Source organism: Kitasatospora sp. NPDC050543 (assembly GCF_044457565.1).
Lineage (GTDB): Bacteria > Actinomycetota > Actinomycetes > Streptomycetales > Streptomycetaceae > Kitasatospora.
Window position 1 is genome coordinate 226,997 of the sequence record NZ_JBITGZ010000008.1, and the last position, 56,418, is coordinate 283,414.

The following is a 56,418-nucleotide window of genomic DNA, read 5'->3' on the forward strand; positions in this document are numbered from 1 at the left end:
GTAACGGGTGTACTGCGTGATCTTCGCCGTACCGGCCTGACCCTCCTTCTTCAGCGCCTCGAGCCGCGGGATCACGACGGTGAGGAGCTGGAGGATGATGCTGGCCGTGATGTACGGCATGATGCCGAGCGCGAAGATCGTCAGCTGGAGCAGCGCGCCACCGCTGAAGAGGTTGACGAGGCCGAAGAGGCCCGTCGTGTCCTTCTGGTTGAGGCAGGCGTTGACCGCCTTGAAGCTGACCCCGGGGACGGGGATGTGCGCACCCAGCCGGAACAGCACCATGATGCCCAGCGTGAACAGCAGCTTCTTGCGCAGGTCGGGCGTCTGAAACGCCCGCGCGAACGCACTGAGCACGGTGCCTCCTGCGCCTCCCGCACGTCGTCGGCGGGAGGGTCGGTCCTGAATGGGGAGTTTTGCGGTCCGGCTCCCTACAGACGGCACAGGCGAGCCTACGCGCAGCCTACAAGGGAACTCCACGGACTCTAACAGTGCGCGGCCATTCCTAAGAAGCGTGAGCCGCCTCTCCCCCACTCACGGGGTACGGGATGCCCGGTTTTGCCACACAAAGAACGGGCCCGAAATGAACGAGCCCCGTACCTCCCTCTCGGGAAGTACGGGGCTCGCAATGTCAGCAAGCTCAGATGAGCTCGGTGACGGTGCCGCCGGCGGCGGTGATCTTCTCGGCGGCGGAGCCGGAAACGGCGTCAACCGAAACCTGCAGCGCGACCGAGATGTCGCCGGTGCCGAGCACCTTGACGAGCGAGTTCTTGCGAACCGCGCCCTTGGCGACCAGGTCCTCGACGGTGACCTCTCCACCCTGCGGGTAGAGCTCGGCCAGCTTGTCGAGGTTGACCACCTGGAAGGTGATCTTGAACGGGTTCTTGAAGCCCTTCAGCTTCGGCAGGCGCATGTGGAGGGGCATCTGGCCACCCTCGAAGCGCTGCGGAACCTGGTAGCGGGCCTTGGTGCCCTTGGTACCACGACCAGCGGTCTTACCCTTGGATGCCTCACCACGACCGACACGGGTCTTGGCGGTCTTGGCACCCGGGGCAGGACGCAGGTTGTGGACCTTCAGCGGAGAGTCCGCCATGTCAGTCAACCTCCTCGACCGTGACGAGGTGGCGGACGGTCTGGGCCATCCCGCGGATCTCGGGACGGTCCTCCTTCACGACCACGTCGTTCATCCGCTTGAGACCAAGCGAACGAAGGGTGTCACGGTGGTTCTGCTTGCTACCGATGTAGGACTTGGTCTGCGTGATCTTGAGGCGAGCCATCAGGCGCTCACCCCAGCAGCACGCGCCCGCAGCAGAGCGGCGGGAGCCACGTCCTCCAGCGGCAGGCCACGACGGGCGGCGATCTCCTCGGGGCGCACGAGGCCCTTCAGAGCAGCCACGGTGGCGTGCACGATGTTGATCGCGTTGTCCGAGCCGAGCGACTTCGACAGGATGTCGTGGATGCCGGCGCACTCCAGGACGGCACGCACCGGGCCACCGGCGATAACACCGGTACCGGGGGCAGCCGGCTTCAGGAGCACGACGCCGGCAGCCTTCTCGCCCTGGATCGGGTGAGGGATGGTGCCCTGGATACGGGGGACCTTGAAGAAGTTCTTCTTGGCCTCCTCAACACCCTTGGCGATGGCGGCCGGAACCTCCTTCGCCTTCCCGTAACCGACACCTACGGTGCCGTCACCGTCGCCCACCACGACCAGCGCGGTGAAGCTGAAACGACGACCACCCTTGACAACCTTGGCGACACGGTTGATCGCGACGACACGCTCGACGTAAGCGCTCTTCTCGACGACGGGGGCGCCGCCGTCGCGCTTACGGTCACGCCGCTCGCCACCGCCGGTGCCGCCGCCGGCGCCGCTACCGCGGCGCTGGGGTCCAGCCATTGGAATTACCTCTCTCGATTACGTCCGTCGACTGAGCCGACGAGCGGCTTAGAAGTCGAGCCCGGCCTCACGGGCAGCATCGGCCAGAGCGGCGATGCGGCCTGCGTACCGGTTGCCCGCGCGGTCGAAGACGACCGACTCGATGCCGGCGGCCTTGGCGCGCTCGGCGACCAGGCTCCCGACCTTCTTGGCCAGCTCGGTCTTGTCGCCCTCGACGCCCTTGATGGAAACGTCGAGGGTGGACGCCGACGCCAGGGTGTGACCCTTGGCGTCGTCGATGACCTGGGCGACCATGTGACGGTTCGAGCGGGTCACGACCAGACGAGGACGAACCTCGGTGCCGGTGACGCGCTTGCGAACGCGGATGGCGCGGCGCTTGCGGGCGGAGGGCTTGTAGGCGTTGCCCTTGCCGATCTTGACAGAAAGACTCATGGCTTACTTACCGCTCTTTCCGACCTTGCGGCGGATGACCTCGCCCGCGTACTTGACGCCCTTGGCCTTGTACGGGTCGGGCTTACGCAGCTTGCGGATCTTGGCCGAAACCTCGCCGACCAGCTGCTTGTCGATCCCGTCCACGTGGAACTTGGTGGGCGACTCGACCACGAAGGAGATGCCCTCCGGGGCCTCGATCAGGATCGGGTGGCTGTAGCCGAGCTGGAACTCCATGCTGGAGCCCTTCGCTGCGACTCGGTAACCAACACCGCTGATCTCCAGCGACTTGCGGTAGCCCGCGGTCACGCCGGTGATCATGTTCGCCACCAGCGTGCGGGAAAGGCCGTGCAGGGCCTTCGACTGACGCTCGTCGTTGGGGCGGGTGACGAGCAGGGTGCCGTCCTCGCCCTTGCCGATCTCGATCGGCGCGGCGACAACGTGGGTGAGGGAGCCCTTGGGGCCCTTCACCGAGACCGCCTGGCCATCGATGGTGACGTCCACGCCGGCGGGAACCGGGATGGGCAGCCGTCCAATGCGCGACATTGCTGTACCTCCGTTTCCCGAATTACCAGACGTAGGCGAGAACTTCTCCGCCTACGCCCTTCTTGGCGGCCTGCTTGTCGGTCAGGAGGCCGGAGGACGTGGAGATGATCGCCACGCCCAGGCCGCCGAGAACCTTCGGCAGGTTGGTGGACTTTGCGTAGACCCGCAGGCCCGGCTTGCTGATCCGCTTGATGCCAGCGATCGAGCGCTCACGGTTGGGACCGAACTTGAGCTCGATGGTCAGCTTCTTGCCGACCTCGTTCTCCTGCGGCTCCTCAACCTTCCAGGAGGAGATGTAACCCTCCTGCTGCAGGATCTCGGCGACGTGCGCCTTGATCTTGCTGGCCGGCATCGCCACGGTGTCGTGGTACGCCGAGTTCGCGTTACGCAGACGCGTGAGCATGTCTGCGATGGGGTCGGTCATGGTCATGATGGCCTCAGGCCTCTCTCGCCATGGTTTCTCCGCGCCAGGTCCCCCGTACTCCGAGGAGTACGGGGCACAGACGCAGGGGACCTATGACGTAGTAAGACTGGGTGCGAGCCCTCGGAAGAGGTCACGGATGCTACGGAGCGACCGTGACAGGGGGCCCGACCCCACTACCTTACGGGATTCCGTACGGGACCCCAAAAGTGGGGCGTGTGGGGTCGGGCACCACTGTGTCTCGCTGTGGCGTTACCGCGAGGTCCTGGACTACCAGGAGCTCTTGGTCACGCCCGGCAGCTCGCCGCGGTGGGCCATCTCACGGAGGCACACACGGCACAGGCCGAACTTGCGGTACACCGAGTGCGGACGGCCGCAGCGCTGGCACCGGGTGTAGGCCCGGACGCCGAACTTCGGCTTACGCTCGGCCTTCGCGATGAGGGACTTCTTCGCCATGTGGCTCACGCCTCCTTGAACGGGAAGCCCAGAGCGCGCAGGAGCGCCCGGCCCTCGTCGTCGGTCTGAGCGGTGGTCACGACGGTGATGTCCATACCGCGCTGACGGTCGACCTTGTCCTGGTCGATCTCGTGGAACATAACCTGCTCGGTCAGACCGAAGGTGTAGTTGCCACGGCCGTCGAACTGCTTCGGGGAGAGACCACGGAAGTCACGGATACGCGGCAGGGCCAGCGTCACCAGACGGTCCAGGAACTCCCACATGCGGTCACCACGGAGGGTGACGTGGGTGCCGATCGGCTGGCCCTCACGCAGCTTGAACTGCGCGATGGACTTGCGAGCCTTCGTCACCGCCGGCTTCTGGCCGGTGATGGCGGTGAGGTCGCGGATGGCGCCCTCGATCAGCTTGCTGTCACGGGCGGCCTCGCCGACACCCATGTTGACGACGACCTTGACCAGGCCGGGCGTCAGCATGACGTTCTCGTACGAGAACTGCTCCTGCAGCTGACCCTTGATCTCGGAGTTGTAACGCTCCTTGAGACGGGGGGTCACCTTCTCAACAGTCGTCTCAGACATCAGATGTCCTCACCGGTTCGCTTGGCAACGCGGATCTTGTTGCCCTCGTCATCGAAGCGGTAACCAACGCGAGTGACGACCTTCTTGCCGTCCTTCTCGACGACCAGCTGCACGTTGGAAACGTGCACCGGGGCCTCGACGGTGACAATGCCACCCTGAGTGCCCTGGCCGGGCTTGGTGTGCTTCTTGACCCGGTTCACACCCTCGACGAGGACCTTGTTCTCGGCGGGCATGGCCTGAATGACCTTGCCCTGCTTGCCGCGGTCCTTACCGGTGATGACCTGAACCAGGTCACCCTTCTTGATCTTCATGCTGTTCGCCATGGGTTAGAGCACCTCCGGCGCAAGCGAGATGATCTTCATGAACTTCTTGTCACGCAGCTCGCGGCCCACCGGGCCGAAGATGCGGGTGCCACGGGGGTCACCATCGGTGTTCTTGAGCACGACGGCGGCGTTCTCGTCGAACCGGATGTACGAACCGTCGGGGCGACGGCGCGACTTCACGGTGCGAACGATGACGCACTTGACGACGTCACCCTTCTTCACGCTGCCACCGGGGATCGCGTCCTTGACGGTGGCGACGATGACGTCCCCGATGCCGGCGTAGCGGCGACCGGAGCCACCGAGAACGCGGATGCAAAGGATTTCCTTCGCGCCCGTGTTGTCGGCGACACGCAGTCGCGACTCCTGCTGGATCACTGCTTTCTCCTGATCGTCAACGAGAGCTGGCGGGCCGGCCGCTGCTCACACCAGCGCTCGCGAGGAGCCTGCTGCACATACGGCCGTACCCGGACAACTTCGTTACTTGGCCTTCTCGAGGATCTCGACGACGCGCCAGCGCTTCGTCGCGGACAGCGGACGGGTCTCCGCGAGGAGGACCCGGTCGCCGATGCCGCAGGCGTTGGCCTCGTCGTGCGCCTTCAGCTTGTTCGTACGGCGGATGACCTTGCCGTACAGCGCGTGCTTGACGCGGTCCTCGACGGCGACGACGACGGTCTTGTCCATCTTGTCGCTGACGACCAGACCCTCACGGGTCTTACGGAAGCCGCGGGCCTCGGTCTCAGTGGTGTTCTCAGTCATCAGGCGTTCTCCACCGTCTCGATGCCCAGCTCGCGCTCGCGCATCAGGGTGTAAATACGCGCGATGTCCTTACGAACGAGCTTGAGCCGTCCGTGGTTGTCGAGCTGCCCGGTCGCCGCCTGGAAGCGGAGGTTGAACAGCTCCTCCTTGGCCTCGCGGAGCTTGCCAACGAGACCATCGTTGTCGAGCTCACGAAGCTCTGCAGCCTTGGTGCCGGCCGACATCAGCTCTCACCTGCCTCGCGCCGGATGATCCGGCACTTCATCGGGAGCTTGTGAGCTGCGCGGGTCAGCGCCTCACGAGCCACCTTCTCGTTGGGGTACGACAGCTCGAACATGACCCGACCCGGGTGCACGTTCGCGATCCACCACTCGGGCGAACCCTTACCGGAACCCATGCGGGTCTCGGCCGGCTTCTTGGTGAGCGGACGGTCCGGGTAGATGTTGATCCAGACCTTGCCGCCACGCTTGATGTGACGGGTGACGGCGATACGAGCGGACTCGATCTGCCGGTTCGTCACGTAGGCCGGGGTGACGGCCTGGATGCCGTACTCGCCGAAGGCGAGCTCGGTGCCACCCTTGGCCGCGCCACGGCGCTTGGGGTGGTGCTGCTTGCGGTGCTTGACCCGACGGGGGATCAGCATGAGGGTCAGGCCTCCGTTCCGGTGCTCTCGGCAGCCGGCGTCTCCGTCACAGCCGCGGCCGGAGCCTCGGTGTTCTGGGGACGACGGGCGCCACGGGCGCCGCCACGCTCGCCGCCACGGCCGCCACGCTCGCCACCGCGCGCGGGGCGGGCGTCGTTGCGGGCCGGACGGTTGCCCGAGCGGGCAGCAGCGTTCTCAGCGCGGACCTCGGCGATGTTCTTGACGTCGCCCTTGTAGATCCAGACCTTCACGCCGATACGGCCGAAGGTCGTCTTGGCCTCGAAGAAGCCGTAGTCGACGTTCGCGCGAAGGGTGTGCAGCGGCACACGACCCTCGCGGTAGAACTCCGAACGGCTCATCTCGGCGCCGCCGAGACGACCGGAGCACTGGACCTTGATGCCCTTGGCGCCGGACTTCATCGTGCCCTGCATCGACTTGCGCATGGCACGGCGGAACGACACGCGGGAGGACAGCTGCTCCGCGACGCCCTGAGCCACGAGCTGGGCGTCCAGCTCGGGGTTCTTGACCTCGAGGATGTTCAGCTGGACCTGCTTGCCGGTCAGCTTCTCGAGGTCGCCGCGGATGCGGTCGGCCTCGGTGCCACGGCGACCGATGACGATGCCGGGGCGGGCGGTGTGGATGTCGACGCGGACGCGGTCGCGGGTGCGCTCGATCTCAACCTTCGAGATGCCGGCGCGCTCCATGCCCTTCGTCATCATGCGACGAATGGCAACGTCTTCCTTGACGTAGTCCTTGTACAGCTTGTCGGCGTACCAGCGGGACTTGAAGTCCGTGCTGATGCCGAGGCGGAACCCGTGCGGGTTAACCTTCTGGCCCATTACCGGGTCCCTTCCTTGCTGCTGACGACCACGGTGATGTGGCTGGTCCGCTTGCGGATCCGGTAGGCACGGCCCTGGGCACGCGGACGGAACCGCTTCAGGGTCGGACCCTCGTCAACGTACGCCTCGCTGATGACGAGGTCGTCCACGTTGTTGTGGTTGTAGTTGTGCACGGCGTTGGCAATGGCGCTGTCGAGCACCTTGCCGACCGGCACGGTCGCGGCCTGCGGAGCGAAACGCAGGACCGCCTGGGCCTCCGTGGCGTTCAGGCCACGGATGAGGTCCACCACGCGGCGGGCCTTCATGGGCGTGACGCGGATGTACCGCGCCTGGGCCCTGGCTTCCATGGTTGTCCCCTTGCTGGTGTAAGTCATTGAGTCGGTAATCTCGCTGGCGACTAGCGACGCTTCGACTTGCGGTCGTCCTTGACGTGACCGCGGAAGGTACGCGTCGGCGCGAACTCGCCGAGCTTGTGGCCGACCATCGACTCGGTGACGAACACCGGGACGTGCTTACGGCCATCGTGAACCGCGATCGTGTGGCCAAGCATGGCCGGGAAGATCACGGAGCGACGGGACCAGGTCTTGATGACGTTCTGGGTACCCGCCTCGTTCTGCGCGTCCACCTTCTTGAGAAGGTGGCCGTCGATGAAGGGGCCCTTCTTGAGACTGCGCGGCATCTGACCTGCTCCTAGCGCTTCTTGTTGGTCTTGCGGCGGCGCACGATGAGGGCGTTCGAAGCCTTCTTCGGGCTACGAGTGCGACCCTCCTTCTGGCCCCACGGCGAGACCGGGTGGCGACCACCGGAGGTCTTACCCTCACCACCACCGTGCGGGTGGTCGATCGGGTTCATGGCCACACCACGCACGGTCGGGCGAACGCCCTTCCAGCGCATACGGCCGGCCTTGCCCCAGTTGATGTTCGACTGCTCGGCGTTGCCGACCTCGCCGACGGTCGCGCGGCAGCGCGCGTCCACCAGGCGGATCTCACCGGAGGGCATGCGCAGGTGCGCCATCTTGCCCTCACGCGCCAGCAGCTGGATGCCGGCACCGGCGGAGCGGGCCAGCTTGGCACCGCCACCGGGACGCAGCTCCACCGCGTGGATGGTGGTACCGACCGGGATGTTGCGCAGCGGCAGGTTGTTGCCCGGCTTGATGTCGGCCGCGGGGCCGTTCTCGATCCGGTCACCCTGGCTGACACCACGGGGGGCGATGATGTAGCGCTTCTCGCCGTCCACGTAGTGCAGGAGCGCGATGCGCGCGGTGCGGTTGGGGTCGTACTCGATGTGCGCGACCTTGGCCGGCACGCCGTCCTTGTCGTGACGACGGAAGTCGATCACGCGGTAGGCGCGCTTGTGTCCGCCACCCTGGTGGCGAGCGGTGATACGACCGGCGTTGTTACGGCCGCCCTTGCTGTGCAGGGGGCGAACCAGCGACTTCTCCGGCGTGGACCGCGTGATCTCTACGAAGTCGGCCACGCTGGAGCCACGACGGCCCGGCGTAGTCGGCTTGTACTTGCGGATGCCCATTTGGCTCTCTCGTCCTCGTCCTTATCGACGATCACGATCTCCGTTAGGAGACCGGACCACCGAAGATGTCGATGCGGTTGCCCTCAGCCAGCGTCACGATGGCGCGCTTGGTGTCCTTGCGCTTGCCAAAGCCCGTCTTGGAGCGCTTGCGCTTGCCCTGACGGTTGAGCGTGTTGACGGACTCGACCTTGACCGAGAAGACCGCCTCGACGGCCTGCTTGATCTGGGTCTTGTTGGCACCCGGCGACACGACGAACGTGTACTTGTTCTCGTCGAGGAGCGAGTAGCTCTTCTCCGAGATGACCGGCTTCACCAGGACGTCACGGGGGTCCGTGAACGTCTTGCTCGTGATCTCTGCAGCCATCAGGCGGCGCTCCCTTCGAGCTCGCCCTCAGCAGCCACAGCCTTGGCGGACGCGGCGGGACCCGCCACGAAACGCTCGAAAGCAGCCTGGGTGAAGACCACATCGTCGGAGACGAGCACGTCGTAGGTGTTCAGCTGACCCGCGTCCAGGATGTGCACGTTCGGCAGGTTGCGGGCGCTCTTGAGACCCAGCTCGTCGGCACGCTCGACGACGAGGAGGATGTTCTTACGCTCGGTGATCTTGCCGAACAGACCCTTGGCGGCCTTGGTCGACGGCGCCTCGGCCGCGATCACGTCGGTGATGACGTGGATGCGGTTGTGGCGGGCCCGGTCGGTGAGCGCACCGCGCAGAGCGGCGGCGATCATCTTCTTCGGGGTCCGCTGCGAGTAGTCGCGCGGCACGGGACCGTGCACGACGCCACCGCCGACGAACTGCGGAGCGCGGGTCGAGCCCTGACGGGCGCGGCCGGTGCCCTTCTGGCGGTACGGCTTGCGACCGCCACCGCGAACCTCGCCACGGGACTTGACCTTGTGGGTGCCCTGACGGGCCGCAGCGAGCTGCGCCACGACGACCTGGTGCATCAGCGGAACGCTGACCTTGGCGTCGAAGATCTCGGCCGGCAGCTCGAGGCTTCCGGTCTTGTCGCCCGAGGGCGACAGGATGTCAATGGTGCTCATATCCTCACAGCCCCTTCGCCGCAGTGCGGACGAGGACGAGGCCGCCGTTCGGGCCCGGGATTGCGCCCTTGATCAGGAGCAGCCCCTTCTCCGCGTCAACGGCATGGATGGTCAGGTTCTGGGTGGTCACGCGCTCGTGGCCCATCCGGCCGGCCATCCTCATGCCCTTGAACACGCGACCCGGGGTGGCGCAGCCACCGATCGAGCCGGGCGAGCGGTGCTTGCGCTGCACACCGTGACCGGCGCCGAGGCCCCGGAAGTTGTGGCGCTTCATGACACCGGCGAAGCCCTTGCCCTTGGAGGTGCCGGTCACGTCGACCTTGACACCGGCCTCGAACAGCTCCGCGGTGATCTCCTGGCCGAGGGTGTACTCGGAAGCATCCGCGGTGCGGAGCTCGACCAGGTGGCGACGCGGGGTCACGCCGGCCTTGGCGAAGTGGCCCGCGAGGGGCTTGTTCACCTTGCGGGGGTCGATCTCGCCGAAGCCGATCTGCACGGCGTTGTAGCCGGCAGCGCTGTCAGCGGTGTGGACCTGGGTCACGACATTGGGCCCGGCCTTGACGACGGTCACCGGAACGATCCGGTTGTTCTCGTCCCAGACCTGGGTCATGCCGAGCTTCTCGCCCAGGATGCCCTTAATCTGCTTTGCCATCTTCGTCGCGCCTCTCAGAGCTTGATCTCGATGTCGACGCCGGCCGGAAGGTCGAGGCGCATCAGCGAGTCAACGGTCTTCGGGGTCGGGTCGAGGATGTCGATCAGACGCTTGTGAGTGCGCATCTCGAAGTGCTCGCGCGAGTCCTTGTACTTGTGCGGCGAGCGGATGACGCAGTACACGTTCTTCTCAGTGGGCAGCGGCACCGGGCCCGCGACCTGCGCACCAGTGCGAATGACGGTCTCGACGATCTTCTTCGCCGAGGAGTCAATCACCTCGTGGTCGTAGGCCTTGAGCCGGATGCGGATCTTCTGTCCCGCCATGGCTACTCAGTAGTCCTTTGTGTCGTCTGCTGCTTCTACTGCCGGAGTCAGCCGGGTGGCTTGGTCCGGTGGCGCCTCCGGATGGCTACCTTCCGACCCACGCGGTCGGGCGTGTCGCCCTTGCGCTTGTAAAAATTCCGACAGAAGGTTGCCCTTCTGCGGATTCCACGGAGTCGGTGAGGCATTGCACCCACCAGGTGCCGGATCGAGGCCCCGCCCACGCTTCCCGGAAGATTCCCGTACGTCCGCCCCGCAGCTGCCGCGGTGTCGACTTCACACCACTGCATTCACATAGATCACGTGAACACATGAACGGCCATCACGGGAACGACGAGTACATGGGACTCGCTTCCGGTCCTCCCGGCGGGAGGCGCGCAGCATCGGCACTCAACCGAGCAACTTGGACATACTGCCACATGGAGCAGTCCGGACGCCAATCGGCGTCCGGACTGTCACTTGGTACGCAGTGCGCGTCCGACCATCGATCCGGCGTGCGAGAAGTCGCCCGCGCCCAGTCGGCCGGCAGCCAGCATCAGGGCGTGCAGGCGCGAGGAGAAGTGCAGGTCCGCGGCGCGGGCGGCGGAGTTCCAGCCCTTGGCGCGCAGTTCTGCGGAGATCAGCGAGTAGTAGCGGGACTCCTCGTCGAAGCGCTTGCCGTCCTTGGCCCGCTGCGCGGAGTCGCTCGCCTGGTGGCGGCGGTAGCGGAACACCTCGCGGGGGTCGACCAGCAGGGTGCCGCCCTCCATCAGCATGTCCACCATGAACGCCAGGTCGTGGATGGCGTCGATGTCCGCCCGGTAGGGGATCTTCGACAGCGCGGACCGGCGGTAGGTGAGGGAGGGCGTGTACAGCCAGTTACCGCCCAGCAGGCTCTTGACCGCGTCCTCGCCGCTGATCATCCCGGCCTTGCGGGCGGAGGCGCTGATGACGCGCTTGACCTTGTCGCCCATGCCCACCGAGGGCACCAGCGTGCCGTCGCTGTCCATCACCCGCACCCCGGGCTGGACGGCGATCGCGTCGGGAACCGCCTCCAGGCGCTCCAGCACGACGTCCAGGTAGTCCGGCTCCAGCAGGTCGTCGGCGCCCATCATGCAGACGAACTCGCGCTCGGCCAGTTGCGAGCACTTGTAGGTGTTGCCGTTCGGGCCCAGCCGCTCCTCGTTGCGCATGTACCGGATGCGGTCGTCGGCGAGGCCGTCGATGTACTCGGCGGCCCGGTTGCCCGGGTAGCCGTCGTCGACGATGGTCAGCCGCCAGTCCTGCCGGTTCTGGGCCCGGATGCTGTCGATGGTGGCAAACAGGTACTCGGGGTCGCCGTAGTACGGGATGACGAAGTCGACACTCATGACGCCGCCGTTCCTCCTGATCATGTTGCTACACGCTTCGGTGCCGCCCGGGCCCGCAGGCCCGGGCGACACCCGGTGGACCAGCCCTCGGCCGGTCAGCCCTGGTGACGCCAGACGACCCAGCGGTTCTGCGTGCTGACCCGGTCCAGCACCCAGCCCTTGGGGGGCTGGGGCCAGCTGGACGCCGCGGCCGCCGCGTCGCCGCCCGGCAGCTCCAGCACCGCCACATCGGCGCCGGCGGGGAGCGGCTGCTTGCCGTTGTAGAGGTCCATGGTGGTGGTCCGGCTCCAGTAGACCTCGTAGTCCTGCGCCATCCGCAGGCCCCAGTCGACGTGCCAGTCCATGAGTACCTCGTCACCCTTGCGGATACCGGCCTCATGCGTGAACCCGGTGGCCAGGTTCTTGCGCCACTTCACGTACGGCTCGGCGACCCGCGTGCTGACCGAGTTCGTCGCGAAGCCCGCGAGCAGGACCAGCACCGCGGCCACCGAGGCCATGACCTTGCGGCCACCGGTCAGCCGCATCAGTACGCAGCCCGCCAGGACGATGCCCGCGCCGATCATCGTCCGCCAGATGTGCAGCACGCCCCAGTCCACGGCCAGGAACAGCGCGTCCGGCATGGCCCAGGGGATGATCGCCTGGCGGTAGAGCTCCTTGCCCGCGTACTGGATGACGATCTCGGCGCACAGCACCATCAGCGCGACGCCGCCGGCCGTCAGGTACAGCAGGTTACGGCGGCGGAAGCGGTAGAGGGCGGCCGCTCCGATCAGGAAGAAGCCGGGCACCAGCGGGGACAGGTAGCGGGCGTACACCCAGTTGTCGATCCGGGGGTCGTCACCCAGCGCGGCGGCGGAGGCGAGCGCGACGCCGGCCATCATCGCCAGCATGCAGAACGAGACGACCCGCCCGGCCCGGTCGATCCGCGAGCTGAACAGCGCGAACACGCAGAGCGCGACACCCATCGCACCGATGCCCCAGGAGGAGGTCATCAGGTACCAGAACTGGCCGAACACCCGGGTGATCGTGCGCCCGAGGATCTCGGGGTTCTTCAGGCCGTCCAGGACGGCGTTGCCGTTCTCGCTCGGCTTCGCCGCGAACTGGGAGGTCAGGTACGAGGACAGCAGCTTGGCGAAGCCGACGCCGACGGCCAGCGCGGCGAACGCGGCGAGGGTGGTGCGGCGCGGTGCCCAGTTGAGGATCAGCACCGCCAGGAACGCCACCGCGGTGATGGCGACCATCACACCGCCGCGGTCGTGGGTGGCCATCGCGTAACCGACGGCGAGGCCGGTGCCCACACCGAAGGCGTAGCGCCGGCGCAGCGGACCCTCGGACAGCCAGCCGTGCATGCAGATCAGCCAGCACAGCACCAGGACCTGGAACACCGCGTCCGCCATGGCGAACTGGGAGTAGAAGATCACCGGCGGCATCAGGGCGACGGCGAAGGCGAGGGCGCCCGAGAGCGGGCGCGGGATCTCGAGCCGGCGCAGCGCCACGAAGACCAGCGGGAAGACCAGCGCGTTCAGCAGCGCGTTGATCCCGAGCACCAGGTGGTAGGCGGTGACGGGATTGTCGGCCAGCCGCAGGGCCGGGGAGATCAGCAGCGAGTAGCCGCCGGGGATGACCGTCTCATTGGGCATCTCGGTGGCGGGGCGCCCGGCCAGGATGCGCGCGAGGACCAGGTAGGAGGTCTCGTCCGCGTGGACCGAGGGGTACGCGCGGTGCAGCACGTGGACCACGCGGAAGACGACCTGGGCCAGGTATCCGAAGACCAGGACGGCGGGCCAGAACCACGTGCGCGTGGTCATGGCTTCCAGTGATCCGAACTTCGCCGCGGGGCGGCCGGCCGGCCTGCTCGACTCTGCCTTTCCCGCGATTCCAGCGGGGGAATCGGACGCCCCCTCCGGCACATCAACGGCGCCAATCAGCGGCTGCACCCAACGCTCCCTTTGTCGGTTCACTTCGGCAATACCCGGTGGATTCGGGTCGCGCTCCGCCCAACTTCACGGCTTGCACTCCCAGTTGGACCGCCCGGAGAGTCTGGCACGCGGGGCTTCCCGCACGCCAGCCGCGTCGGGTGCCCGAGCGGCGGCCCGACCGGGCCCAGGCGGCACCCCCATGTCGAATATCCGATTCGCCATGATTTGCCCCACCCGAATATCGCTGTGCGCCGGCCATGGACAGCGCGGGATTCCGTCCCGCGCCCCCACCCTGGGGCATCCATCCGCCGGCGTTTGCTCACTATCATATTTCACGCACAACATGGATCTCCGACCGCGGAGTTGCGGACGCCGCCCGGAGGGCCGCCCTGTGCGGCGCCCGCCCGTCCTACTTGGCCCAGGGTGCGGGCCGCCCGCAGGTGGTGGGCCACTGCGGGCCCGGCACGGCGGCGCACCAGAGCTGCGGATCCTCCTGCCCGGTACCCGGCGGGCTCGCGTGCAGAACCCGTCCCGGGGTGCACTTGCCCTCGGGCGCGTAGGGCGAGCAGCTGCCGTCGGCCCGTTGCAGCTGGTGCGCGTGGTACGAGTCGATCCCCAGCGAGTTCATGGTCGGGTCGAGTTCGGGCATGTAGCGGTTGGCGGACCAGCTGGCCCCCATCGTCGCGAACAGCGCGATGGCGCAGATCGCCCCCGCCACGGCCTGGCGTACGCCACGGACCGGCAGCTTCGCCCTGACGCCCTCGGCCGAGGCGAGCGCCACGTTGAGCCAGCCGCTTCCGCGCCGGACCGTCAGCATCACCCCGAAGACGGCAAGGATCATCAGGCAGTACATGATCATCCAGGTGGTGCGCGGATAGAGCATGACCGCCTGGTCGTGCTCCATCCTCGACGCGTACCAGAACCGCAGCAGCCAGGCACTCACCAGAGCGGCCAGCGTGGCCCGCACGGGCAGGTAGCGCACCCCCAGCCCCACCCCGAGGGCCACCCCGAGCAGCAGCAGCAGGACGAAGCCGGTCTGTCCCGCCAGCTCCCCCGGAACCGGCCAGTTGTCGATGGTCGCGGCGCCCGGCCGGTCGTTGAGCCAGCCGAACACGTAGGCCGGGTCGGAGAAGGCACCCGGGTAGGCATAGCGGTCCACGGTGCCGGTGCCGGAGTTCAGCATCGGCCAGAGCACCGGCGAGCCGACCACGGCCGTGCACAGGCCGGCCACACCGGCGAACAGCCCCGCGCGCCGCAGCGCGAACCCGCCGCGGCGCCACGGGACGGTGCAGGCGATCAGCACCAGGGCGCCCGGACCGGCCCAGACGAACCAGCCGACGTACCAGAGGATCATCAGCCCGAAGGCCACGCCGAACGACGCTCCCAGCAGCAGGACGGCGGAGAGCCTCCGGTTGGGCGCCGTCCGCAGGACGCCCAGGAAGGCGGCGAGCAGCGGCAGCAGAACGATCATCACGACGTGGCTGTAGGGGCGGATCGGGTCGAGGAAGACCAGCGCCGCCGGGATCGCGATCATCAGCGCCCAGACCGGCCGCAGGACCAACCGCCAGGCGAGGTAGCTCATCGGCCCCACCAGGGCGCTGAAGACGAGCTGAAGGTCCTTCAGCGCGAAACCGGGCTGGCCGCCGCGCACGTGCTCGGCCCAGAACGCGAGGACGGCCGGGAAGCCCGGCGGATAGAGCACGGGCAGTCCGCGGCCGTCGATGATGTCCTGCGCCATGGCCTGAAGATTCGCCGGGTCACTGCCCTGGCCCCCCAAGGCCCAGGGAGTGCCGTGCAGTGCCACGGTGACGCCGCCGGCCACCACCCCGGTCGCCAGGCCGGCGACGGCGGCACAGGTGAGGCGCTGGGCCAGCCAGAAGCGGCCCTGGCTGCCGCGGTAGGCGGCGTACAGCAGCCAGGCCAACGGTGGCAGCCCCAGCAGGGCGGCGTAGAGCTGGAGGTGCGCGAGCCCGCTGACCTGACCGACCCGCACCATCGGGTTCACGTCGACGCTTCGGCTGAGGACGGTGAACCCGAGGGCGGTGGCCACGCTCACCAGAATCTCAGCGGCGGCTCGGGTCCAGCGACTGGAGGTACGGGGCCTGCGGCGGCCCCGGCGTGCCCGGGAGCCGCCTAAGACGGCTCCCATCCCCCCCAGTCGATCGCCCGGCCCTGCGGCGAGAGCTGCCGCAGTGAGTGTCCGGGCTGTCGGGCCGGCAACAGGTTTGCCAGATATCGAATTCGACATACCTCAGATCTTCGCCGAAACCGAGGAGCCAAGCACCTCGGAATCGGCATCAAAGCGCTCGCCGTTCAGTCGAGAACCCTCATTAATGGCGACAGTTCGGGCCAGATCGGTCAGCTTCTTCTCCAGCGAGCGGAAGCGCAGGTAGGTGTTGAGGGCCAGGAAGGCCATCGCGATCACCATCAGGTAGAGCACCAGGTCGGTGCCACGGCCCACGCCGAGCCTGACCGCGAGCCAGGTGACACCGCTCGGCCAGAGCACCGCCACGATGTTCGCCACCACGAACAGGGAGAACGCGATGCGCTTCCAGGCCCGGGTGTTGGCGGCGTCCCAGCGCCGGATGAAGGTGAAGGCCACAATGACCGCACCGAGGACGAGGATCAGCTGAATCCAGATGTGGTTCATCGGCGGCCACGCTCCCGCAGCGAGATGTCGAAGAGGATGTTGACGCCGTTGATCAGGGACTGACCCTTGGCGCGTGAGTACTCGGTGTAGAGGATGTCGACCGGCACCTCGGCGACCCGCAGGTCGGAGCCGGCCAGGAAGGAGACGATCTCCGAGGCGTGCGCCATGCCGTTCATCGTGATCCGCACCCGCGAGGCGGCCTCACGGTTGAGCACCCGCAGGCCGTTGTGCGCGTCCGTCAGCTTGAGCTTGCGCGCGGTCGGGGAGACCGCCGCGGCCGTCCGCAGCACCACGCGCTTGATCCACGGCACCTGGCCGGTCTGCTCGATGAAGCGCGAGCCCAGCACGACGTCGGCCTCGTCGGCCCGCAGCAGGGCGACCATCTTCTCGACGTCGTGGGTCTGGTGCTGCCCGTCCGCGTCGAAGGTGGCGAAGTACTGCGCGTCGGGCTGCGCCAGCGCGTACGCGATGCCGGTCTGCAGCGCCGCCCCCTGACCCAGGTTCACCGGGTGCCGGACGAGGTGCGCGCCGGTGGTCAGGACGTGCTGGGCCGTGTCGTCGGAGCAGCCGTCGTCCACCACCACGATGTTCGGGAAGGTCTTTCTCGCCCCTTCCACCACCTCGGCGATCACCTGGCCTTCGTTGTAGGCCGGGATCACCAGCCAGACATTGTCGTACTGGGACACGGGGGCTCCATGCTCTGGGAAGGGCACGTTCTTTCGTGCCTCAGTCGGTCTGTCGGTGCGGGGCAAGGCCGGGGGTACCACGTCTGCGCTGACGTCCCGTGCCATCAGGAAGTGCGCAGTGCCACCGGCCGGTGCTGCCCGTCGGCGGACGTCTCATCGGCCTGCGCGGAGGAGGGGCGGCTCGGCAGGGACCGGTACAGCGACCACAGCATCACGGCAGCACTGACGGCCGAGCCGACGAGGTAGCCGAGCTCGGCGCGTGTACCGATGTCACCGGGAGCAAGCGTGACACAGACCAATGCTACGGAACCCAGCGCCCAGCCGAACAGCTGCCGACGATGCTGTTCCAGCGACATGAGGGCCTGTCCGAAGACCGTTGCCAGCACGTAGCAGAGGGTACCGACCACCAGCCAGGTGAAGTCCAGTGGATTCAGCAGGTCCTCGGCGTTGAAGAGCAGCGGGTTCAGCCAGCTGCCGAGGACGATGACCGGCAGCCCGCCGCCGACGCACATCGCCGTCACGATGGCGGTGGTACGGGTGAAGACCTTGCGGAACTCGCCGTGGTCGCCGGCCGCGGCCGCGCCCGAGAGCGAGGAGACCAGCGAGGCCTGGATGGCGCTGTAGGCGAAGAGCGGCACCCGGGCCAGCACGACCGCCTGGGCGAGTGCGAAGACCAGCGCGTCCGAGGCCAGTGAGGAGCGCGGGGAGAACAGCCGCACGCTGACCGCGGTGGCGTTCACCACCAGCTGGGACAGCATCACCGAGGCGATCAGCAGGCCGAGTCCCTGCGTCAGCTCCCGCCAGGCCACCGCCGGGCCGGGCACCCGGTCGGCCAGGATCGAACGCAGCCCGACCAGCGCGGCGATCAGCGGCGCGACCACCAGGATCAGACCGAAGGCCAGCGCGGAGTGGATCCCGAGGACGGCGACCAGCGCGGCGAGTGCGATCCGCAGGCCGCCGTCGACCGCGAGCTGGAGGCCGTACGCCCCGAAGTTGCCCAGGCCCGCGAGCGCGCCGCGGGAGACCGAACTGATGGCCAGTCCGGCCAGCGCCCCGCCCAGGCCCACCACCAGGGTGAGGTCACCCTTGAACAGGTGGTCCGCCAACGGCCTGGCCGCCACGGCCAGTACGAGCATCGCGGCGCCGAGCACGCCCAACGCCAGCAGCAGCATCCTGCGGACCGCCGGCAACGAGCCGTGTCCCGCCACCCTGCGGGCCGCCACGATCCGGGTCAGCTCAAGTTCGACGGGCTGGAACAGGCCCCACCCGACGGACATCACGACCGTCCAGAGCATCGTCACCCGGGCCGCACCCTCGGTACCGAGGCTGTAGCCGACCAGAGCCATGTACACGTACGCGGAGGCGCCGAGCACCACCGTGCCGCTGATCACCAGCCGCACCCCGGGAGGCAGCGCTCCGAGGATCTTGGCGATCGGATTCTTCATCGCATGGTCACCGGGTTCATCAACCGACCTTGACCCTCGTCTCCAGGGGCTCCCGCCAGGCACGGTTCTCGCACCGGGGACTTGAGCCAACACGTGCGCGTCCGAAGCAGGCGACGGAGGGGGGCTGGTCCGCTCCCGCCCGCCGGGCCCGCGCGCATAGTGGGGGAATTCTAACGGGTGGCCCGACGCCCTTCGCCCCGGCCCTGTCAGCTGCGCCGCACAACGGGGGCTCGCGTGGTCCGGGAATCCTCCGGGCAGGTTCGTCCCCCGGAACGCCGGAGGGGCACCGGAGTACCCTGCGGTACTCCGGTGCCCCTCCGATGCCTGTGGGCAGGCAGGTCAAGAGCCTCGATTACTTGAGGATCTTGGTGACCTGGCCGGCGCCGACGGTGCGGCCACCCTCACGGATGGCGAACTTCAGGCCCTCCTCCATGGCGATCGGCTGGATCAGCACGACCGTCATGGCGGTGTTGTCGCCCGGCATGACCATCTCGGTGCCCTCGGGGAGGGTCACGACGCCGGTCACGTCCGTGGTACGGAAGTAGAACTGCGGGCGGTAGTTGTTGAAGAAGGGGGTGTGACGGCCACCCTCGTCCTTCGACAGGATGTAGGACTGGGCCTCGAACTCGGTGTGCGGGGTGACCGAACCCGGCTTGATGATGACCTGGCCGCGCTCGACGTCCTCGCGCTTGATGCCACGGAGGAGCAGACCGACGTTCTCACCGGCCTGGCCCTCGTCGAGCAGCTTGCGGAACATCTCGATGCCGGTGACCGTGGTGGTGGTCTTGGTCTCCTTGATGCCGATGATGTCGACAGTCTCGTTGACCTTGAGGATGCCACGCTCGATACGACCGGTGACGACGGTGCCACGACCGGTGATCGTGAAGACGTCCTCGATCGGCATCAGGAACGGGAGCTCGGTGGCGCGGGCCGGGGTCGGGATGGCCTCGTCGACCGCGTGCATGAGGCCGAGGAGCTTCTCGCCCCACTCCTTGTCGCCCTCGAGCGCCTTGAGCGCCGAGACGCGCACGACCGGCAGGTCGTCGCCCGGGAACTCGTACTCGGAGAGGAGCTCACGAACCTCGAGCTCGACGAGCTCCAGGATCTCCTCGTCGTCCACCATGTCCGACTTGTTCAGGGCGACGACGATGTAGGGAACGCCGACCTGGCGGGCCAGGAGGACGTGCTCCTTGGTCTGCGGCATCGGGCCGTCGGTGGCGGCGACGACGAGGATCGCACCGTCCATCTGGGCCGCACCGGTGATCATGTTCTTGATGTAGTCCGCGTGACCCGGGCAGTCGACGTGGGCGTAGTGACGCGCCTCGGTCTGGTACTCGACGTGCGCGATCGAGATGGTGATACCGCGCTGCCGCTCCTCCGGCGCCTTGTCGATCTGGTCGAACGGCGTGAAGGGGTTGATGTCGGGGTACGCGTCGTGCAGCACCTTGGTGATGGCCGCGGTAAGGGTCGTCTTACCGTGGTCAATGTGACCGATGGTGCCGATGTTGACGTGGGGCTTCGTCCGCTCGAACTTCGCCTTCGCCACTGCAGTCCTCCTGAGGACAGTTCTGTACGCCGTGCTGACGTCAGTTGGTCTTTGATCGGGTTGGGTACGGAGCACTGGGGTGTGCTCCATGCCGTCCCGCGGGTGGGGGCCGGAGGGCCTGGGGGAATCCGGGTGGATTCCCCCAGGTTTGCCTCCTAATAGCCTAAGGGGTCGCGAACATCCCGAATGTCGGGATGAGCGGCGATCTCGGGTGAGGACTCGGCTGGCGCCGGTCCTTACTCGCCCTTGGCCTTGGCGATGATGTCGTCCGCCACGTTCCGCGGAACCTCGGCGTACGAGTCGAACTGCATCGAGTAGCTCGCGCGACCAGAGGTCTTGCTGCGCAGGTCACCGACGTAGCCGAACATCTCGGAGAGCGGCACCAGCGCCGTGACGACGCGGGCACCGTGACGCTCGTCCATGGACCGGATCTGGCCACGGCGAGAGTTGATGTCGCCGATCACATCGCCCATGTAGTCCTCGGGCGTGGTGACCTCGACGGCCATCATCGGCTCCAGGAGGGCCGGGGAGGCCTTCTTGGCGCCTTCCTTGAAGGCCATCGAACCGGCGATCTTGAACGCCAGCTCGGAGGAGTCGACGTCGTGCGAGGCACCGTCGAGCAGCGTCACGCGGACACCCTGGAGGGCGTAGCCGGCGAGCACGCCGAACTCCATGGCCTCCTGGCAACCGGCGTCGACCGAGGGGATGTACTCCTTCGGAACGCGGCCACCGGTGACCTTGTTCACGAACTCGTAGCCCTCGCCGGACTCGATCGGCTCGATCGCGATCTGGATCTTCGCGAACTGGCCGGAGCCACCGGTCTGCTTCTTGTGCGTGTAGTCGATGCGCTCGACGGCCTTGCGGATCGTCTCGCGGTACGCGACCTGCGGCTTGCCGACGTTGGCCTCGACCTTGAACTCACGCTTCATACGGTCGACCAGCACCTCGAGGTGCAGCTCGCCCATACCCGCGATGATGGTCTGGCCGGTCTCTTCGTCGGTGTTGACCTGGAAGGACGGGTCCTCCTCGGCCAGCCGCTGAATCGCGGTGCCCAGACGCTCCTGGTCACCCTTCGACTTCGGCTCGATCGCGACGCGGATGACCGGGGCCGGGAAGTCCATGGACTCCAGGATGACCGGGTTCTTCTCGTCGCTCAGGGTCTCGCCGGTGGTGGTCTGCTTGAGACCCATGACGGCGACGATGTCGCCGGCGCCCACCGAGTCGATCTCCTCACGCTTGTTGGCGTGCATGCGGTAGATCTTGCCGATGCGCTCCTTGCGGCCCTTCACCGCGTTGAGGACGGCGGTGCCGGCCTCAAGGCGCCCGGAGTAGATCCGGACGAAGGTGAGCTTGCCCAGGTGCGGGTCGGACATGATCTTGAACGCCAGCGCGGCGAGCGGCTCGTCGTCCGAGGCCTTGCGGGAGATCTTGACCGTGTCGTCGCCGGGCTTGGTGCCCTCGATGGACTCGATGTCCAGCGGCGACGGCAGGTACTTGACGACCGCGTCGAGCAGGGGCTGAACGCCCTTGTTCTTGAACGCGGTACCGCAGAAGATCGGCGTGAAGTCCGAGTTCAGCGTGCCCTTGCGGATCGCGGCGACCAGCATCTCCTCGGGGACGTCCTCGCCCTCCATGGCGAGTTCCATCACCTCGTCGCTGACGTTCGACACGGTGTCGAGCAGCTGCTCGCGGTACTCGGCGGCCTGCTCCTGAAGCTCGGCCGGGATGTCGACGATGTCGTACATCTCGCCCTTGGCGGCCTCGGCGGACCAGACCAGCGCCTTCATGCGCACCAGGTCGACAACGCCGGCGAAGTCGCCCTCGGCGCCGATCGGGAGCTGCATCACCAGCGGGGTGGCGCCGAGGCGCTCCACGATGGTGTCGACGCAGAAGAAGAAGTTCGCGCCCGTGCGGTCCAGCTTGTTGATGAAGCAGATGCGCGGGACGCCGTAGCGGTCAGCCTGCCGCCACACGGTCTCGGACTGGGGCTCGACACCGGCGACACCGTCGAACACCGTGACGGCACCGTCGAGGACGCGCAGCGAACGCTCCACCTCGACGGTGAAGTCGACGTGACCCGGGGTGTCGATGATGTTGATCGTGTTGTCGACGCCGTCGACCGTCCAGTGACAGGTCGTCGCGGCCGACGTGATCGTGATGCCGCGCTCCTGCTCCTGCTCCATCCAGTCCATGGTGGCAGCGCCATCGTGGACCTCACCGATCTTGTACGAGACACCGGTGTAGAACAGGATCCGCTCGGTGGTGGTGGTCTTGCCCGCGTCGATGTGCGCCATGATCCCGATGTTGCGGACCTTGGCGAGGTCAAGGGAGGTTGCAGCCATGGTGGCTCGTTCTCTCTCTGTCTAGTGACGGGGTTCGGACTACCAGCGGTAGTGCGCGAAGGCCTTGTTGGACTCGGCCATCTTGTGGGTGTCCTCGCGACGCTTCACGGAAGCGCCCAGGCCGTTGCTGGCGTCGAGGATCTCGTTCATCAGGCGCTCGGTCATGGTCTTCTCGCGACGGGCGCGGGAGTAGCCGACCATCCAGCGCAGCGCCAGGGTGGCGGCGCGGCCCGGACGGACCTCGACCGGAACCTGGTAGGTGGCGCCACCGACACGGCGGGACTTGACCTCAAGAGCCGGCTTGACGTTCTCCAGCGCGCGCTTGAGCGTCACGACGGGGTCGGCACCGGTCTTCTCACGGACGCCCTCGAGGGCGCCGTAGACGATCCGCTCGGCGGTGGAGCGCTTGCCGTGCAGCAGGATCTTGTTGACGAGCGACGTCACCACAGGGGAGCCGTAAACCGGGTCGATGATGACCGGGCGCTTCGGGGCGGGGCCCTTACGAGGCATTCTTACTTCTCCTTCTTGGCGCCGTAGCGGCTGCGGGCCTGCTTGCGGTTCTTGACACCCTGGGTGTCGAGCGAGCCGCGGATGATCTTGTAACGCACACCCGGCAGGTCCTTCACACGACCGCCACGCACGAGCACGATGGAGTGCTCCTGCAGGTTGTGGCCCTCGCCCGGAATGTAAGCGGTGACCTCGATCCCGCTGGTGAGGCGCACACGGGCGACCTTACGGAGAGCCGAGTTCGGCTTCTTCGGGGTGGTCGTGTACACACGCGTGCAAACCCCACGACGCTGGGGCGAGCCCTTGAGCGCGGGAGTCTTGTTCTTCTCGACCTTGTCCTGCCGGCCCTTTCGGACCAGCTGCTGGATCGTAGGCACCGTTTCTCCGTTTTCTGTGTGCCATCGCTTGGTAGATCTAACCTGCGGTGTTCCCAACGCACACGGCCCCGTGGTCGACCCACGCGGTCGGGTGTGTTGGGCTTCTTCCAGCCTTGTCGTACCGGCTTCGCAGCCGACTCGCGAGGCGGAGGAATCGCGGAATCCCATGAGCTGATGTGCAGCGACGGCGCTCACGCGCGCGAGGCGCTGGAGAGCGCTTCGGCGTGGCGCGGCGGCCGGTGTGCATGCACGCACAAGGACCCGGGGACACCCCAGGCACAAGGTCAGAGCGTACCTAGCGCATCGGGCGCGGTCAAAACAAATGCAACGCCGCAGGTCGTGGCGTATGCCTTGGTATCGCCCGGGTGTCCCTCAGGCGACCGCCCGGTGTCACCCGGAGGGCGGACGTCTCTACCACACATGCTACCGGTCGGCCAGCCGGCCCGACAGCCGGAGCGGGCCCGTGAACCCGCCGCGTGCCCGTCGCGTGAGCCCGGCCGTCAGGCGCCGGCCATGATGACCAGGAACCCCAGCAGTGCCCAGCCCACGACCGACAGCAGGCCGAACGCGACCCCCACGGTGGCGAGCCCGTCGCCCTCGTCACCGCGCTCGCGGATCTGCGACTTGGCGACATGCCCGCAGACCACCGCCGGGATGCCCAGTACCCCGAAGCTCGGCACCGCCAGCAGGCCGAACACCAGGGAGGCGACCGCCATCCCGTTGGTCGGCTGCGCGGGGGGCCGGAACGCCGGCGGCGGCAGGAAGGTCGGCGGCACCACCGGCACCGCGGCGCCCATCGGCGCGACCATCGGACCGGACGGCAGGTCGGCGACGATCTGAGCCAGCTGACCGTACGTCTGCGCCTGGTTCGCCGCGTCGAAGCGCTGCGAGTACTCCTCGGCCGACAGCCGCCCCTCCGCGTAGGCGGCCTTCAGGACGTCCACCGTGCGGTCCCGGTCCGTGTGCGCCGCCCGCATCGCGGCCTGCGGCGTCTGGGCTGGCTGCCAGGGCTGGGCGTACGGGTGCGCCGGCACCCGCAATTGCGGCTTCCCGTAGCCCGAGCCAGGCTGACCCCACGGCTGTACGGCCATCCGGCCACCTCCCGACACCCCGGCACGCCGCGCGTGCTCGCTGCTCTCATAGTGCAGGACGAAGGGGGACGGTGAGTAGTTGCCGATTCCGGCGACCAGCGCGCACTGATCCCTGCGCGCTCACCCGTTTGCCCCGGACACGCCCAAGATCGAAAAGGTTGGGACAGCCCGCGCGGGCGGTGGGAGGCTGGAACAGGCTGTCGCCCGACCCGGCCCGACAGGCACCGTCGCCACCACCGCCATCAGTACCGCCACCAGCAGAGAAGGCCCCCATGCAGGCGCCCACCCCGCCGCCCCCGTCCACCGACCCCGCCGCGGCCACCGACCCCTCGCCGGCCGCCGCGGCCGTCAGCATCCGCAACCTGTGGAAGCGCTTCGGCCGGCAGGCCGCCGTCGCCGGGCTGAACCTGGAGCTGCCGGCCGGCGCCTTCATCGGCCTGGTCGGCCCCAACGGCGCCGGCAAGACCACCACGCTCTCCATGGCCACCGGACTGCTGCGCCCCGACGAGGGCACGGTGCTGGTCCACGGCGCCGACGTCTGGAGCGACCCGGTGGCCGTCAAGGCGAGGATCGGCATCCTCCCCGAGGGGCTGCGGATGTTCGAGCGGCTCAGCGGACGCGAACTGCTGCAGTACAACGGCCGGCTGCGCGGCCTGCCCGGTGCCGAGGTCGACCGCCGGGCCGAGGACCTGCTGACCGTGCTGGACCTGCTGACCGACGCGGACAAGCTGGTCGCCGACTACTCCACCGGCATGCGCAAGAAGATCGGCCTCGCCGCCGCACTGCTGCACAACCCCGATGTGCTCTTCCTCGACGAGCCCTTCGAGGGCGTCGACCCCGTCTCCGCGCAGACCATCCGGGGCGTGCTCAAGCGCTACGCGGCCGCCGGCTCCACGGTGGTCTTCTCCAGCCATGTGATGGAACTCGTCGAGCAGCTCTGTGACTGGGTCGCGGTGGTGAACGCCGGTCAGGTGATCGCCCACGGCCCGCTGGACACCGTCCGCGGCGGGAACTCGCTGCACGCCGCCTTCCTGGAGCTGATCGGCGTCCGCGAGGACGACGGCCAGGCCCTGGGCTGGCTCGGGGGTGGCAGGTGAGCCAGGCCGTACCCGAGAACCGGGTGGTCGTCGGCGCCCTGGTCTCGCTCAAGCTCAGGCTGCTGCGCAACGGACTGCGCCGCAGCCCCGGCCGCACCGCCCTGTACGTCACCGGCACGGTGCTCGGGCTGCTGTTCGCCGGCGCCCTCGCGCTGGCCTTCGCCATGCTGGACGGCCACGCCCTCGGCGACGCGGGCGACGCGGCCGTGGTGCTCGCCACCGCGCTCACCATCGGCTGGGCCGCCCTGCCGCTCTTCCTCTTCGCCAGCGACGAGAGCGCCGACCCGACCCGGCTCACCATGCTGCCGCTGCGCCCCTGGCCGATGCTGCGCGGCTCACTGCTGGCCGCCCTGATCGGGCCCGGCCCGGTGATCTCCCTGGTGCTGCTGAGCGGCGCGGCCATGGCCGGCGCACACGGCGCCGCCTCGGCGGTGGTCGCGGTGGCCGGGGTGCCGCTCACCGTGCTCTGCCTGGTGGCACTCTCCCGCTCGGTCGCCGCCGGCAACGCCCGGCTGCTCTCCAGCCGGCGCGGCAAGGACTTCGCCATCTTCGGCGGGCTGCTGTTCGCCCTGCTGATCCAGGTCGGCAATATCACCACCCAGAGCGTCCTCGGCAAACCCGGCTCCGAACTGGACCTCGCCCCGCTCGCCCCGTTCGCCTCCGTGGCGCGCTGGATACCGCCGATCAGCGCGCTGGACGCCGCCCGCACCGCCGGGGACGGCCGGTACGGCCTCGCCGCGCTCCAGCTCGCCGCCACGGCCGCCCTGCTGGCGCTGCTGCTGCGCTGGTGGCTCGCCAGCCTCCAGCAGCTGATGGTCACGGCCGACGCCTCCACCCTGGACGTCTCACCCGGCGTCGCCACCTCTCGGACCTGGGGCTTCCTGCCCGCCGGACGGGCCGGCGCGGTGATGCAGCGCCACCTGCGGTACGCCTGGCGGGAGCCGCGCGCCAAGGCCGCCGTGTTCACCAGCATCGGGATGACGCTGGTGCTCACCGTGCTGTCGGTGGTCCAGGGCTGGGCCACCGTGTACCTGGTGGTGATGGCCGGGATGTTCCTCGGGCTTCAGATGATCAACCTGTTCGGGATGGACGGCTCCGCGTTCTGGATGGTCTGCGCGACGCTCGCCACGCCCGCCGACGCCCGCGCCGAACTGCGCGGACGCGCGTACGCCGTCCTGCTCTACGCCCTGCCGATCACCGTGCTGCTCGGCCTGGTGCTGGGCACCGTCACGGGCCAGTGGGCCGAACTCGCGCCCGCGCTCGGCCTGGCGCTGTCCGCGCTGGGCTGCGGTATCGGGCTCGGCGCGGTGTTCAGCGTGATCGCGCCGTACAGCATGCCGGCCGACGGCAACCCGATGCGCTCGGCCGCCCCCGGCCAGAGCGGACTCACCATGCTCAACACCTTCGGCTCGATGATCGGCGTGCTGGTGCTCAGCCTGCCGGTCGGCGGCTGCCTCGTCTGGGCCGGCCTGGCCGACGGCCCGACCTGGCCGGTGCTGCCGCTGGGCCTGCTGTACGGCGCGGTGGTCGCCGCCCTGGGCGTGCGACTGGCCGCGGCCCGGCTGCTCGACCGGCTCCCCGAGATCCTGGCCAGCGCCATCGAGCGCTGAGCGCGGAGCACAGAGCGCGGAACCCCCTCGGGGCCCCGGGCCGGTCGATATCATCCATGCCGCATCATCCATGCCGCGCCGCCCGCGCCGCCGAGCCGGGCGGACGGCGGTCAGGACGACAGCCCGGCGGCCTGAGCGCTGCGGGCCCCGGGGGGAGGGGACGTGGGCGTGACCCGAGGCGTCACCGGTCCGCAGGAGTACGGCTGGCTGGACAATCCGGCCTGGGGCAGCACGCTGGTCTGGCTGCTCGGCGCCGTGCTGGTGATCCGGCTGCTCACGCTGGGTGTACTCGGGGCCGCCCAGCGCGGCCACCGCCTGCGCACCGTCAGCCGCGGGCGGCGCCGGGAGATCCTACGGCGCTTCGCCAAGGACGCCTCGCAGCGCCAGTACGCGCTGCGCGGGCTGCGGCAGGCCTACCCCGCGCACCGGCTCTGCAGCGCGCTGGACCCGCTGCTCTGCCTCCTGGTGGTCGGCGGGATCACCCTGGCCCTGCACCTGTCCGTCACCCACCACTACACCGACGCCAAGGACGTCCTGGACGTCCACCGGTTCCGGTTCAGCCCGCCGTGGCCGGTGAGCTCGCTGCTGCCCGCGCTGAAGGGCACCGACCCGGGCGGTGCGGCGGCGGTCGCGCTGGCCGGCGGGCTCGGGCTGGCCTGGCTCGGGATCTGGTTCCGCACCAGGTTCCTGCTGCTCTGCTCCAACATGCCCTCGGGCACCTGGGAGCGCTCCGCGCTGCGCCGCCGGCTGCTGCCGCACCTGGCCCTGCGCCTGCTCGCGGTGCTGCTGCTCCTGCCGGTGGCCGGGCTCGCCTTGCTGCTCGCCTGGCAGACGGTCGCGCTGCTGCGGGCGCGCACCCTGCACCGGGGGCTGCCGATCCGCGAGCCGCTGCCGGTGATCGGGCAGCCGGTGGTGGTCGAGCAGCCGCCCGGGGCCACCCGCAGGGCCTGGGATTCGGCCCGCGCCGCGGGCGCCGCCAAGACCCGGGCGGTGCGCGAGGCCAGGGCCGCCAGGGCCGCCAGAGCCGCCAAGGAGGCGGCGGCCACCGCCCTCGCGGCGCGGGCGGCCGCGCAGGCGCAGGCCCTGCGGGAGGCCAGGGACGCGGAGATCGCCCGGGAGGTGATCGCGCGGTCGCGGGCGCTGCGGGAGCAGAAGGAGGCCCGCGAGGCCGCCGAACGGGCTGCTGCCGCCGCTGATGCCGCCGCCGCTTCCGCCGGGGCGCGGGCCGCGGCCGAGGCCGAGCCGGTGACGGTGGTGATGGCCGACGGCTCAGCCGAGCGGACCACCGTCGCCCGCCCCCGCGGCGGCGCGACCACGCCCGACGCCCCGGCGATCGCCTGCCGCCCGCTGCGCGGCACCGACCCGCGCACGATCGGCTCCTACCGGCTGCTCGGGACGATCGGCGCCGGCGGCATGGGCACGGTGTACCTGGCGTGCCGCCAGGGCTCGGCGACCCAGGTCGCGCTGAAGACCCTGCGGCCGGAGCTGCTCGACGAGCCCGTCCTACTGGAGCGCTTCCGCCGGGAGGCCGAGATGCTGGAGCGGGTGCCCGGCGCGCACACCGCCCGGGTGCTCGACACCGGGACGGCCGAGGACGTGCCGTACATCGCGATGGAGCTGCTGGACGGCCGTCCGCTGGACGCCCACCTGCGCGAGCACGGCCCGATCCGCTCCCCCGAGGCGCTGCGCTCGCTGGCGCTCGCCCTGGCCGTGGCGCTGGACGCGGTCCACCGCAGCTCCCTGGTGCACCGCGACCTCAAGCCGGCCAACATCATGCTGACCAGCGACGGCCCCAAGCTGCTCGACTTCGGCATCGCCACGATGGTCGACCGCACCCGGCTCACCATGGCCGGCGGTGGGCCCGGCACGCTGACCTACATGGCGCCCGAGCAGTTCGGCGACGAGCCGGTCGGGCCGGCCGCCGACCTCTGGGCCTGGGGCTGCTGTGTGGTGGCCGCGGCGCACGGCAGCAGCCCGTTCGCGGCGCAGAACACCATGGCGGTGATCCGCAAGATCGTCGAACTCGGGCCCGCGCCGGAGGCGATGCTCGCGGTGCGGGCCGCCGACGCGACGCTCGCCCTCGCGGTGGAGCGCGCGCTCAGCCGTGAGCCGGGCGACCGGCAGGCGTGCGCCGGCGCGCTGGTGGAGTACCTGCGGGCGGGCGGGCCGGAGCGCCCGAGCGTGGACGAGCAGATCACCCGGGGCTGGCAGGCACTGCGGCTCTGACCGCCGACGCGATACGAACACGCGGGGTCTGAGCGAGCCCGGGGTCGGAATGTGGACGGGGGCGGAGCGTGGACGGGCACGGAGTCGAGCGGGCGGCGCCGCGGCCGGGAGGGCCACGGGCCACGGTGCCCTGCGCGCTCCGGCATCATGGGCGGGAGGGCCGACCGCCCCGGACACCCGTACGCAGCGAAAGCAGAGTCATCGTGGGCAGCAGGCGCAGTCAGCAGGACACCGGGCCGGACCAGGCCGTCGGCGGGCTGCTGGAACAGGCCGTGCACCAGGTGGTGGCGGCCCCCGCCGAGCGGCTCGACCTGGCGCTGGACACCGGGGCGTCGATGCTGGCCGCCTCCGCCGGGCAGTGGGCGGCGGTCAGCCGGGCCCTGCTGGCGTACGCCGACGGCGCGATCGGGCGCTGCTGGACGAGCGGCTGGCGGCCGGCCGATCTGGCCCGGGTGGTACGGCGGGAGCTGAAGCCGGTGCACCGGGCGCTGGCGGTCGACCTGATCGCCGCCGAGGGCCGGCGCCACCCCGCCGCCGCGCTGGACCGGCGCTGGCACGAGCAGCTGCGTGAGCTGGCGGCCGACGTGTGGTGGGAGAGCGACGAGCGCTACCTGGCCGGCTTCGCGCAGCGGCACCGGCTGGACCGGTTCGCGCTGGCCACCGCCGTACTGGAACTGCTGCGGGTCTGGGGGCACCTGCCGCCGGTCACCCCGGTCGGCCCGGCACCGGGGCAGGCCCCACGGGTGGAGCGGCGGGCCTCCGGGCGGGTGGCGGGCGAGCCCAGGATGCTGTCGCGGATCCGGGCGCTGCTGGCCAAGGCCGAGTCGACCGAGTACCCCGAGGAGGCCGAGGCGCTGACCGCCAAAGCCCAGCAGCTGATGGCCCAGCACAGCATCGACGAGACCCTGCTCGCCGTCGACACGCAGGCCGGCAACGCCCCGGCGGCGCTGCGGATCGGGGTCGACAACCCGTACGAGGGCCCCAAGACGATGCTGCTGGACGCGGTCGCCGCGGCCAACCGCTGCCGGGTGGTGTGGGCCAAGGAGTTCGGCTTCTGCACGATCGTCGGCTTCGACGCGGACCTCGACGGGGTCGAGCTGCTGTACACCTCGCTGCTGGTGCAGGCCACGGCCGCGATGCACAAGGCCGGCAGCCGGCAGCACCTGGACGGTGCCTCCCGGACCAAGGCCTACCGGCAGTCGTTCCTGGTCGCCTACGCTGCGAGGATCCGGGAACGGCTGACCGCCGCCACCGAGCAGGCCACCAGCGACGCGGCCGCCGGGCGCCACCTTCGCGAGGACGGCACGGCCGAACAGCTGGTGCCCGACGAGCGGCTGCTGCCCGCGCTCGCCGCCCGCGAGGAGGCGGTGGACCAGGCGATCGGTCGGATGTTCCCCAAGCTGACGTCCCAGCGGGTGCGGGTGAGCGACGGCGAGGGCTGGGCCGCGGGCCGGGCGGCGGCCGACCGGGCCGCGCTGAACGGGCGGGCCGGGGCGATCCGGCGCTGATGACGGAGTGACGGCAGTCACGTCGGTCACGTCGGTTACGGCAGTGACGACAGTGACGGCAGTGACGACAACGGGACAGTGACGACATGGGGGAATCGACATGGTGGAGTTCGCGGACCGGGTGCGGGGAGCACTGGTGGGCGGGGCGATCGGGGATGCGCTGGGCTGGCCGGTGGAGTTCTGGCAGCTCTACCAGATCCGGGAGAACCTCGGCCCACAGGGCGTGACGGGCCGTACCGCGCCCAGGAACTGGGAGGTCACGGACGACACCCAGATGACGCTGTTCACGGCGGAGGGGCTGATCCGAGGCTTCCTCCGGGGCTGGTCGGGCGGGGGCGGATCGATACCGGAGGCCGTCCACGCCGCCTACCAGCGCTGGCTGTTGACGCAGGAGCAGGCCGAGCCGGACGCCACGCCGCCCGGCCCCCCGCACGACGGCTGGCTGCTGCGCCAGCCGTTCCTGTACGCGCGCCGGGCCCCGGGCAACGCCTGCATGAGCGGCGTGGCGTACCACCAGGAGTTCGAGGCGCCGGCCGTGTTCGGGCAGCCCGGCCCGATCAACGCGCACTCCAAGGGGTGCGGGACGGTGATGCGCTCGGCCCCGTTCGGCCTGGCCAGGCTCGGGGTGGAGCAGTCCTTCGGGCTGGCCGCGCAGTGCGCGCAGCTCACCCACGGCCACCCGACCGGGTACCTCGCGGCGGGTGCCTTCGCGGCGCTGGTCGAGCGGGTCGCGGGCGGGACGGAGCTGTGGCAGGCCGTCGGGGAGACCATCGAGCAGACCGGCTCCTGGCCCGGCAGCCGCGAGACGGTGGAGGCCCTGCGGCGGGCGGTGCGGCTGGCCGAGGAGGGTGAACCCGGCGCGGAGACGGTGGAGCGGGTCGGGCTGGGCTGGATCGCCGAGGAGTGCCTGGCCATCGCGGTGTACTGCGCCCTGGCGGCCGGTACGGGCCCGCAGGCCGCCCGCCGGGCGCTGCTGCTCTCGGTGAACCACTCCGGTGACAGCGACTCCACCGGAGCCGTCTGCGGCAACCTGGTCGGCGCCGTCCACGGCGCGGCGGCGCTGCCCACCGAGTGGACGGACGCCGTGGAGGGCCGGGACGTGCTGATCAGGGTGGCCGACGACCTCGTGGTGCTGTTCGGCAGCCGGGATCCGGAGCACCCGGCCCTCGGCGGCCGCTACCCGCACTAGCGGCCGCCGGGGAGGGCGGGCCCGGCTGGGCGCGCGAGGCGCTAGGCGTGGCGGGGAGGCGGTGAGCCGGCCGGGCTGCCTAGGCTGACGGCATGGCTGAGCCGAAGACCAGACCCGGCACGGCGAGCCCGGCCCGGTTCCTCGCCGCCGTGGCCGACGAGCGCCGCCGAGCCGATGCCCGCGCGCTCTGCGCGCTGATGGCGGAGGTGACCGGCGCCGCGCCGGTGATGTGGGGCACCTCGATCGTCGGCTTCGGCACGTACCACTACCGGTACGCCACCGGGCGGGAGGGCGACTGGCCGCCGGTCGCCCTCTCGCCGCGCAAGCAGGCGCTGACGGTGTATCTGGCCGAAGGCTTCGAGGGCAGGTACGCCCAGCTGGTCGCCCGGCTGGGGCCGGTGACCACCGGCAAGGGCTGCCTGTACATCAAGCGCCTGGACGCCGTGGACGGGAACGCGCTGCGCGAACTGGTCCGGCTGACCTTCGAGCGCCTGAACGGGACCACGATCGGCCCGCAGGACGCCGGGGAGCGGTAGCGGCGCCCCCTATACCTCCACCAACAGCTCCTCCAGCCCGCGGATCACGTACCCCGGGCGCCAGGTCGGCTCGCGCAGCAGGCGCAGGCCGGGGGCCCGGCGCAGCAGCGCGCCGTAGGACTCGGTGAGTTCGAGTCTGGCAAGGGGCGCGCCGAGGCAGAAGTGAATTCCCGCGCCGAAGGTGATGTGCGGGTTGTCGGTGCGGGCGAGGTCCAGGCGGTCCGGGTCGGTGAAGCGGGCCGGGTCGCGGTTGGCGGAGCCGAACAGCAGAGCGATCTCGGCGCCGCGCGGGATGGTCGTGCCCGCGACGTCGATGTCCTCCAGTACCCAGCGCTCGAACATCTGCAGCGGGGTGTCGTAGCGCATCAGCTCCTCGACGGCGGTGGGCAGCAGCTCGTCCACCGAGCGGCGCAGCAGGTCGAGTTGGCCGGGGTTGCGGAACAGGGCCCACCAGCCGTTGCCGGTGGTGTTGACGGTCGCCTCGTGGCCGGCGTTGAGCAGCAGCACACAGGTGGAGATCAGCTCCTGCTCGCTGAGCGCGTCCGAGCCCTCCTGGGCCTGTATCAGCGCGCTGATCAGGTCCGGCCCGGGTGCGGCGCGGCGCTCGCGGATGAGGGCGCGCAGGTACTCGGAGAACTCGATGCTCGCGGTGACCGCCCGCTCGGCGCTCTCCTTGCTCGGGTTGAGCTCGAACATGCCGGTGATCGCGGCGGACCACGGCCGCAGCAGACCCCGGTCCGTCTCGGGGACACCCAGCATCTCGGCGATCACCGCGACCGGCAGCGGCTCGGCGACGGCGGCGATCAGGTCTCCGCCGCCGTCCGCGAGCAGCCCGCCGACCAGGTCGTCGGCGAGCCGCGCCACGGTGGGTCGCAGCGACTCCACCATGCGCGGGGTGAACGCCTTGGCGACCAGCCGCCGGATCCGGGTGTGGTCCGGGGCCTCCAGGTCGAGCAGACCGTGGTCGTTGAGGGTGTGGAACGGCTCGTACGCCGGGTCGGGCCCGGGCCGCCCGAACTCCTCGTGGGTGAAGCGATGCGTGTAGGTCCGCCCGAGCCGGCGGTCCCTCAGCAGGGCGCTCACGTCGGCGTGCCGGGAGACCAGCCACTGCCCGGTGGGCTCGTACCGGCTGACCGGCGCGTGCTCGCGCAGCCGCGCATAGGCGTCGTACGGGTGCGCCACGAACTGCGCAGACCACGGGTCGAACGTGTCGATCGCCATTGATCACTCCCTGCTCGTCGGGGTGCCATGGTAGGCACCCCGCCGTCCGCCCCGGCCGGGCGGGCGGGGACCGTGGCCGGCGCGACGGGAGGACGGCGCGACGGAAGACGGCGCGACAGGAGGACCACCCGGCCCGCGCGGCTACTGCTGAGCGACGAGCCTGCGGACGAGGGCGGGCAGGGCGGTCCCGATCGGCTCGCGGATCAGCTCGTCGGCCACCGGGTCGTACGGGGTCGGCTCCGCGTTCATGACGATCAGGCGGGCACCGGCGTCCAGGGCGACCTGGACCAGCCCCGCCGCCGGGTAGACCTGGAGCGTGGTGCCGATCGCGACGATCAGGTCACAGGCCTTCGCGATCGCCTCCGCCTGGTCCAGCACCACCGGGTCCAGGGCCTCGCCGAACATGACCGTCGCGGGCTTGAGCACTCCCCCGCACGCCGGGCAGGCCGGGTCCGGCTCGCCGGCCGCGACCCGGTCCAGCACCTCCTGCATCTCGCCGCGGCGGTGGCACCGCACGCACTCCACCTGCCGCGCGGTGCCATGGAGTTCGAGCACCTTGCGGGCGGTCAGGCCGGCGCGCTGGTGCAGCCCGTCCACGTTCTGGGTGAGCACCCGCAGCGGCAGGCCGCTGCGCTCCAGCTCCACCAGGGCGAGGTGGCCGGCGTTGGGCTCGGCGGCCTGCGCGCCGGCGTCGCGGCGCATCAGCCAGGAGCGGCGGCGCACGTCCGGGTCGGCGAGGTAGGGGCCGATGGTGACCAGCTCCTGGGCGCCGGGATCGCGCTGCCAGAGGCCGTTCGGGCCCCGGTAGTCGGGGATGCCGGAGTCGGTGGAGATCCCTGCGCCGGTCAGGACGGCGATCAGCGGGCGCTTGGCGGTCATGCCCGGACCGTACGGGCCGTCAGGTGGTCCGCGCCACCGGAATTCGCACTACCGGAGTCCGCACCACCGGCCTTCAGGGTGCACCGCCCGGCGCGCGGTCTCGTGAAACCGCCGGAGCCGCTCTGCCCGGGTCGACTACGGTATGTCCCGTGACCAGTGCCGACGCCCTCCAGACCTGGCTGACCGGCCGCACCGTCGAGCAGCTGACGGAGCTCCTCGAACAGCGCGGACTGCCGCACAACGGCGGGTACGACCTGAGCAACCCCGCCCGGCTCGCCGGCCACCTGCTGAGCGCCTCCTCCGTCACCGCCGACCTGGCCGGGCTGACCACCGCGCAGTTCCAGGTGCTGACCGCGGTCACGGTCCTCGCCGAACGCCTGCACGGGCCCGTCCGGGAGCCGTCCGGGCCCGCGCCGCTGGCCGGATTCGCCGGCCTCCAACGCCCGTCCTCGTACGCGTACCGCCCCGGCGACGGCGCACCCGACACCGTCGACCCCGCCGAGCGGGGGGTGCCCCGCGAGCTGCTGCTCACCACCCTGGGCGAGCGGGCCGCCGCCGAACTCGGCGCACTCGCCGAACGCGCGCTGCTGCTGCCCCCGCACGAGAGCCGGCTCACCGTACCGGCCGCGCTGCACCACCGGGTCGGCGAGCTCCAGGGCCTGGGCCGTCCCGTCGACACCCTGCTCACCGACGCCTACCGGGCCGCCGAGGTGCACCGGGTGGCGGCCGGCCTCGGCCTGCCCCCCAGCCGGGCCCGCGACCAGGCGCAGCGTCTGATCCGCGAGCACTTCCAGGACGCCGCCGCGCTGCGCCGCACCCTGGCCGACCCGCCGCCGCAGGCCCGCGAGCTGCTGGACGCCCTGGTCGCCGGGCCGGCGTTGCTGCGCACCCACTGCTTCGTCCAGGACACCGGCGGCTACTACGGCGGGGCCGGCAGGTTCGGCTTCCGGGAGGGCGGTTCGGGCGACCCCGGCACCGACTGGCTGGCTGCGCGCGGGCTGCTCCTGCCCGTCGGCCGTGACCTGGCCGAACTCCCCCGCGAGGTCGCCCTCGCCCTGCGCGCCCCGGGCCGGCCGCTGCCGTACCAGCCCGAGCCGCCCGCCGTGCAGGGCCTGCGTCCGCTGCCCGCCGGCTGGGAGGGTGAAGCGCAGGCGGCTGCCGCCACCGCCGCGTCCCGGGTCGAGCTGCTGCTGCGTTCGGTCGCCGCCCAGCCGCTGTCCGTCCGCAAGGCCGGCGGCATCGCCGTACGCGACACCCGACGGCTGGCCAAGGCGATCGGCGCACCCGAGGCGCAGGCCAGGCTCTGGCTCGACCTCGCGGCGAACGCGGGTCTGATCGCCCCGCACCGCGAGGAGCCGCCGCCCAGCCGCGGCCGAAAGCCCGTCGCCCTGCCGCCGCTGCGGATGCTCCCCACGGCGCGCTACGACAGCTGGCTGGGCGCGCCGCCCGCCGGCCGGCTGGTGCCGCTGCTCGCCACCTGGGCCGTCACCCCCGAGGTGTTCAGCCACTGGCCGGACGAGGACGGCACCGCCACACCGGTCGCCCTGATCACGCCGCAGGACCCGCAGGCGGTACCGCTGCGCCACGCGCTGCTGGAGGCGCTGGCCGGGCTGCCGGCCGGGCGGGGCCTCGCCGGGGCGGGCTCCGGGGGGCTCGCCGAACTGCTGCGGGCCGCCGCCTGGTTCCGTCCCGCCGCCGTCGGCACCGACGAGGACACCCTGGACCGCACCGCCGCCACCCTCCGCGAGGCCGAGCAACTCGGCGTCGTGGCGCACGGCGCGCTCACCCCGGTCGGCCGGGCCGTGCTCACCCTGCTCCGGGCCGGCGCCGCCCGCTACTACCCCGCTGTCCCGGGCACCGGAGTGCAGCTGGCCCGGCATCCGGAACTGGCCGGGGCGGTGGCCGGCCTGCGCGCGGCGCTGACCGCGCTCGTCCCGCCGCCCCGGACCACCGCCCGGTTCCAGGCCGACCTCACCGCGGTCGTCGCCGGGTCGGCGGCGCCCGAACTCACCGAACTCCTCTCCGCGGTGGCGGACCGGGAGTCCGAGGGCCACGCCGTCGTCTGGCGGATCGGCCCGGCCTCCGTCCGGCGGGCCCTGGACGCCGGTTCGGACGCCGCAGAGCTGGCCGACCGGCTGGCCGAGGTCTCCGAGGGCGGCCACCCGCTGCCGCAGGCGCTGGAGTACCTGCTCAAGGACACCGCGCGGACCCACGGGAAGATGCGGGTGGTGCGCTCCGCCTGCTGCATCCGCTCAGACGACGAGGCGCTGGTCCTGGAGCTCTCCAAGGCCCGCGCGCTCGCCAAGCTCGGTCTGCGCCGGATCGCCCCCACCGTGCTGATCAGCACCGCCGCACCGCAGGAGACGCTGACCGCACTGCGGCTGGCCGGGTACGCGCCGGTCCTGGAGGCCGAGACCGGCAGCACCGTGGTGGAGCGCGCCGCCACCGAACGCGCCGAGGTCGGCATGCCCTCGCTGGCCGCCGCCCGCCCGCACCACGGGCGCGGGCCCAGCACCGCGGCCACGCTGGCGGCCGCGGTGCTGGGCGGCGGCTGACGGACGCACCGGTGATGTCCGCGGCCTGCGGGGCATCCGGGCTGTCCCGGCTGGTCAGACAACCGGCACCGACACCGCTACCGGCACCGATCAGAGCAGGCGCTTGATCTCACCCCGCGCCCGGTAGAACCCGCCGGTGCCGGACTCCAGCACCTCCGCGACCAGGTACCGGGCCCCGGGCACCCGGATGTCCTTGGGGAACTGCACCCGCCGGTTCGGGTCGAAGCCCGCCGTGACCACCCTGATCCGCGTCCGGCCGCCCTCCTGGACGCACTCGACCTCGATCCCGCCGTGCTGCCCGGCCTGCGCCGCGCTGACCGTCTCCAGCTCCCGGCCCGGCACGACCCGCTCCCAGCCGGCGGCCTCCACATCGGTGGTCTGCGGCAGCCGGCCGCCCTCCGCCGCGCGCACGGCCTCCTCGCTCGCGTCCAGGCAGGCCAGCGAGCCGTCCGTGGTCACCAGGTAGAGCCGCCCCTCGCGGTACTGCATGCTGTACGCCGATCCGCAGCCCGTGCCCAGCTTCCACAGCCGGGTGCCGTCCGCCGCGAAGCAGTACACCGAGGAGTGGTTGTCGCCCGCGAACACGTACTGCCCGTCCGGCGAGGTCGCGCAGGAGAAGACCGCCGCGTCGCACTTGTACTGCGCGACGGTGGACCCGTCCTCCTTGCGCAGCCGGTGGACCCAGCCGCGCGAGGTGCCGGCGAACACCTCTCCCGGCTCCTGCCAGCCGAACAGCACGCTGCCCTGGGTGGCGGTCTGCCAGACCTCCTCGCCGCCGCGCGCCGAGTAGCGGGCCACGCCCCGGGAGTGCCCTTGGTACACGGCGTTCTCGTCGCAGCGCACCATCCAGCCCGCGCTGCCGCCGCCCTTGCGCCGCCACTGGAACTCATCCTCGTGGTCGACGGTGGTGATCCCACCAGCGCCGTCGGAGACGCCGAGCACACCGTCGTGGATGTCCAGCCAGTAGATGTCCACGTCGGGGGCGATCTCGTAGGCGACCCGCGGGACCTTGCCGCCCAGGTCGTACACCCGGCCGTCGTCGCAGCCCGCGTAGATCCAGTAGTCGTCGGCGACGATGCACTTCACGCCGTCCGGCAGGCCGTAGCGGCCGGTGACCTCGCCGTCGTGGGTGAGGGTGTAGACGTCCCCCGCCTCGTTGCCCACCCAGGCGTGCTCGTCGCCGACGAAGATGCCGAACGCGGCCGCACCGGACTTGAACCGCCACAGCACCGGCGCCTGGCTGGCGCTCGACCGGGTGCTGGTGATGGCCCGTCGGGTCACCGCCCGCTTCTGGCGGACGCCGCGCTGCGCCGGGGCGTAGCCCTTGCGGACCTTCTCGCCCACCTTCTTGGCGGCTGCCGCGGCGGCCTTCTCCGGTGTGGCGTACGAAGTCGTCCTGGCCTGGCCGGGCTCGCCGATCCGCCCGTAGGTGATGGTCAGCGCGGTGCCGGCCAGCCGTACCTCGTAGAACTTGTGGGCGCTGCCGCTGCCCTCGTCCTCGGACAGCTCCAGGTAGGTGACCTGCTCCTCCGCCGGCCCGGCGGTGGCGGTGGCGGAGCCGGTGGCGGAGGAAGTGGTGGTGGGCATCGACGGACCCTCCCGGGAGTCGGGGACAGAGGCGGCACAGGGTGGACCGAGCGGCAGGGCGGTGGCACCGGCCGTCGATGTGACCAAGCTAGGTCCCGCCACTGACAGTTGACCTGGGCCCGGTCCACCTGCACCGCCGGCATGGCCGGCCCGATCGGCGCCGCGCCCGTACTCCGCCGACTCCGCCGCCCCGTGCTCAGGCGCTCAGGTGCTCAGGCCCGCCGCCACCATCTGCGGCAGCCGGCGCCCGGCCCGGCGGGCCAGCGGCGCGAGGGCCGTCAGGTAGAGCAGGGCTCCGAGGGAGATGAAGTCCAGGTCGGCGGCCATCACGACCGTGCCCGCCAGCACCAGGACGGGGCTCCAGACGCTGATCCGCCGGGCCCGGCGGGCCGCGAGCGTGGTCAGCAGCGCCAGCAGCCCGACGTAGAACAGCAGCGGGCCCACCGAGTAGAAGGCCGGCAACACCCCGGGGTGGCTCTGAATCTGTTCGAACATCAGCTCCTGCTCCGCCTTGTCGGCGGCCCGCGCCCCGACGTACAGGTCTATCCCGACCTGTACGAGCGAGGCCGCCAGGCCGGCGAAGGCCAGGCCGGCCACCGCGTTCGCCGCGATCCGGCCCGCCGGGCGGCGCGGCTCGATCAGTGCGCGCAGCACCGCGAACACCGGGGCGAACAGCAGCAGTCCAGCCAGCAGGGCGGTGTGTCCGGCCAGCCAGCCGGCGCCCGGTGAGCGGGAGCCGTCGAGCAGGCGGATGCCGCCGTACAGCCCCAGCAGCACCGGTGCGCCGGTGAACGCGAGGGAGGTGAATCGGTGGTGGTTCGTGGTGCCGGCCATCGCAGGTCCCTTTCGGACGGGATTCGGGTGAGCTCGCAGTCGCGCCGAGCAGGAGCGGTCGGCCGCCGGTGCGACCACCGATCCGCTTGTTTCGACACCCTGGAGCCTGCCCGCCGGCACCCCGTCGGCGGATCGCCCGTACCGGCGAACCGGCGGCCTCCCCCGTACGAGGGAGAGAGCATCCGCCCGCCGAACCAGCCAGCCCACAGCCAGCCCACAGCCGCCCCGCAGCCACCCCCGCAGGCTTCACCCCTCGCCGGCCACCACCGCGCCCGCCTCGTACGCGAACACCACCGCGTGCACCCGGTCCCGCAGTTGGAGCTTGCCGAGCACATTGCTGACATGCGTCTTCACGGTGTGCTCGCTGACCACCAGTTCGGCGGCGATCTCCGCGTTCGAGAGCCCCCTGGCCAGCAGGCGCAGCGTCTCCTGCTCCCGGATCGTCAGCTGCTCCAGCAGCCGGGACGCCGCCCGCGGCGTCTGGGCCGGCCCGCCCCCGGCGCCACCCCGGCGGGCGGCGAACTCGCTGATCAGCCGTCGGGTCACCGAGGGAGCGAGCAGCGCCTCCCCGGAGGCCACCATCCGTACACCGTGGGCCAGGTCGTCCCGGCGGACGTCCTTGAGCAGGAATCCGCTGGCGCCGGCATAGAGGGCGTCGAAGACGTAGTCGTCGATGTCGAAGGTGGTCAGCATGATCACCCTGGTCTCCGAGAACTCCGCACAGACCCGGCGGGCCGCCTCCAGCCCGTCCATCACCGGCATCCGGACGTCCAGCAGCAGGACGTCCGGCCGGTGCTCCCGGACCGCCTCGATCGCCTCGGCGCCGTCGCAGGCCTCCGCAACCACCTCGATGTCCGGCTGGGCGTCCAGGATCATCCCGAACCCGGCCCGCACCAGCTCCTGGTCGTCCGCGACGACCACCCGTATCGGCGTCATCCACCCACCCTCTCCGCCAGACCCGCTGCGCTCAACGGCAGCCGGGCGCTCACCAGGAAACCCTTCCCCTCCGGGCCGGGCCCGGCCTCGGCCCGGCCCCCGCAGGCGGCGGCCCGCTCCCGGATGCCGACCAGCCCCCGCCCGCCGGACCAGTCGCTCACCGCACTCTCCGCCCGCCGGCGCACCCCGTGCCCGTCGTCGGACACCACCACCTCCAGCACCTCCCCCGCACGGACCACCCGCACCGCCGCCCGGCCCGCGCCGGAGTGCTTGACGGTGTTCGTCAGCGCCTCCTGCACGATCCGGAACGCCGCCGCCTCCACGTCGGCCGGCCACCCGGCGCCGTCCTCGGCCAGTTCGAGCTCCACCCGCAGGCCCGCCCGGCGCACCCGCTCGACCAGGCCCGCGAGCTCCGCCAGCCGCGGCTGCGGCGCCAGCTCCGGCGCCGCGCCCTCCTCCTTCAGCACCCCGAGCACCCGCCGCAACTGCACCATGGCATCGCGACCTGAGTCGGCGATGGTGTCGAAGGCCTTGATCGCCCGCTCCGGGTCCCGGTGCACCACCAGTGGCCCGGCCTCCGCCTGGATCACCATCAGCGAGACGGCGTGCGCCAGGATGTCGTGCATCTCCCTGGCGATCCGGGCCCGCTCCTGCGCCACCGCGCGCGCCGCGTCGCTGGCCGCCCGCTGCCCGGCCTCCCGGGCTCGCTCGGTCTCCGCCTGCGCCAGCCGGCGCAGCTCGCGTACCAGCGAGCCGAAGACGAACGCGCCGACCGAGGTCAGCAGGGAGAACAGCATGCCGTTCGGCGAGCGGGTGCCCAACACGTTGGCGGTCACCACTACGGCCAGCACGGCCCAGCGGTGCGCGTCCCGTGCCCGGTCGGCCACCGTGTAGATGGTGATCACCGCGTACAGCGGCAGCTGTGGCATCACCGAGTGCGCCAATACCGAGAGCACCGCCGACACCCCACCGCTGACCGCCAGCACCGCCATCGGGGCCCGCCGCCGCCAGGGCAGCGGCGCCGCCGTCCCGAGCGCCAGCAGATACACCCACCAGGACCAGCCGCCGTCGTCGTGGTACACCGACCAGAGCGAGACCGCCGCCGAGACGAGGGCCAGCATGCTGTCGAGCACATACGGGCTCACCCCGGCGAAGCGCCCTCCGAGCGCCACCCCCCAACCGGCCACCCGGGCCGGCCAGTACGACATCCGTTCCACGCCGGCGTCTCCCCCGTCAGGCCAGGGCGCACCGCCCCGGCCCGACAGATCCTGCCCTACCCTCAGCCGGCCGACCGACCCGGCCGGGCAGTCAGCCATGGACGACCTCGACCCCGCCGGTCTCCGTCCTGGCGGCGATCGTGCGCCTGGCCGCCGGATCCCGGGGCACCTCCACCGTGACACCGCCCGTGCCCGCGCCGGCCTCCACCGCGTACGAGGTACCGGCGGGGACACTGATCCGGACCCCTCCCGTGGCCGTCCGGGCGTCCACCGCGGTGGGGCTCTCGGCGAAGCCCGCGCTGATGCCCCCGGTCTCCGCCGCCAGCTTGACCGTGGGTGAGCGCAAGGCCGTGGCGTGCACCCCGCCCGTCCCGGCCCGCACCTGGACATCGGCGTCCAGGCCGGCCAACTGCACCCCGCCGACCTCGCTGCGCACCCGCACCGCCGTCCCCGTGGGCACCTCCACGTCGTAGCCCACACCGCAGTTCTCGCAGCTGTACGTCAGGGTGAGGGTGCCGTCCGACGCCACGTGGGTGGTCGCCGGCGGCTCGCCGCGGTAGTTCTGGCGCTCCGTCACCTTGACCGCGGGCGCACCGCCCGTGATGGTGACCCCGCCGGTGTGACCCTCGATCACCAGGGTGCGCACGGGCTCGCTCACGCCGTACGACACCACCCGCTCCTCGCCGTCCCTCAGCGAGCACCCCGACGCCCCGCCCACCACGGCCGCCGCGAAGGCGGCACCCGCCACGACCCTAACCAGCTTCTGCCTCATGGCCGTTCCCCCTCCACTCTCCGGACCGGCCGGAGTACCGGACGGCACCACAGAGCCTGCCCCGCCCACCCCGGCCGGCGAATCGCCCGCGCGAGCGGTTCTGCCGAATCCCTCGCGCGAGTGATTTCGGCGCGAACCCGCCCATGGGCCTCGGTTGCACGGCCCCCGGCGCCACCCATGGGCCGTGGGCCACAGCGTCCACGAAGTATCCGAAAACGGCGAAGGGCCCGGAGACTTGAAGTCTCCGGGCCCTTCGACTGAGCAGTAGCGGGGACAGGATTTGAACCTGCGACCTCTGGGTTATGAGCCCAGCGAGCTACCGAGCTGCTCCACCCCGCGTCGGTAAACACCACCCTACGCGACGCCGACCGCAGAACCTAATCGGTATTCCGGGCCACCGGCCGCGCCTTGAATTCCCGGCGCTGAAAGGCCCCGAGAAGCAGCCCGGAATCACCTGAACCCATGAACCGTGAAATGAACTCCTGAAGCCCCGAAGCCCACCGCCGGCGGCCACCCCTCACGCCCGCCCACAACGCCCGTTCGACGCCCCCACGGCGCCTCTCAACGCCGCAGGGCGGCCACCCCCTGCGGGGATGGCCGCCCTGCGGCGTCAGACCAACTCCAGGCCGAAGCCCGAAGACCGACGATCAGCCGTTGTACGGGCCGTAGTCGTAGTCGTCCAGCGGAACCGCCTGGCCGGAGCCGGCGCCGAAGGGCGACAGGTCGTAGTCGTCGTAGCCGACGGCCGAGTACATCGCGGCCTTGGCCTCCTCGGTCGGCTCGACCCGGATGTTGCGGTAGCGGGGAAGACCCGTACCGGCCGGGATGAGCTTACCGAGGATGACGTTCTCCTTGAGGCCCAGCAGCGGGTCCGACTTGGCGTGGATCGCCGCGTCGGTCAGGACCCGGGTCGTCTCCTGGAAGGAGGCGGCCGACAGCCAGGACTCGGTGGCCAGCGAGGCCTTGGTGATACCCATCAGCTGCGGGCGGCCGGAGGCCGGGTGGCCGCCTTCCGACACCACGCGACGGTTCTCCTGCTCGAAGCGGCCGCGCTCGACGAGCTCGCCCGGGAGCAGCTCGGCGTCGCCCGACTCGATGATCGTCACGCGGCGGAGCATCTGCCGGATGATGATCTCGATGTGCTTGTCGTGGATCGACACGCCCTGCGAGTTGTAGACCTTCTGGACCTCGGCGACCAGGTGGATCTGGACGGCACGCTGGCCCATGATCCGCAGCACGTCGTGCGGGTTGGTGGCACCCATGGTCAGCTTCTGGCCGACCTCGACCGCCTCGCCCTCGCTGACGAGCAGCTTCACACGCTTGGAGACCGGGTAGGCGATCTCGTCGCTGCCGTCGTCCGGCGTGACGACCAGCTTGCGGGTCTTCTCGGTGTCCTCGATGCGGACCCGGCCCTGCGCCTCCGAGATCGGGGCCACACCCTTGGGGGTACGGGCCTCGAAGAGCTCGACGACACGGGGCAGACCCTGCGTGATGTCGTCACCGGCCACACCACCGGTGTGGAAGGTACGCATGGTCAGCTGGGTACCGGGCTCACCGATGGACTGGGCGGCGATGATGCCGACCGCCTCACCGATGTCGACCAGCTTGCCGGTGGCCAGCGAGCGCCCGTAGCACATGGCACAGGTGCCGACGGCCGACTCACAGGTCAGGATCGAGCGGGTCTTGACCTCGCTGATGCCGTGGCGGATCAGCTCGTCGATCAGCACGTCACCGAGGTCGGTGTTGGCGGTGGCAAGGAGCTTGCCGTCCACCGTGATGTCCTCGGCGAGCATGCGGGCGTAGACGCTGGTCTCGACGTCGTCCGTCTTGCGCAGGACGCCGTCCTCGACGGTGCCGATCGCCAGCTTCAGGCCGCGCTCGGTACCGCAGTCCTCCTCGCGAATGATGACGTCCTGGGAGACGTCGACCAGACGACGGGTGAGGTAGCCGGAGTCGGCGGTACGCAGAGCGGTGTCGGCCAGACCCTTACGGGCACCGTGGGTGGAGATGAAGTACTCGAGAACGGTGAGGCCCTCACGGAACGACGCCTTGATGGGGCGGGCGATCGTCTCGTTCTTCGCGTTCGACACCAGACCACGCATACCGGCGATCTGACGCATCTGCATCATGTTTCCTCGAGCGCCCGAGTCCACCATCATGAAGATGGGGTTGGTCTTCTCGAAGTTGGCGTTCATCGCCTCGGCGACCTCGTTGGTCGCACGGGTCCAGATGCCGATGAGCTCCTGCTTGCGCTCGTCGTTGGTGATCAGACCGCGCTCGTACTGCTTCTGGATCTTCTCGGCCTGCGCCTCGTAGCCCTCAAGGATCTGGGCCTTCTGCGGCGGGACGACGACGTCCGAGATCGAGACGGTGACACCCGAGCGGGTGGCCCAGTGGAAGCCGGCCGCCTTCAGGTTGTCCAGGGTCGCCGCGACGACGACCTTGGGGTAGCGCTCCGCCAGGTCGTTGACGATCGCGGAGAGCTGCTTCTTGCCCACCTCGTAGTCGACGAACGGGTAGTCCTCGGGCAGCAGCTCGTTGAAGAGCGCGCGGCCCAGGGTGGTCTGCAGGCGGAAGGACTCGCCCTCGAACCAGGTCGGCTGACCGTCCTCGTCGACCGGCGGGGTCCAGCCACGGGGCGGGACGGTGCCGATCGGCAGGCGGACGTCGATGACGGCCTGGACGTCCAGGTCCTTGGCGTCGAACGCCATGACGGCCTCGGCGGTGGAGGAGAAGGAGCGGCCACCGCCCTTCACCTTCTCCCGGTCCGAGGTCAGGAAGAACAGACCGAGCACCATGTCCTGGGTCGGCATGGTGACGGGGCGACCGTCGGCCGGCTTCAGGATGTTGTTCGAGGACAGCATCAGGATGCGGGCCTCGGCCTGCGCCTCCGCGGAGAGCGGCAGGTGGACGGCCATCTGGTCACCGTCGAAGTCCGCGTTGAACGCGGTGCAGACGAGCGGGTGGATCTGGATGGCCTTGCCCTCGACCAGCTGGGGCTCGAAGGCCTGGATGCCGAGGCGGTGCAGGGTGGGCGCACGGTTCAGCAGAACCGGGTGCTCGGCGATGACCTCTTCGAGGACGTCCCACACGACCGGGCGGGCACGCTCGACCATGCGCTTGGCCGACTTGATGTTCTGCGCGTGGTTGAGGTCGACCAGGCGCTTCATCACGAACGGCTTGAAGAGCTCCAGCGCCATGGCCTTCGGCAGACCACACTGGTGCAGCTTCAGCTGCGGGCCGACGACGATGACCGAACGGGCCGAGTAGTCGACTCGCTTGCCGAGCAGGTTCTGGCGGAAACGACCCTGCTTACCCTTCAGCATGTCGCTGAGGGACTTCAGGGGACGGTTGCCCGGGCCGGTGACCGGACGGCCACGACGGCCGTTGTCGAACAGTGCGTCGACGGCCTCCTGAAGCATGCGCTTCTCGTTGTTCACGATGATCTCGGGGGCACCGAGGTCGAGGAGACGCTTCAGACGGTTGTTGCGGTTGATCACGCGGCGGTACAGGTCGTTCAGGTCGGAGGTCGCGAAGCGGCCACCGTCCAGCTGCACCATCGGACGCAGGTCCGGCGGGATGACCGGGACGCAGTCCAGCACCATGCCGTTGGGCTTGTTGGTGGTCTGCAGGAACGCGGAGACGACCTTGAGGCGCTTGAGCGCACGGGTCTTCTTCTGGCCCTTGCCGCTGCGGATGATCTCGCGCAGGCGCTCGGACTCCTCGGCCAGGTCGAAGGTCTCGAGGCGGTCCTTGAGGGCCGCCGCGCCCATCGAGCCGGAGAAGTACGTGCCGAAGCGGTCGCGCAGCTCGCGGTAGAGCAGCTCGTCGCCCTCGAGGTCCTGGACCTTGAGGTTCTTGAAGCGGGCCCACACCTCGTCGAGGCGGTCGAGCTCGCGCTGCGCACGGTCGCGCAGCTGCTTCATCTCGCGCTCGGCACCCTCGCGCACCTTGCGGCGCACGTCGGCCTTGGCGCCCTCGGCCTCCAGCTCGGCCAGGTCGGTCTCGGCCTTCTTGGCACGGGCCTCGAGGTCGGAGTCACGACGGTTCTCGATCTGCTGACGCTCGACCGAGACGTGTGCCTCCAGGGACGGGAGGTCGCGCTGGCGACGCTCGTCGTCCACCCAGGTGATCATGTAGGCGGCGAAGTAGATGACCTTCTCAAGGTCCTTCGGCGCCAGGTCGAGCAGGTAGCCGAGGCGGCTGGGGACACCCTTGAAGTACCAGATGTGGGTGACCGGCGCGGCCAGCTCGATGTGGCCCATCCGCTCACGACGCACCTTGGCGCGAGTGACCTCGACGCCACAGCGCTCGCAGATGATGCCCTTGAAGCGGACGCGCTTGTACTTGCCGCAGTAGCACTCCCAGTCCCGGGTGGGGCCGAAGATCTTCTCGCAGAAGAGCCCGTCCTTTTCCGGCTTCAGGGTGCGGTAGTTGATGGTCTCCGGCTTCTTGACCTCGCCGTGCGACCACTGGCGGATGTCGTCGGCGGTCGCGAGGCCGATGCGGAGCTCGTCGAAGAAGTTGACGTCAAGCACTGGTCGTCAAGCCCTCTTTCGTAAGTCGAAAGTCGTTCATCTGGTCTGAGGGGGCCTGGGGGCGGGCCGGCTGCCTGTCCGGGCAGCCGGCCCAACCTCCGTCAGACCTCTTCGACGCTGCTCGGCTCGCGCCGGGACAGGTCAATGCCGAGCTCCTCGGCGGCGCGGAAGACGTCCTCGTCGGAGTCCCGCATCTCGATGGACTGGCCGTCCGAGGACAGCACCTCCACGTTGAGGCAGAGCGACTGCATTTCCTTGATGAGGACCTTGAAGGACTCGGGAATGCCGGGCTCGGGGATGTTCTCGCCCTTGACGATGGCCTCGTAGACCTTCACGCGGCCGAGCACGTCGTCGGACTTGATGGTGAGGAGCTCCTGCAGCGCGTAGGCCGCGCCGTACGCCTCAAGGGCCCACACCTCCATCTCACCGAAGCGCTGACCACCGAACTGCGCCTTACCACCGAGCGGCTGCTGGGTGATCATCGAGTACGGGCCGGTCGAACGGGCGTGCAGCTTGTCGTCGACCAGGTGGTGCAGCTTGAGGATGTACATGTAGCCGACCGAAACCGGCATCGGGAACGGCTCGCCGGAGCGGCCGTCGAAGAGCCGGGCCTTACCGGTGGAGTTCACCAGGCGCTCACCGTCACGGGTGAGGGTGGTGTTGTCCAGCAGGCCGGTGATCTCGTCCTCGCGGGCGCCGTCGAAGACCGGGGTGGCGAGGTTGGTGCCACCCTGGACGGTGTCGGCGCCGATCGCCTGCAGGCGCTGGGCCCACTCGTCGGCGAGACCGGAGACGTCCCAGCCCTGCTTGGCGAGCCACCCGAGGTGGATCTCCAGGACCTGTCCCGGGTTCATTCGGGACGGGACACCCAGCGGGTTGAGGATGATGTCGACCGGGGTGCCGTCCTCGAGGAACGGCATGTCCTCGACCGGGAGGATCTTGGAGATGACACCCTTGTTGCCGTGACGGCCGGCCAGCTTGTCACCGTTGGTGATCTTGCGCTTCTGGGCCACGTAGACCCGGACCAGCTGGTTGACGCCCGGGGGCAGCTCGTCGCCCTCTTCGCGGTCGAACACGCGGACGCCGATGACCTTGCCGGACTCACCGTGCGGCACCTTCAGCGAGGTGTCGCGGACCTCACGGGCCTTCTCACCGAAGATGGCGCGCAGCAGGCGCTCCTCCGGGGTCAGCTCGGTCTCACCCTTGGGCGTGACCTTGCCGACCAGGATGTCGCCGGTGACGACATCGGCGCCGATGCGGATGATGCCGCGCTCGTCGAGGTCGGCGAGGACCTCCTCGGAGACGTTCGGGATGTCCCGGGTGATCTCCTCGGGGCCCAGCTTGGTGTCACGGGCGTCGACCTCGTGCTCCTCGATGTGGATCGAGGAGAGGACGTCGTCCTGCACGAGGCGCTGCGACAGGATGATCGCGTCCTCGTAGTTGTGACCCTCCCAGGACATGAACGCCACGAGGAGGTTCTTGCCGAGGGCCATCTCGCCCTCGTCGGTGCAGGGACCGTCCGCGAGCACCTGGCCGGACTCGACCCGGGCGCCCTCGTCCACGAGCACCTTCTGGTTGAAGGCGGTGCCCTGGTTGGAGCGGGTGAACTTGGCGGCGCGGTACGTGGTGTACGTGCCGTCGTCGTTGGCCACGGTGACGTAGTCGGCCGAGACCTCCTGGACGACACCCGCCTTCTCGGCCGTGATGACGTCGGCGGCGTCGACCGCGCAGCGGTACTCCATGCCGGTGCCGACCAGCGGGGCCTCGCTCTTCAGCAGCGGCACCGCCTGGCGCATCATGTTCGAGCCCATGAGCGCGCGGTTGGCGTCGTCGTGCTCGAGGAAGGGGATCATGGCGGTCGCGACCGACACCATCTGGCGCGGCGAGACGTCCATGTAGTCGATCTCGGTGCCCGGGATGTAGTCGATCTCGCCGCCACGGCGGCGGACCAGGACACGCGGCTCGGCGAAGGTCAGCTCCGCCGTCAGCGGGGCGTTGGCCTGCGCGATGACGAAGCGGTCCTCCTCGTCGGCGGTGAGGTAGTCGACCTGCTCGGTGACCGCACCGTCGACGACCTTGCGGTACGGGGTCTCGATGAAGCCGAAGGCGTTGACCCGGCCGTACGAGGCGAGCGAGCCGATCAGACCGATGTTCGGGCCTTCAGGGGTCTCGATCGGACACATGCGGCCGTAGTGCGACGGGTGAACGTCACGGACCTCGAAGCCGGCACGCTCACGGGAGAGACCACCGGGGCCCAGCGCGGAGAGACGACGCTTGTGGGTCAGGCCCGACAGCGGGTTCGTCTGGTCCATGAACTGGGACAGCTGGCTGGTGCCGAAGAACTCCTTGATGGAGGCGACGACCGGCCGGATGTTGATCAGGGTCTGCGGCGTGATCGCCTCGACGTCCTGGGTGGTCATGCGCTCACGCACAACGCGCTCCATACGGGCGAGACCCGTACGGACCTGGTTCTGGATGAGCTCGCCGACGTTGCGCAGGCGGCGGTTGCCGAAGTGGTCGATGTCGTCGACCTCGACCACGATGTCGCGGCCCTCGTCGTCACGCCACTCGACCTCGCCCGCGTGCAGCTTCACCAGGTACTTGATCGCACCGATGATGTCGGGCTCGGTGAGCACGCCGGAGTCCAGCGACTCGGCGTTGCCCAGCTTGCGGTTGACCTTGTAACGGCCGACCTTGGCGAGGTCGTAGCGCTTCGGGTTGAAGTAGAGGTTCTCCAGAAGCGTCTGCGCGGCCTCGCGGGTCGGCGGCTCGCCGGGGCGCAGCTTGCGGTAGATGTCCAGCAGCGCGTCGTCCTGGCCCTGGGTGTGGTCCTTCTCCAGGGTGGCGCGCATCGACTCGTACTCGCCGAACTCCTCGAGAATCATCTCGTTGGTCCAGCCGAGGGCCTTCAGCAGCACGGTGACGGACTGCTTGCGCTTGCGGTCGATGCGGACACCGACCATGTCGCGCTTGTCGATCTCCATCTCCAGCCAGGCACCACGCGAGGGGATGACCTTGCAGGAGTAGATGTCCTTGTCGGACACCTTGTCCAGGGTGGAGTCGAAGTAGACACCCGGGGAGCGGACGAGCTGCGAGACGACGACACGCTCGGTGCCGTTGATCACGAACGTGCCCTTATGGGTCATGAGCGGGAAGTCGCCCATGAAGACCGTCTGAGACTTGATCTCACCGGTCTCGTTGTTGGTGAACTCGGCCGTGACGAAGAGCGGGGCCGCGTACGTGAAGTCGCGGTCCTTGCACTCGTCAATGGAGTTCTTCGGCGGCTCGAAACGGTGGTCGCGAAAGGTCAGCGACATCGACCCACTGAAGTCCTCGATCGGGGAGATCTCTTCGAAGATCTCCTCCAGACCGGACTTCGTGGGGACGTCCTGACCACTCTCCAGGGCCGCCTCGACCCGGGACTTCCAGGCCGCATTGCCGAGCAGCCAGTCAAAGCTCTCGGTCTGCAGGGCCAGGAGGTTCGGGACCTCGAGGGGCTCCTTGATCTTCGCGAAGGAAACGCGAAGCGGGGCGGTGGATGCGGCGGAATTGTTCGAGGCGTTGCGCGGCGCGGCCAAGAGGGGGGTCCTTCCGAGGGCTCGGAGCTCACTACGCGCGTACCGGCCGGGCCTGGAAGGGCTTGGAGCCACCCCCGGTGCCGTGACCCCCACCGGGACGAAATCCCAGTTCAGAGCCGCTTCGCGGAGGCGGTGCCAGACCCCTTCAGGGCAACGCAAACTCCGGGCGACGAGTCACGGAGCAGCTAACAGGCAGCGCAAAGGGACAGTGTAGCCAATAGGCACACTGCTGTCCAGCTCTGATTCGGAGGCCGAATCGGAGACTCCTCCCGGTTGCCACCCGGACGGCCCCGCACCCCTCGGAAGGGGCCGAACCGCAGGGTGGACCCTGCCCTCGAACTGCTGCCGGCCCGGGTACTCCGGGCCACCGCACCTCACATGGAGTCACTTCCCTCGCAGGGCGCCGAATATGCATCCAGGGCCGTGCCAACCGCGGGCGGACTCCACACACACGGCGCGGATCGAGAATCGCGCGCCCGGTGCGGTTCGTCAAGGCCCCCACCTCGGGCGAGGGCCTCACACCGTCTATCGGGCGAGACCCCCCGGGCGTTACAGAACCCGTGGTGAGGGCCACTCTCGATGACGGAGATCACCATACCCGCCCGGAGTGACAGTGCCGAGTGCAGTCTCGGCCAGGGTGGCGCACGACGGGTAGCAAAACAGGCCGGGCCGACCACCCCGCGAAGGGTGATCGGCCCGGCCTGCGCGCCCCCTCAGAGGGGGCGAGGAGTCACTTGACGGTGACCTTGGCGCCAGCGGCCTCGAGCTGAGCCTTGGCCTTCTCCGCGACGTCCTTGGCAACCTTCTCCAGGACCGGCTTCGGGGTGCCGTCAACGAGGTCCTTGGCCTCCTTCAGGCCGAGGGAGGTCAGGGCGCGCACCTCCTTGATGACCTGGATCTTCTTGTCGCCGGCCGAGTCGAGGATGACGTCGAACTCGTCCTGCTCCTCAGCGGCCTCGACCGCGGCGGTCGGGCCCGCAACGCCGGCAACGGCGACCGGGGCGGCAGCCTTGACGTCGAACTTCTCCTCGAACGCCTTCACGAACTCGGAGAGCTCGATGAGGGTCAGGGTCTCGAACTGCGCGAGCAGCTCGTCCTGGGACAGCTTCGCCATGATGGCGTCCTTCCACTAAATCGGCAGGTGCCGGATGTACGGGATGGCGGGCGTACGGGCCCGCTGCGACCGGAGGTACCGGACGCTGAGCTCTTCAGGCAGGGCCTGAATTACTCGGCAGCCTCGGTGGTCTCCTCGGCCTCGGCGGGAGCCGGCGTACCGGCACCGCCCTGCTCGACCTTGGCCCGGAGCGCCTCCGCAGTGCGGGCGAACTCCACCAGCGGAGCCTGGAAGGTCGCCGCGGCCTTGGCCATGGACGCCTTCAGGCCGCCGGCCAGCTTGGCGAGCAGCACCTCGCGGGACTCGAGGTCCGCGAGCTTCTTGATCTCATCGGCGGACAGCGCCTTACCGTCAAGGACACCGCCCTTGATGATGAGAGCGGGGTTGTCCTTGGCGAAGTCACGCAGAGCCTTCGCCGACTCCACCGGGTCACCGGTGACGAAGGCGACAGCCGTCGGACCCGCGAACAGGTCGTCGAGCTCCGTGATCCCGGCCTCATTGGCAGCGATCTTGGTCAGCGTGTTCTTCACCACGGCGTACTGGGCGTTCTCACCCAGCGAGCGACGCAGGTTCTTCACCTGCTTCACCGTCAGACCGCGGTACTCGGTCAGCACGGCCGCGTTCGAGGCACGGAACTTGTCCGTGATCTCGGCGACGGCAGCAGCCTTGTCGGGCCTTGCCATAGGCTTACGCCTCCTTCCGTGATGTCGAAATCGGGCCGACCTGCGAAAGTCGACCATCTGCGCCTCGGACACACGGGTTGACAGAAGGAAGCACCCTGCAAAACAGTGAGAGCCCCGGTGCGCAGGCGCACGGGGCTCATGAAGACCTCGACAGTCGCACGGCGAACCGCGCGGACCGGAAGTCCAAGCTCCAAACACTCCTGCGCGGGCTGTCTGCGGCAATTCGCAGATCCTTCGGTCGCCCTGCACCCTCACAGGCACACGGCAACAACCAGCGGTCTTTGGCTTGGTACACCGTAGCCCGGCGGCCACCGCGGGGGCAAATCGCCCGGGTCAGCGGGCCAGCGGCGAGACGCTGCGCGAGCCGGTGTCGGTGGTGTCCGCCTCGGCCGGGGCCTGGACCGACAGCGCGCCGCCGAAGTCTGAGTACTGCACCAGGTCGTCGGCCCGGCCGCGGTCGCCGGTGCCGGTACGCCGGACCTGGATCAGCTGGTCCCGGTCGTTCAGCCACAGATCGAGGACGAGCTCGGTGGAGCCGCCGGGCGCCAGCGCGCTCTGCAGGCCCTGTCGGCGGGCGGCGCTGAGCTTGGCCTGGGAGGCCGCGTACTGCTCGGCCGTGGTGATGACCCGGTAGTGCACGGCGGTGGAGTCCTCGATCTTCTCCTCGCCGATCAGCTGCGGCTCGCTGTCGGCGCCGGTCGCGGCCGTCAGCGCGGCGACCGGGCTGAGCAGGTCGATCAGCCCGGCGTAGGGGACCTCCCGATGCCCGTCGGAGCCGGTGGCGCCACCGAACTTCTCCCAGTGCCGGCCGCCGAGCCGCTCGGCCGTCGCGGCGTCGCCGCCCTGGTACGCCACGGTGTCCATGACGATCAGCTGGTCGGCCACCCCGGGCGTGGTGCGCTTGATCTGCACCGCGGTCTTCGGCAGCCAGAACAGCGGCCCGGCGCCGCTGTCCTGGCCGAGCCGGTAGGCGACCTTCGTCCGGCGGGCGGACTGCGTCTCCAGCAGCGCGGAGAGCAGCACGCCCCGGGGCGAGCGGTCGGTGGGCATGGCCTGGGTCGGCGAGGCGGACGGGGAGGTGGGCGACGCACTGGTGGCGGCGGCCTGACGCCCGGCTCCCCCGCCGCACCCGGCCAGCGCGCCCGCCAGCAGCACGGCGCCCAGCCCGGCCGTCAACCGCCGTCGCGCCGCCATGCTCGTCTCCACTTCACCCGCCAAGCCGCTGTTCCACCCACCAAGCCGTCGACCCACCATGACACGCGTCCCCCGGTGGACGGACGGCACCCCTGCGGGCCCCTGAGGGGCCCGCAGGGCTCCGCTCAGCCGACGAGCTTCTCGCCGTCCGCCCAGCCGAGCGTGTCCGAGGCGGCGGGCGCCTCGATCTTCGGCGCGGTGCCGAGCCCGGAGTAGACGAAGGTGGTGGTGACGTCCTGCTTGTCACCGAACACCTTGGACTGCACGAGCTCCTGCTTGGCGTTGATCCAGAACTCGCTGGTGGCGGTCAGGCCGGACGCCTCCAGGCCCTTCAGGACGCTCTTGCGCTGGTCCGCGGAGAGCCCGGTCATCGCGGCCACCATCGTGGCCGCCTGCTGGACGCTCTTGTAGTGCACCGTCTCGGCGCCGCTCACCGACTCGGTGCCGACCTTGGTGAGCTGGCCGCTCGCCGCGGCGACCGAGAGCTGCACCACCGGGTTGGTCATCTGCTCGAAGGTCAGGAAGGCGACCGCGTTCTGCCGGCCGTTCTCGTTGCTCTGGTCGACCTTCACCCAGTGCTTGCCGGCCGCGGAGGCCTGCTGAGCCTTCGGCACGCTCATGTAGATCGCCTCACCGATCCCGCGCACCACGTTGGTGTCCGCGGAGACCAGCTCGAACGAGGACTTGTCCTGCCAGCCGACCGAACCGGTGCTGATCGTCTTGCCCTGCTCGCTCAGCACGATCTTGCTGTTGCCGGCCTTCTGCATCACCGCCGCGGAGGCGGCGAGCGCGGCCTTCGGGTCGAGCTGGACGGCCTGGCTGGGCGTCGCGGTACCACCGATGTCCTGACTGCCGTTCGCGGCATCGTCATTGCAGGCCGTCAGTGTGCCCAGCAGCGCCGCGGAAACGGCGAATGCGGCAGCGAAGCGCATGGCGCGCATGGATATCCCCCCGTGATTCGGTTCTTACGAAGATCCTCGCGGATCCCGGCGGACGGTCAGGGCGCCGCCCCCGCACTGTCCACGACCTCCGCGGGTGCAGGCGCCTGCACCTCCACCAGGACCCCGGGGTCTGAGACCTCGGTTTCGGTCACCGTGGTTCCCGCGGTGCCCCACTCCGTTGCCCGCATCCGGACCAGCCGCTCCCCGTCGGCGACCCAGAAGTCGTACCCGACGCTCGCCACGCCCCTGACCCGGTAGTCCTCGACCACGGCGGCCAGCTGCTGCTTGCCGAGCCCCTCCTCCGCCCCGAAGAAGTCGGCGACCGGCGCGCTGCCCCGGTAGTGGACGACCGGCTCGCCCCGGTCCTCCTCCGTACCGGCCGTGACGAGCTTGCCGGCCAGCGCCATCGCCCGTACCCGGCCGCTCGGGTTGGAGAGCACGCCGGATATTCGGTCGCCGGCGCCGGCGACCCCAGCCGCCACGGCGGCCCCGGCGTGCGCCCGGTCGGTACGCAGCCAGTGCTGCTCGCCGGAGCCCTGCCGGGCGAGGTAGCAGGTGCCGTCGACCAGCAGCAGCCTGGCGGAGCCCCGGGCATCGGTCAGCTCCAGCTCGGCCGCGTCCCTGGCACCCCAGGAGAGCGTGCCGGCCGCAGTGCTGCTGCCCGCCGGGCTCTGCTCCGTCACCCTGACCCGGGCACTGCCCACGTCGTCCAGGGCCCGGGAGGCCGCCAGCAGCACCTGCCGGGGCTCGTGCCCGGCCTCGGTGGCGCGGGCCCCCGGCCGCGCGCCGCCCGTCGCGGGCTCCACCCCGCTGCAGGACACGGCGCCGCCGAGGACCAGCAGCGCGACCACAACCGACAGGGCGACCACACGGTCGGAAGGCACAGCACTCTCCGGTGGGAAGGCGTCTCGGGGCCCACTGGTCCGGGGCTCGGTGGAGCGTAATCCGCACCGGGCAACGGATCGTCCGCGACTGTGTCTCGATCAGGACACGACAGCGGGCCCGCACCCCCCGAGGGGGTACGGGCCCGCTGTACGTACTGAGCTGTGCCCAGGACGCGACTACCGGCAGAGCACGGGGGCTCAGATGGCGGCCGGGTCCTCCTCGACCATGAGGTTGCGGGTGCGGTTCGGGTCGACCGGGATGCCGGGGCCGATCGTGGTGGAGACCGCGGTCTTCTTGATGTAGCGGCCCTTGGCGGCGGACGGCTTGGCCCGGAGGACCTCGTCCAGCGCCGCGGCGTAGTTCTCGACCAGCTGCTCGTCGGTGAAGGAGACCTTACCGATGATGAAGTGCAGGTTCGAGTGCTTGTCGACGCGGAACTCGATCTTGCCGCCCTTGATGTCGTTGACAGCCTTGGCGACATCGGGGGTGACGGTGCCGGTCTTCGGGTTCGGCATCAGACCACGCGGGCCGAGCACGCGGCCGAGGCGGCCGACCTTGCCCATGAGGTCCGGGGTGGCGACGACGGCGTCGAAGTCCAGCTTGCCCTTGGCGACCTCGTCGATGAGCTCGTCGGCACCGACGATGTCGGCACCCGCAGCACGCGCGGCCTCGGCACGCTCGCCGGTCGCGAAGACCAGGACCCGAGCGGTCTTACCGGTGCCGTGCGGGAGGATCACGGTGCTGCGGACCATCTGGTCGGCCTTGCGCGGGTCGACGCCCAGACGCATGGCAACCTCGACGGTCGCGTCGAACTTGCTGGTGGAGGTCTCCTTCGCGAGGCGGATGGCCTCGAGGGGAGCGTAGAACCGGCTGCGGTCGACCTTGGTGTCCGCGGCCTTGAGAGCCTTGCTGCGCTTCACTGCTTCTCCTGAATAGGAAATCGGAGTCGTGGTAGTACGGGCCGCGCAGGCCCTACCACAGGGACGAGAG

At 70.0% G+C, this 56,418-nt stretch carries 55 protein-coding genes and 1 tRNA gene (1 of these 56 running past the window's edge); 7 read left to right on the forward strand and 49 right to left on the reverse strand.

The window, feature by feature from the left end; translation table 11 throughout:
* The 33 genes from secY to ACIBH3_RS13310 form a co-directional block, all read right to left on the reverse strand.
* Positions 1-354, reverse strand: partial view of a preprotein translocase subunit SecY gene (secY, locus tag ACIBH3_RS13150; protein ID WP_396312024.1) — the start only. The gene continues 957 nt to the left of window position 1, outside the view; 354 of the gene's 1,311 nt are visible here — the first part of the coding sequence; it begins with the start codon at positions 352-354; its stop codon lies beyond the left edge, outside the window.
* Between the two features lie 283 nt (positions 355-637).
* Positions 638-1,090 carry a 50S ribosomal protein L15 gene (gene rplO, locus ACIBH3_RS13155; RefSeq protein ID WP_073924295.1) on the reverse strand — a complete coding sequence of 151 codons (453 nt, stop codon included), beginning with the start codon at positions 1,088-1,090 and terminating at the stop codon, positions 638-640.
* 1 nt (position 1,091) lies between these two features.
* Positions 1,092-1,274 (reverse strand): 50S ribosomal protein L30, encoded by a 183-nt coding sequence (gene rpmD / locus ACIBH3_RS13160; protein WP_073924296.1) that lies wholly within the window; start codon positions 1,272-1,274, stop codon positions 1,092-1,094.
* Positions 1,274-1,891 (reverse strand): 30S ribosomal protein S5, encoded by a 618-nt coding sequence (gene rpsE, locus ACIBH3_RS13165; RefSeq protein ID WP_073924297.1) that lies wholly within the window; start codon positions 1,889-1,891, stop codon positions 1,274-1,276. The genes rpmD and rpsE overlap by 1 nt, the downstream gene beginning before the upstream one ends.
* Positions 1,892-1,939: 48 nt before the next feature.
* A complete protein-coding gene (gene rplR, locus ACIBH3_RS13170; RefSeq protein ID WP_396312025.1) occupies positions 1,940-2,323 on the reverse strand; it encodes a 50S ribosomal protein L18 in 384 nt (127 codons plus the stop codon).
* A 3-nt stretch (positions 2,324-2,326) separates the two neighbouring features.
* A complete protein-coding gene (rplF, locus tag ACIBH3_RS13175; protein WP_396312026.1) occupies positions 2,327-2,866 on the reverse strand; it encodes a 50S ribosomal protein L6 in 540 nt (179 codons plus the stop codon).
* A 22-nt stretch (positions 2,867-2,888) separates the two neighbouring features.
* Positions 2,889-3,296, reverse strand: coding sequence for a 30S ribosomal protein S8 (rpsH, locus tag ACIBH3_RS13180; protein WP_073924300.1), 408 nt, complete (start codon positions 3,294-3,296; stop codon positions 2,889-2,891).
* A 261-nt stretch (positions 3,297-3,557) separates the two neighbouring features.
* Positions 3,558-3,743, reverse strand: a complete 186-nt coding sequence (locus ACIBH3_RS13185; RefSeq protein WP_030393303.1) for a type Z 30S ribosomal protein S14 — start codon at positions 3,741-3,743, stop codon at positions 3,558-3,560.
* Between the two features lie 5 nt (positions 3,744-3,748).
* Entirely contained in the window at positions 3,749-4,318 is a 570-nt protein-coding gene (rplE, locus tag ACIBH3_RS13190; RefSeq protein WP_238862989.1) for a 50S ribosomal protein L5, read from the reverse strand.
* A complete protein-coding gene (gene rplX / locus ACIBH3_RS13195; protein ID WP_073924734.1) occupies positions 4,318-4,629 on the reverse strand; it encodes a 50S ribosomal protein L24 in 312 nt (103 codons plus the stop codon). The genes rplE and rplX overlap by 1 nt, the downstream gene beginning before the upstream one ends.
* Positions 4,630-4,644: 15 nt before the next feature.
* Complete coding sequence (gene rplN / locus ACIBH3_RS13200) at positions 4,645-5,016, reverse strand: 50S ribosomal protein L14 (protein WP_035800854.1); 372 nt, start codon at positions 5,014-5,016, stop codon at positions 4,645-4,647.
* 102 nt (positions 5,017-5,118) lie between these two features.
* Positions 5,119-5,397: a 30S ribosomal protein S17 gene (gene rpsQ / locus ACIBH3_RS13205; protein WP_396312027.1), complete on the reverse strand. Its 279-nt coding sequence runs from the start codon at positions 5,395-5,397 to the stop codon at positions 5,119-5,121.
* Positions 5,397-5,621 (reverse strand): 50S ribosomal protein L29, encoded by a 225-nt coding sequence (rpmC, locus tag ACIBH3_RS13210; protein ID WP_280666724.1) that lies wholly within the window; start codon positions 5,619-5,621, stop codon positions 5,397-5,399. The genes rpsQ and rpmC overlap by 1 nt, the downstream gene beginning before the upstream one ends.
* The gene (gene rplP, locus ACIBH3_RS13215; RefSeq protein ID WP_030055824.1) at positions 5,621-6,040 is read right to left on the reverse strand and encodes a 50S ribosomal protein L16; all 420 of its coding nucleotides are present in this window, start codon (positions 6,038-6,040) and stop codon (positions 5,621-5,623) included. The genes rpmC and rplP overlap by 1 nt, the downstream gene beginning before the upstream one ends.
* Positions 6,041-6,045: 5 nt before the next feature.
* Positions 6,046-6,879, reverse strand: a complete 834-nt coding sequence (rpsC, locus tag ACIBH3_RS13220) for a 30S ribosomal protein S3 (protein WP_350533233.1) — start codon at positions 6,877-6,879, stop codon at positions 6,046-6,048.
* Entirely contained in the window at positions 6,879-7,226 is a 348-nt protein-coding gene (gene rplV / locus ACIBH3_RS13225; RefSeq protein WP_033824229.1) for a 50S ribosomal protein L22, read from the reverse strand. The genes rpsC and rplV overlap by 1 nt, the downstream gene beginning before the upstream one ends.
* Positions 7,227-7,276: 50 nt before the next feature.
* Positions 7,277-7,558, reverse strand: a complete 282-nt coding sequence (rpsS, locus tag ACIBH3_RS13230; RefSeq protein ID WP_030055821.1) for a 30S ribosomal protein S19 — start codon at positions 7,556-7,558, stop codon at positions 7,277-7,279.
* A gap of 11 nt (positions 7,559-7,569) precedes the next feature.
* Complete coding sequence (rplB, locus tag ACIBH3_RS13235) at positions 7,570-8,406, reverse strand: 50S ribosomal protein L2 (RefSeq protein WP_396312028.1); 837 nt, start codon at positions 8,404-8,406, stop codon at positions 7,570-7,572.
* A 43-nt stretch (positions 8,407-8,449) separates the two neighbouring features.
* Positions 8,450-8,770, reverse strand: a complete 321-nt coding sequence (gene rplW, locus ACIBH3_RS13240) for a 50S ribosomal protein L23 (RefSeq protein WP_063348967.1) — start codon at positions 8,768-8,770, stop codon at positions 8,450-8,452.
* On the reverse strand, positions 8,770-9,447 hold the full coding sequence (gene rplD, locus ACIBH3_RS13245; RefSeq protein ID WP_396312029.1) for a 50S ribosomal protein L4: 678 nt from the start codon (positions 9,445-9,447) through the stop codon (positions 8,770-8,772). The genes rplW and rplD overlap by 1 nt, the downstream gene beginning before the upstream one ends.
* 4 nt (positions 9,448-9,451) lie before the next feature.
* Positions 9,452-10,099 (reverse strand): 50S ribosomal protein L3, encoded by a 648-nt coding sequence (gene rplC, locus ACIBH3_RS13250; RefSeq protein WP_396312030.1) that lies wholly within the window; start codon positions 10,097-10,099, stop codon positions 9,452-9,454.
* Between the two features lie 14 nt (positions 10,100-10,113).
* Positions 10,114-10,422 (reverse strand): 30S ribosomal protein S10, encoded by a 309-nt coding sequence (gene rpsJ, locus ACIBH3_RS13255; RefSeq protein WP_012785157.1) that lies wholly within the window; start codon positions 10,420-10,422, stop codon positions 10,114-10,116.
* Positions 10,423-10,874: 452 nt separating this feature from the next.
* The gene (locus ACIBH3_RS13260; RefSeq protein ID WP_396312031.1) at positions 10,875-11,768 is read right to left on the reverse strand and encodes a glycosyltransferase family 2 protein; all 894 of its coding nucleotides are present in this window, start codon (positions 11,766-11,768) and stop codon (positions 10,875-10,877) included.
* 95 nt (positions 11,769-11,863) lie between these two features.
* On the reverse strand, positions 11,864-13,573 hold the full coding sequence (locus ACIBH3_RS13265) for a hypothetical protein (RefSeq protein WP_396312032.1): 1,710 nt from the start codon (positions 13,571-13,573) through the stop codon (positions 11,864-11,866).
* A 520-nt stretch (positions 13,574-14,093) separates the two neighbouring features.
* The gene (locus ACIBH3_RS13270) at positions 14,094-15,734 is read right to left on the reverse strand and encodes a hypothetical protein (RefSeq protein ID WP_396312033.1); all 1,641 of its coding nucleotides are present in this window, start codon (positions 15,732-15,734) and stop codon (positions 14,094-14,096) included.
* A 201-nt stretch (positions 15,735-15,935) separates the two neighbouring features.
* The gene (locus tag ACIBH3_RS13275; RefSeq protein ID WP_396312034.1) at positions 15,936-16,334 is read right to left on the reverse strand and encodes a DUF2304 domain-containing protein; all 399 of its coding nucleotides are present in this window, start codon (positions 16,332-16,334) and stop codon (positions 15,936-15,938) included.
* A complete protein-coding gene (locus tag ACIBH3_RS13280) occupies positions 16,331-17,020 on the reverse strand; it encodes a glycosyltransferase family 2 protein (RefSeq protein ID WP_396312035.1) in 690 nt (229 codons plus the stop codon). The genes ACIBH3_RS13275 and ACIBH3_RS13280 overlap by 4 nt, the downstream gene beginning before the upstream one ends.
* Positions 17,021-17,124: 104 nt before the next feature.
* Positions 17,125-18,465: a hypothetical protein gene (locus ACIBH3_RS13285; protein WP_396312036.1), complete on the reverse strand. Its 1,341-nt coding sequence runs from the start codon at positions 18,463-18,465 to the stop codon at positions 17,125-17,127.
* A 352-nt stretch (positions 18,466-18,817) separates the two neighbouring features.
* Positions 18,818-20,011 carry an elongation factor Tu gene (gene tuf / locus ACIBH3_RS13290; RefSeq protein WP_396312037.1) on the reverse strand — a complete coding sequence of 398 codons (1,194 nt, stop codon included), beginning with the start codon at positions 20,009-20,011 and terminating at the stop codon, positions 18,818-18,820.
* A gap of 236 nt (positions 20,012-20,247) precedes the next feature.
* Positions 20,248-22,353: an elongation factor G gene (fusA, locus tag ACIBH3_RS13295; protein ID WP_396312038.1), complete on the reverse strand. Its 2,106-nt coding sequence runs from the start codon at positions 22,351-22,353 to the stop codon at positions 20,248-20,250.
* Positions 22,354-22,392: 39 nt separating this feature from the next.
* Positions 22,393-22,863: a 30S ribosomal protein S7 gene (rpsG, locus tag ACIBH3_RS13300; RefSeq protein WP_073924319.1), complete on the reverse strand. Its 471-nt coding sequence runs from the start codon at positions 22,861-22,863 to the stop codon at positions 22,393-22,395.
* A 2-nt stretch (positions 22,864-22,865) separates the two neighbouring features.
* Entirely contained in the window at positions 22,866-23,237 is a 372-nt protein-coding gene (gene rpsL, locus ACIBH3_RS13305; RefSeq protein ID WP_014144289.1) for a 30S ribosomal protein S12, read from the reverse strand.
* 500 nt (positions 23,238-23,737) lie between these two features.
* On the reverse strand, positions 23,738-24,328 hold the full coding sequence (locus ACIBH3_RS13310) for a DUF1707 and DUF4190 domain-containing protein (protein ID WP_396312039.1): 591 nt from the start codon (positions 24,326-24,328) through the stop codon (positions 23,738-23,740).
* A 272-nt stretch (positions 24,329-24,600) separates the two neighbouring features.
* On the opposite strand from ACIBH3_RS13310, the gene ACIBH3_RS13315 reads away from it, so the two are divergent.
* The 6 genes from ACIBH3_RS13315 to ACIBH3_RS13340 all read left to right on the forward strand — a co-directional run bounded on the left by ACIBH3_RS13315 (position 24,601) and on the right by ACIBH3_RS13340 (position 32,494).
* Positions 24,601-25,425 carry an ABC transporter ATP-binding protein gene (locus ACIBH3_RS13315; protein WP_396312040.1) on the forward strand — a complete coding sequence of 275 codons (825 nt, stop codon included), beginning with the start codon at positions 24,601-24,603 and terminating at the stop codon, positions 25,423-25,425.
* The gene (locus ACIBH3_RS13320) at positions 25,422-27,035 is read left to right on the forward strand and encodes a transporter (RefSeq protein ID WP_396312041.1); all 1,614 of its coding nucleotides are present in this window, start codon (positions 25,422-25,424) and stop codon (positions 27,033-27,035) included. Before ACIBH3_RS13315 ends, ACIBH3_RS13320 begins: the two co-directional genes overlap by 4 nt.
* Positions 27,036-27,197: 162 nt before the next feature.
* A complete protein-coding gene (locus ACIBH3_RS13325; RefSeq protein ID WP_396312042.1) occupies positions 27,198-29,261 on the forward strand; it encodes a serine/threonine-protein kinase in 2,064 nt (687 codons plus the stop codon).
* A gap of 203 nt (positions 29,262-29,464) precedes the next feature.
* A complete protein-coding gene (locus ACIBH3_RS13330; RefSeq protein WP_396312043.1) occupies positions 29,465-30,769 on the forward strand; it encodes a DUF2786 domain-containing protein in 1,305 nt (434 codons plus the stop codon).
* 100 nt (positions 30,770-30,869) lie between these two features.
* Positions 30,870-31,958, forward strand: coding sequence for an ADP-ribosylglycohydrolase family protein (locus tag ACIBH3_RS13335; RefSeq protein WP_396312044.1), 1,089 nt, complete (start codon positions 30,870-30,872; stop codon positions 31,956-31,958).
* A gap of 92 nt (positions 31,959-32,050) precedes the next feature.
* Entirely contained in the window at positions 32,051-32,494 is a 444-nt protein-coding gene (locus ACIBH3_RS13340) for a DUF1801 domain-containing protein (RefSeq protein WP_396312045.1), read from the forward strand.
* Between the two features lie 9 nt (positions 32,495-32,503).
* Here the strand turns inward: ACIBH3_RS13340 and ACIBH3_RS13345 are convergent, their stop codons facing one another.
* Positions 32,504-33,715 carry a cytochrome P450 gene (locus ACIBH3_RS13345; RefSeq protein ID WP_396312046.1) on the reverse strand — a complete coding sequence of 404 codons (1,212 nt, stop codon included), beginning with the start codon at positions 33,713-33,715 and terminating at the stop codon, positions 32,504-32,506.
* A 141-nt stretch (positions 33,716-33,856) separates the two neighbouring features.
* Positions 33,857-34,594, reverse strand: coding sequence for an SIR2 family NAD-dependent protein deacylase (locus ACIBH3_RS13350; RefSeq protein WP_396312047.1), 738 nt, complete (start codon positions 34,592-34,594; stop codon positions 33,857-33,859).
* A gap of 149 nt (positions 34,595-34,743) precedes the next feature.
* Here ACIBH3_RS13350 and ACIBH3_RS13355 point away from each other — a divergent pair, with 149 nt between their 5' ends.
* Positions 34,744-37,149: a helicase-associated domain-containing protein gene (locus ACIBH3_RS13355; protein WP_396312048.1), complete on the forward strand. Its 2,406-nt coding sequence runs from the start codon at positions 34,744-34,746 to the stop codon at positions 37,147-37,149.
* Positions 37,150-37,239: 90 nt separating this feature from the next.
* On the opposite strand, the gene ACIBH3_RS13360 is transcribed toward ACIBH3_RS13355, so the two are convergent.
* The 14 genes from ACIBH3_RS13360 to rplA all read right to left on the reverse strand — a co-directional run bounded on the left by ACIBH3_RS13360 (position 37,240) and on the right by rplA (position 56,348).
* On the reverse strand, positions 37,240-38,736 hold the full coding sequence (locus tag ACIBH3_RS13360) for a WGR domain-containing protein (protein WP_396312049.1): 1,497 nt from the start codon (positions 38,734-38,736) through the stop codon (positions 37,240-37,242).
* 204 nt (positions 38,737-38,940) lie between these two features.
* Complete coding sequence (locus ACIBH3_RS13365; RefSeq protein WP_396312050.1) at positions 38,941-39,570, reverse strand: hypothetical protein; 630 nt, start codon at positions 39,568-39,570, stop codon at positions 38,941-38,943.
* A 246-nt stretch (positions 39,571-39,816) separates the two neighbouring features.
* Positions 39,817-40,506, reverse strand: a complete 690-nt coding sequence (locus ACIBH3_RS13370; RefSeq protein ID WP_396312051.1) for a response regulator — start codon at positions 40,504-40,506, stop codon at positions 39,817-39,819.
* Positions 40,503-41,714: a sensor histidine kinase gene (locus ACIBH3_RS13375; protein WP_396312090.1), complete on the reverse strand. Its 1,212-nt coding sequence runs from the start codon at positions 41,712-41,714 to the stop codon at positions 40,503-40,505. The genes ACIBH3_RS13370 and ACIBH3_RS13375 overlap by 4 nt, the downstream gene beginning before the upstream one ends.
* Positions 41,715-41,814: 100 nt before the next feature.
* The gene (locus ACIBH3_RS13380) at positions 41,815-42,495 is read right to left on the reverse strand and encodes a hypothetical protein (protein WP_396312052.1); all 681 of its coding nucleotides are present in this window, start codon (positions 42,493-42,495) and stop codon (positions 41,815-41,817) included.
* Positions 42,496-42,760: 265 nt separating this feature from the next.
* A tRNA-Met gene (locus ACIBH3_RS13385) sits at positions 42,761-42,834 on the reverse strand.
* A 308-nt stretch (positions 42,835-43,142) separates the two neighbouring features.
* Entirely contained in the window at positions 43,143-47,033 is a 3,891-nt protein-coding gene (locus ACIBH3_RS13390; protein WP_396312053.1) for a DNA-directed RNA polymerase subunit beta', read from the reverse strand.
* A 101-nt stretch (positions 47,034-47,134) separates the two neighbouring features.
* Positions 47,135-50,611 carry a DNA-directed RNA polymerase subunit beta gene (gene rpoB / locus ACIBH3_RS13395; RefSeq protein WP_396312054.1) on the reverse strand — a complete coding sequence of 1,159 codons (3,477 nt, stop codon included), beginning with the start codon at positions 50,609-50,611 and terminating at the stop codon, positions 47,135-47,137.
* A 730-nt stretch (positions 50,612-51,341) separates the two neighbouring features.
* The gene (gene rplL, locus ACIBH3_RS13400; protein ID WP_396312055.1) at positions 51,342-51,725 is read right to left on the reverse strand and encodes a 50S ribosomal protein L7/L12; all 384 of its coding nucleotides are present in this window, start codon (positions 51,723-51,725) and stop codon (positions 51,342-51,344) included.
* A gap of 110 nt (positions 51,726-51,835) precedes the next feature.
* Positions 51,836-52,408: a 50S ribosomal protein L10 gene (gene rplJ / locus ACIBH3_RS13405; protein ID WP_396312056.1), complete on the reverse strand. Its 573-nt coding sequence runs from the start codon at positions 52,406-52,408 to the stop codon at positions 51,836-51,838.
* A gap of 333 nt (positions 52,409-52,741) precedes the next feature.
* A complete protein-coding gene (locus tag ACIBH3_RS13410; protein WP_396312057.1) occupies positions 52,742-53,602 on the reverse strand; it encodes a hypothetical protein in 861 nt (286 codons plus the stop codon).
* Positions 53,603-53,727: 125 nt separating this feature from the next.
* Complete coding sequence (locus tag ACIBH3_RS13415) at positions 53,728-54,534, reverse strand: hypothetical protein (RefSeq protein WP_396312058.1); 807 nt, start codon at positions 54,532-54,534, stop codon at positions 53,728-53,730.
* A gap of 65 nt (positions 54,535-54,599) precedes the next feature.
* Positions 54,600-55,427, reverse strand: coding sequence for a hypothetical protein (locus tag ACIBH3_RS13420; RefSeq protein ID WP_396312059.1), 828 nt, complete (start codon positions 55,425-55,427; stop codon positions 54,600-54,602).
* 198 nt (positions 55,428-55,625) lie between these two features.
* Positions 55,626-56,348: a 50S ribosomal protein L1 gene (gene rplA, locus ACIBH3_RS13425; RefSeq protein ID WP_396312060.1), complete on the reverse strand. Its 723-nt coding sequence runs from the start codon at positions 56,346-56,348 to the stop codon at positions 55,626-55,628.
* Positions 56,349-56,418: the final 70 nt, after the last annotated feature.

Excerpts from the sequence above, each read along its gene's own strand:
- rplO (WP_073924295.1), bottom strand. The coding sequence starts at position 1,090 with ATGGCGGACTCTCCGCTGAAGGTCCACAACCTGCGTCCTGCCCCGGGT.
- rpmD (WP_073924296.1), bottom strand. The coding sequence starts at position 1,274 with ATGGCTCGCCTCAAGATCACGCAGACCAAGTCCTACATCGGTAGCAAG.
- rpsE (WP_073924297.1), bottom strand. The coding sequence starts at position 1,891 with ATGGCTGGACCCCAGCGCCGCGGTAGCGGCGCCGGCGGCGGCACCGGC.
- rplR (WP_396312025.1), bottom strand. The coding sequence starts at position 2,323 with ATGAGTCTTTCTGTCAAGATCGGCAAGGGCAACGCCTACAAGCCCTCC.
- rplF (WP_396312026.1), bottom strand. The coding sequence starts at position 2,866 with ATGTCGCGCATTGGACGGCTGCCCATCCCGGTTCCCGCCGGCGTGGAC.
- rpsH (WP_073924300.1), bottom strand. The coding sequence starts at position 3,296 with ATGACCATGACCGACCCCATCGCAGACATGCTCACGCGTCTGCGTAAC.
- ACIBH3_RS13185 (WP_030393303.1), bottom strand. The coding sequence starts at position 3,743 with ATGGCGAAGAAGTCCCTCATCGCGAAGGCCGAGCGTAAGCCGAAGTTC.
- rplE (WP_238862989.1), bottom strand. The coding sequence starts at position 4,318 with ATGTCTGAGACGACTGTTGAGAAGGTGACCCCCCGTCTCAAGGAGCGT.
- rplX (WP_073924734.1), bottom strand. The coding sequence starts at position 4,629 with ATGAAGATCAAGAAGGGTGACCTGGTTCAGGTCATCACCGGTAAGGAC.
- rpsQ (WP_396312027.1), bottom strand. The coding sequence starts at position 5,397 with ATGACTGAGAACACCACTGAGACCGAGGCCCGCGGCTTCCGTAAGACC.
- rpmC (WP_280666724.1), bottom strand. The coding sequence starts at position 5,621 with ATGTCGGCCGGCACCAAGGCTGCAGAGCTTCGTGAGCTCGACAACGAT.
- rplP (WP_030055824.1), bottom strand. The coding sequence starts at position 6,040 with ATGCTGATCCCCCGTCGGGTCAAGCACCGCAAGCAGCACCACCCCAAG.
- rpsC (WP_350533233.1), bottom strand. The coding sequence starts at position 6,879 with ATGGGCCAGAAGGTTAACCCGCACGGGTTCCGCCTCGGCATCAGCACG.
- rplV (WP_033824229.1), bottom strand. The coding sequence starts at position 7,226 with ATGGAAGCCAGGGCCCAGGCGCGGTACATCCGCGTCACGCCCATGAAG.
- rpsS (WP_030055821.1), bottom strand. The coding sequence starts at position 7,558 with ATGCCGCGCAGTCTCAAGAAGGGCCCCTTCATCGACGGCCACCTTCTC.
- rplB (WP_396312028.1), bottom strand. The coding sequence starts at position 8,406 with ATGGGCATCCGCAAGTACAAGCCGACTACGCCGGGCCGTCGTGGCTCC.
- rplW (WP_063348967.1), bottom strand. The coding sequence starts at position 8,770 with ATGGCTGCAGAGATCACGAGCAAGACGTTCACGGACCCCCGTGACGTC.
- rplD (WP_396312029.1), bottom strand. The coding sequence starts at position 9,447 with ATGAGCACCATTGACATCCTGTCGCCCTCGGGCGACAAGACCGGAAGC.
- rplC (WP_396312030.1), bottom strand. The coding sequence starts at position 10,099 with ATGGCAAAGCAGATTAAGGGCATCCTGGGCGAGAAGCTCGGCATGACC.
- rpsJ (WP_012785157.1), bottom strand. The coding sequence starts at position 10,422 with ATGGCGGGACAGAAGATCCGCATCCGGCTCAAGGCCTACGACCACGAG.
- ACIBH3_RS13260 (WP_396312031.1), bottom strand. The coding sequence starts at position 11,768 with ATGAGTGTCGACTTCGTCATCCCGTACTACGGCGACCCCGAGTACCTG.
- ACIBH3_RS13265 (WP_396312032.1), bottom strand. The coding sequence starts at position 13,573 with ATGACCACGCGCACGTGGTTCTGGCCCGCCGTCCTGGTCTTCGGATAC.
- ACIBH3_RS13275 (WP_396312034.1), bottom strand. The coding sequence starts at position 16,334 with ATGAACCACATCTGGATTCAGCTGATCCTCGTCCTCGGTGCGGTCATT.
- ACIBH3_RS13285 (WP_396312036.1), bottom strand. The coding sequence starts at position 18,465 with ATGAAGAATCCGATCGCCAAGATCCTCGGAGCGCTGCCTCCCGGGGTG.
- fusA (WP_396312038.1), bottom strand. The coding sequence starts at position 22,353 with ATGGCTGCAACCTCCCTTGACCTCGCCAAGGTCCGCAACATCGGGATC.
- rpsG (WP_073924319.1), bottom strand. The coding sequence starts at position 22,863 with ATGCCTCGTAAGGGCCCCGCCCCGAAGCGCCCGGTCATCATCGACCCG.
- ACIBH3_RS13310 (WP_396312039.1), bottom strand. The coding sequence starts at position 24,328 with ATGGCCGTACAGCCGTGGGGTCAGCCTGGCTCGGGCTACGGGAAGCCG.
- ACIBH3_RS13315 (WP_396312040.1), top strand. The coding sequence starts at position 24,601 with ATGCAGGCGCCCACCCCGCCGCCCCCGTCCACCGACCCCGCCGCGGCC.
- ACIBH3_RS13335 (WP_396312044.1), top strand. The coding sequence starts at position 30,870 with ATGGTGGAGTTCGCGGACCGGGTGCGGGGAGCACTGGTGGGCGGGGCG.
- ACIBH3_RS13340 (WP_396312045.1), top strand. The coding sequence starts at position 32,051 with ATGGCTGAGCCGAAGACCAGACCCGGCACGGCGAGCCCGGCCCGGTTC.
- ACIBH3_RS13345 (WP_396312046.1), bottom strand. The coding sequence starts at position 33,715 with ATGGCGATCGACACGTTCGACCCGTGGTCTGCGCAGTTCGTGGCGCAC.
- ACIBH3_RS13350 (WP_396312047.1), bottom strand. The coding sequence starts at position 34,594 with ATGACCGCCAAGCGCCCGCTGATCGCCGTCCTGACCGGCGCAGGGATC.
- ACIBH3_RS13360 (WP_396312049.1), bottom strand. The coding sequence starts at position 38,736 with ATGCCCACCACCACTTCCTCCGCCACCGGCTCCGCCACCGCCACCGCC.
- ACIBH3_RS13365 (WP_396312050.1), bottom strand. The coding sequence starts at position 39,570 with ATGGCCGGCACCACGAACCACCACCGATTCACCTCCCTCGCGTTCACC.
- ACIBH3_RS13370 (WP_396312051.1), bottom strand. The coding sequence starts at position 40,506 with ATGACGCCGATACGGGTGGTCGTCGCGGACGACCAGGAGCTGGTGCGG.
- ACIBH3_RS13375 (WP_396312090.1), bottom strand. The coding sequence starts at position 41,714 with ATGTCGTACTGGCCGGCCCGGGTGGCCGGTTGGGGGGTGGCGCTCGGA.
- ACIBH3_RS13380 (WP_396312052.1), bottom strand. The coding sequence starts at position 42,495 with ATGAGGCAGAAGCTGGTTAGGGTCGTGGCGGGTGCCGCCTTCGCGGCG.
- rplL (WP_396312055.1), bottom strand. The coding sequence starts at position 51,725 with ATGGCGAAGCTGTCCCAGGACGAGCTGCTCGCGCAGTTCGAGACCCTG.
- rplJ (WP_396312056.1), bottom strand. The coding sequence starts at position 52,408 with ATGGCAAGGCCCGACAAGGCTGCTGCCGTCGCCGAGATCACGGACAAG.
- ACIBH3_RS13410 (WP_396312057.1), bottom strand. The coding sequence starts at position 53,602 with ATGGCGGCGCGACGGCGGTTGACGGCCGGGCTGGGCGCCGTGCTGCTG.
- ACIBH3_RS13415 (WP_396312058.1), bottom strand. The coding sequence starts at position 54,534 with ATGCGCTTCGCTGCCGCATTCGCCGTTTCCGCGGCGCTGCTGGGCACA.